Consider the following 43,814-nt stretch of genomic DNA (forward strand, 5'->3'; position numbering starts at 1 on the left):
GGTTTCCGGGCGGCGCTGGCGGTGGACGGGCCGGCCGAACTCTACCTGCAGGAGCGCTATCATGACTGACACGGTGGAAATCTTCGAGGTCGGCCCGCGCGACGGCCTTCAGAACGAGAAGCGGCAGATCCCCACGGCCGAGAAGATCGCCCTGGTCGACCTGCTGTCGACGGCCGGGTTCCGCCGGATCGAGGTGGCCAGCTTCGTCTCGCCGAAATGGGTGCCGCAGATGGCCGACAGCGACGCAGTTCTGGCCGGCATCCACCGCGCGCCCGGAACCCGCTACGCCGCGCTTACCCCCAACATGAAGGGCTATGACGGCGCGAAAGCCGCCCGGGCCGATGAGATCGCGGTCTTCGCCTCGGCCTCCGAAGGCTTCTCGCAGGCCAATCTCAATTGCTCGGTGGCCGAGTCCATCGCCCGCTTCCTGCCGACCCTGGAGGCGGCGAAAGCCGATGGCCTCCCGGTGCGCGGCTATATCTCCTGCGTGACCGATTGCCCCTTCGACGGCCCGACCCGCCCCGATGCGGTGGCGGCGCTGGCGGTGACGCTGCTGGATCTGGGCTGCTACGAGGTCAGCCTCGGCGACACCATCGGCCGCGCCACGCCCAAGACGCTGGCGGCCATGCTGCGCGAGGTCACGGCGCGGGTCCCGGCGGCGAAGCTCGCCGGACATTACCACGACACCGGCGGGCGGGCCTGCGACAATATCGAGGCCTCGCTGGGCTTCGGGCTCAGGGTCTTCGACGCGGCGGTCGGCGGCCTGGGCGGCTGCCCCTATGCGCCCGGCGCGCAGGGCAATGTGGCGACCGAGGCGGCGATGGACCGTCTGGAAGCCTTGGGATTTTCCACCGGGCTCGACCGCGGGGTCATCGACCGCGCGGCGGCACTGGCCCGCAGCATGAGGGGTCCGGCATGAGCTGGCAGACGATCACGCTTGAGACCGACGCGCGCGGCGTCGCCACCCTGACCCTGAACCGGGTCGAGAAGCACAACGCCATGAACGCGGCGATGATCGACGAATTGTCGGCCGCGGCGGCGCAGCTGGCGGCGGATGAGGCGGTGCGCGTCGTGGTGCTGACCGGCGCCGGCGGCAGCTTCTGCGCGGGCGGCGACCTCGGCTGGATGCAGGAGCAGATGGCGGCCAGCGCCGGGGAACGCGCGGCAGGGGCAGGGCGCCTCGCCGCGGCGCTGGGGGCGCTCAACGCCCTGCCGAAGCCGTTGATCGGCCGCATCCAGGGCCAGGCCTTCGGCGGCGGAATGGGGCTGATCTCGGTCTGCGACGTGGCGATCGGCGTCACCGGCGCCAAGTTCGGCTTCACCGAGACGCGGCTCGGCCTGATCCCCGCCACCATCGGCCCCTATGTGCTCGCCCGCATGGGCGAGGCGATGGCCCGCCGGGTCTTCATGTCCGCCCGGCTTTTCGAGGCCGAGGAAGCCGTGAGGCTGGGCCTGCTGGCGAAAGCCCTGGCCCCCGACGACCTCGACGCCGCCGTCGAGGCCGAGGTGAAGCCCTATCTCGCGGCCGCCCCCGGCGCCGTGGCCCGGGCCAAACGGCTGGCGCAGCGGCTGGGGGGCGGGATCACCCAGGCCGAGATTGAGCATTCCATCGGCGAACTCGTTGCCTGCTGGGAAAGCGAGGAAACCGCCGAGGGGATCGCCGCCTTCTTCGGCAAGCGCAAGGCGCGCTGGATGCCGGGCGCCTGACCGCTGGCGGGCCTGCGCCAGAACCCGGTGAATTCGCCTCACCTTTTCGCCAAACCCGCGCTTCTTTGCGCCGCAAATATCCCGGGGGTGCGGGGGGCAGCGCCCCCGCCTGGCCCAAGGGGAGGGGCAGCATCTGCGATGCTGCGCCCGACGCGCGGGAGCCCCCGCCGCCCGTGGCGCGCAACCGATTGAGTCGCGCGACGCCGTGTCACAGCGCAGGCTTTCGCCGCACAGCAGCACCCGCGCGGCGCCCGGGGCGAAAAAATCCCGGTATCCATTTGCATACCGCCTGCGAAAACCGTGAAATCAGCCCCTTGCCGCCGCTCCCCTTCGGTTGACCCGCGCCTCCCCCGGGAGTAAACGGGGCGACGAGCCAACTTAAGCTGCGAGCGGCCTCGCGGACGCCAAAGGAGCCACCCTTGGACGACCTCCTCCGAGACTATCTCCCCATCATCATCTTCCTCGGCATCGCCATTGCGCTGGGCCTTGTGCTGATGCTGTCCGCGATGGTGATCGCGGTGCGCAATCCCGACCCCGAGAAGGTCTCGGCCTATGAATGCGGGTTCAACGCCTTCGACGACGCGCGGATGAAGTTCGACGTGCGCTTCTATCTGGTGTCGATCCTGTTCATCATCTTCGACCTGGAGATCGCCTTCCTCTTCCCCTGGGCCGTGGCCTTCGGCGACATGAGCATGACCGCCTTCTGGTCGATGATGGTGTTCCTGGGCGTGCTGACCATCGGCTTTGCCTATGAATGGAAGAAAGGGGCTCTCGAATGGGAGTGATGACCGGAGCCAATACCGCCGGTGCCGACCGTGAGGTCGCGACCGCCGCGCTCAACGCCGAGCTTCAGGACAAGGGCTTCCTGCTGACGACGACGGCCGACATCATCAACTGGGCGCGCAACGGCTCCTTGCACTGGATGACCTTCGGTCTGGCCTGCTGCGCCGTCGAGATGATGCATACCTCGATGCCGCGCTATGACCTCGAGCGTTTCGGCACCGCGCCGCGCGCCTCGCCGCGCCAGTCGGACCTGATGATCGTCGCGGGCACGCTGACCAACAAGATGGCCCCCGCGCTGCGCAAGGTCTACGACCAGATGCCGGAGCCGCGGTACGTGATCTCGATGGGCAGTTGCGCCAATGGCGGCGGCTATTACCATTATTCCTATTCGGTGGTGCGGGGCTGCGACCGGATCGTGCCCGTGGACATCTATGTCCCCGGCTGCCCGCCCACGGCCGAGGCGCTGCTCTACGGCATCTTGCAGTTGCAGCGGAAGATCCGCCGCACCGGCACCCTGGTCCGCTGAGGAGGCCCCCATGCCGATGAACGAACTGGCCGCCTATATCAGCACCAAGCAGCCCGAGGTTGTGGTCGAGACCCACGTCGCCTTCGGCGAGCTGACGGTGACGGTGACGGCCCCCGCGCTGCCCGCCTTCGTGCGCTTCCTGAAAAGCGACGAGACCTGCAAGTTCTCGACGCTGGTCGACATCACCGCCGTCGATCACCCCGAACGCCGGGCGCGGTTCGAGGTGGTCTATCATTTCCTCAGCATGTACCGGAACCAGCGCATCCGCGTGAAGGCGGCCGTGCGCGAGGACGAGCTGGTGCCCTCGATCGTGACCGAGCATCCTTCGGCCAACTGGTTCGAGCGCGAGGTCTTCGACATGTTCGGGATCCTGTTCTCGGGCCACCCCGACCTGCGGCGCATCCTGACCGATTACGGCTTCCGCGGCCACCCGCTGCGCAAGGATTTCCCGACCACCGGCTATGTCGAGGTCCGCTACGACGAGGCCGCCAAGCGCGTCGTCTACGAACCCGTCAAGCTGGTGCAGGATTACCGGCAGTTCGACTTCATGTCGCCCTGGGAGGGTGCGCAATACATCCTGCCCGGCGACGAGAAGAAGACGGGCGCGTAACGACCGGGGAGCGGGCCTGCCACAGGCCCGGCCCGGCGAACAGGTTTTGCGACGGAGGTTGCAGCGATGATGGACGGATCCAAAGGTTTCTCTGACGCCCAGACGGGCGAGCAGAAGATCCGCAATTTCAACATCAACTTCGGGCCGCAGCACCCGGCGGCCCACGGCGTGCTGCGCATGGTGCTGGAACTCGACGGCGAGATCGTCGAACGGGCGGACCCGCATATCGGCCTGCTGCATCGCGGCACCGAGAAGCTGATGGAAAGCCGCACCTATCTGCAGAACCTGCCCTATTTCGACCGCCTCGATTACGTGGCGCCGATGAACCAGGAACACGCCTGGTGTCTGGCCATCGAGCGTCTGACCGGGGTTGAGGTGCCGCGCCGCGCCTCGCTGATCCGCGTGCTCTATTCGGAAATCGGCCGGATCCTGAACCACCTGCTGAACGTCACCACGCAGGCCATGGACGTGGGCGCGCTGACGCCGCCGCTCTGGGGCTTCGAGGAGCGCGAGAAGCTGGTGATCTTCTACGAGCGGGCCTGCGGCGCGCGCTTCCACGCCGCCTATTTCCGCCCGGGCGGTGTCCACCAGGACCTGCCCCCGGCACTGATCGACGATATCGAGGCCTGGGCCGAGCATTTCCCCAAGGCGCTGGACGATATCGACACGCTCTTGACCGAGAACCGGATCTTCAAGCAGCGCAACGCCGATATCGGCATCATCACCGAGGAAGACATCCAGAACTGGGGGTATTCCGGCGTGATGGTCCGCGGATCGGGCCTGGCCTGGGATCTGCGGCGCTCGCAACCCTATGAATGCTATGACGAATTCGACTTCCGTATTCCGGTGGGCAAGAACGGCGACTGCTATGATCGCTACCTCTGCCGCATGGCCGAGATGCGGGAATCGACCTCGATCATCCGCCAGGCCATCGCCAAGCTGCGCGCGCCGGAAGGGCAGGGCGAAGTCCTCGCCCGCGGCAAGATCACGCCGCCCCGTCGCGGCGACATGAAGACCTCGATGGAAGCGCTGATCCATCACTTCAAGCTCTACACCGAAGGCTTCCACGTTCCGGCGGGCGAGGTCTATGCGGCCGTCGAGGCGCCGAAGGGCGAGTTCGGCGTCTATCTGGTCGCCGATGGCACCAACAAACCCTACCGCGCCAAGATCCGCGCCCCGGGCTATCTGCACCTGCAGAGCATGGATTACGTGGCCAAGGGCCACCTTCTGGCCGACGTCGCCGCCATCATCGGCACCATGGATATCGTGTTCGGCGAGGTTGACCGTTGAGGCTGATCTCCGCGACCCTTGCCGCCACGCTTCTGGCCGGACCGGCGCTGGGCTTCACGCCCGAGCGCGCCGGGATTCTGGTCGATGCGCTGCGCGCCAATGATTGCGCCATGTCCGGCGCCGAGGCGCCCGAGGCGCTGGGGCCGCTGGGCCTCGACCCGATGGAGGTTCAGACCTTCGTCGACACGCTGTTCGGTGCCGGTCTGGTGACGCTCTCCGACGATATGGAAACGCTGTCGCTGGTGCCGATGCTCTGCGAGGCCGAGGGCGAGGCGTCGATGGCGATGATCGTCCAGGCCTTCGCGGCGCAGGAAGCGCAGATCGAGCGCTGGCTGCCCGAATTCGCGCCCGAACGCGGGGCCGAGCTGGTCGCGGCATTGCGCGGGGTCGATTGCGTCCTGTCCGACGAGCGCGCGCGCGAGCTGCTGCCGCCCCTGGGCTTCACCCCGGTCGAGGTGCGCGACATCGTCGCCGTCATGGTCGATGGCGAGATGGCCGCGGTCAGCGAGGACGGCGCCGAGCTGAGCCTCACCGAGTCGGTCTGCGCGGGCGACCCCGCCGCCGATGCGCCCGCCTTCGCCACGCTGATTGCCACCTGGGAGGAGCGTCATCCTCTCGAGGCCGAGCTTCCCGCAGAGGGGGCAGGCGAATGAACCGCCGTCCCGCTCAATCGCCCGTCATGACGGGCCGCCCTATCCCGGCCCCGGGCCGGTCCCTGTCAGGAGCCTATTGATGCTTCGTCGCCTGCATCACGAACAGCCCGCCAGCTTTGCCTTCACGCCCGCCAATCTGGAATGGGCGAAGGGGCAGATCACCAAATACCCCGAGGGGCGGCAGGCGTCGGCGATCATCCCGCTGCTGTGGCGTGCCCAGGAGCAGGAAGGCTGGCTGACCCGTCCCGCCATCGAGGCTGTCGCCGACATGCTCGGCATGGCCTATATCCGGGCGCTGGAAGTCGCGACCTTCTACTTCATGTTCCAGCTCGCCCCGGTGGGCACGGTGGCGCATGTGCAGGTCTGCGGCACGACCTCGTGCATGATCTGCGGCGCCGAGGATCTGATCGGCGTCTGCAAGGACAAGATCGCGGGCTCGGCGCATACGCTCTCGGCCGATGGCAAGTTCTCGTGGGAAGAGGTCGAATGCCTCGGCTCCTGCGCCAATGCGCCGATGGTGCAGATCGGCAAGGATTACTACGAGGATCTGACCGCCGAGAAACTGCGCTGGATCCTGGACGAACTCGCCGCCGGTCGCGTGCCGACCCCGGGTCCGCAGAACGGCCGCTTCACCTCCGAGCCGCTGTCGGGCCTCACCTCGCTCACCGAGGGCGAGCGCAGCGAGAAGGCCAACGGGTCGGTCGCCCGGGCGCTGGCGCTCGGCGATACCGTCAAGCGCATCGACGGCACCGAAGTGCCGCTGCTGACGCCCTGGCTGAAGGACGAAAAGCCCCGCGCGGAAACCCGCGCCGATGGCAAGCCGGTCTCCTCGCGTCTGGGCAAGGTCCCTGCCGACAAGGCTGCCGATATCGAGGCCAATGCCGCGATCCCGGCCGAGAAGGCGGGCCAGCCCCCGGCGCAGCCCGAGGCCGCTGCCGCCGCGGTGCAGCCCAATGCGAGCGAGACGGTCGAGATCCCGGAAAGCGAGCATGTGCGCCCCGAAGCGCTGCAAGCGGCTCGCGACGGCAAGGCCGACGATCTGAAGCGGATCAAGGGCATCGGGCCGAAGCTGGAGGCGATGCTCAACGGCATGGGCTTCTTCCACTTCGACCAGATCGCCGCCTGGTCGCCGCAGGAAATGGCCTGGGTCGACCAGAACCTCGAAGGCTTCAAGGGCCGCGCGACCCGCGATCAATGGGTGGCGCAGGCGAAACTTCTGGCCACCGGCCAGGAGACGGACTTCTCCAAGCGCGTCGACAAGGGCGACGTGTACTAAGGACGGATGGGCGCCATGGACCGCGATACGGATCAGGCCAAACGGGGACGGGTGATCTCATTGGTGATCGCCGGGACCGGGCTTGTCTGGCTGGCGGCGCTGGCGCTGGGTGACTCGCTGGGCTGGTCCCCGCGGACCCTCGCCTTCTTCGACCTGGCGGCGCTCGCCGGGTTCACGATGGCGCTTTGGTTGTTATTCGGGCTCTGGCGCGCGCGCCGGAACAACAAGGAATAGGCGATGCTGAAGGATCAGGACCGGATCTTCACGAACATCTACGGTATGTACGACCGTTCGCTGAAGGGTGCGCAGGCGCGCGGCCACTGGGATGGCACCAAGGACATCATCGCCAAGGGCCGCGACTGGATCATCAACGAGATGAAACAATCGGGGCTGCGCGGCCGGGGCGGTGCGGGCTTCCCGACCGGCCTGAAATGGTCCTTTATGCCGAAGGAATCGGACGGCCGTCCGGCGTACCTCGTGGTCAACGCCGACGAATCCGAGCCCGGGACCTGCAAGGACCGCGAGATCATGCGCCACGATCCGCATACGCTGATCGAGGGCTGCCTGATCGCCTCGTTCGCGATGAACGCGCATGCCTGCTACATCTACATCCGCGGCGAATACATCCGCGAGCGGGAGGCCCTGCAAGCGGCCATCGACGAGGCCTATGAGGCCGGGCTTCTGGGCAAGAACGCCGCCAAGTCGGGCTGGGACTTCGACCTCTACCTGCACCACGGGGCAGGGGCCTATATCTGCGGCGAGGAAACCGCGCTGCTGGAATCGCTTGAAGGCCGCAAGGGCATGCCGCGCATGAAGCCGCCGTTCCCGGCCGGCGCGGGCCTCTATGGCTGCCCGACCACGGTGAACAACGTCGAATCCATCGCCGTGGTGCCGACCATCCTGCGCCGGGGCGGCGCCTGGTTCGCGGGCTTCGGCCGTCCGAACAACGCGGGCACCAAGCTGTTTGCCATCTCGGGCCACGTCAACAATCCCTGCGTGGTCGAAGAGGCCATGTCGATCAGCTTCGAAGAGCTGATCGAGAAGCATTGCGGCGGCATCCGCGGCGGCTGGGACAACCTGCTGGCGGTGATCCCCGGCGGGTCCTCCGTGCCCTGCGTGCGCGGCGAGAAGATGCGCGATGCGATCATGGATTTCGACTATCTGCGGAATGACCTCGGCTCGGGCCTCGGCACCGCCGCCGTCATCGTCATGGACAAGTCGACCGATATCGTGAAAGCGATCTGGCGCCTGTCGGCCTTCTACAAGCACGAAAGCTGCGGCCAGTGCACGCCCTGCCGCGAAGGCACCGGCTGGATGATGCGCGTCATGGACCGTCTGGTCCGCGGCGAGGCGGAACTCGAAGAGATCGACATGCTGTTCAGCGTGACCAAGCAGGTCGAGGGCCACACGATCTGCGCGCTGGGTGACGCGGCCGCCTGGCCGATCCAGGGCCTGATCCGCAACTTTCGCGACGTGATCGAGGATCGCATCCGGGCGCAGAAAACCGGCCGGACCTCGGCCGTGGCGGCCGAATAACATGGTCGGGCGCGTCATCATCTCCGGGGAAGGGGCCGCTCGGCGCGGCCTCGCCTGTCGTCGGGAAACCGGCGAGGGTGTGATGAGCCTTATCCGCCGGTCGATGCTACATTGCTCCGTCGCCGCATCGCGGCATGAAGGAGAAAAGACCATGCAGACCAAGACCAAAGCCCCGCTGATCGCCGCTTTCGCCCTGACGCTGGCGGGCCTCGGCGCCCCCGCGCTCGCCGCCTCGCAGGACGAGATCAACGCCACGCTCGCGGCCGATACCAGCATCTGGAGCGGCCTCTTCGCGCTGGCCGTGGCGGATGAGATCCGCAACAATTGCCCGACGATGGAGGCGCGGACCGTCCGCGCCACGACCTTTGTTTACGGGCTCTACAGCCAGGCGCGCGACTATGGTTTCTCGCGCGCCGAGATCCGCGCCTTCCAGACCGCCGACAGCACCGAGGCCCGCATGCGGTCCGAGGTGATGGCCTATTTCGGCCAGCACGGCGTGCGCGAGGGTCAGCCCGACACCTATTGCGCCCTCGGCCAGGCCGAGATCGCAGCCGGCAGCCAGGCCGGTGAACTTCTGAGAGCAAGGTAAGCCATGTCAGATCTCCGCAAGATCAACATCGATGGCCGCGAGGTCGAGGTTCATCCGGCGATGACCCTCATTCAGGCCTGCGAAGTCGCGGGCGTCGAGGTGCCGCGGTTCTGCTACCACGAGCGCCTGTCGATCGCGGGGAACTGCCGGATGTGTCTGGTGGAAGTCGTCGGCGGGCCGCCCAAGCCCGCCGCCTCCTGCGCGATGCAGGTGAAGGACCTGCGGCCCGGCCCGAATGGCGAGCCGCCCCAGGTCAAGACCAACTCGCCCATGGTCAAGAAGGCCCGCGAGGGGGTGATGGAGTTCCTGCTCATCAACCACCCGCTCGATTGCCCGATCTGCGACCAGGGCGGCGAATGCGACCTGCAGGACCAGGCGATGGCCTACGGCGTCGACTTCAGCCGCTACCGCGAGCCGAAGCGCGCCTCCGAGGACCTGAACCTGGGCCCGCTGGTCGAAACCCACATGACCCGCTGCATCTCCTGCACCCGCTGCGTGCGCTTCACGACCGAGGTCGCGGGCATCACCCAGATGGGCCAGACCGGTCGCGGCGAGGATGCCGAGATCACCAGCTATCTGAACCAGACGCTGGCCTCGAACCTGCAGGGCAACATCATCGACCTGTGCCCGGTTGGCGCGCTGGTCTCGAAGCCCTACGCCTTCACCGCCCGCCCGTGGGAACTGACCAAGACCGAGACCATCGACGTGATGGACGCGCTGGGGTCGAACATCCGCGTCGACACCAAGGGCCGCGAGGTGATGCGCATCGTTCCCCGCAACCATGACGGCGTGAACGAGGAATGGATTTCCGACAAGACCCGCTTCGTCTGGGACGGTCTGCGCCGCCAGCGGCTGGACACCCCCTATATCCGCGAGAACGGCCGCCTGCGCAAAGCTGGCTGGACCGAGGCGCTGGCGCTGGCCGGGGCCAAGCTGAAAGGCGCGAAGAAGCTGGCCGGTCTGGTCGGTGACCTGGCCTCGACCGAAGCTGCCTTCTCGCTGAAAACGCTGGTGGAATCGCTGGGCGGTTCGGTCGAATGCCGGACCGACGGCAGCCGCGTACCGGCCGGCAACCGCTCGGCCTATGTCGGCAATGTCACCATCGAGGACATCGACACCGCCAAGGAAATCCTGCTGATCGGCACCAACCCGCGCGACGAGGCGCCGGTGCTGAACGCCCGGATCCGCAAGGCCTGGCTCAACGGCGCCAAGGTTTCGGTGATCGGCGTTCCGGCCGATCTGACCTATGACGTGACGCATCTGGGCAATGACCGGGCGGCGCTGGCCAAGGCCTCGGTCGGCGAGGGCGCCGTCATCATCGTCGGGCAGGGCGCGTTGAACGAGGCCGATGGCCTGGCCGTTCTGGCCGCGGCTCAGGCGCTGTCGGGCCGGGTGCTGGTCCTGCACATCGCCGCGTCGCGCGTCGGCGCGCTGGATGTGGGGGCCGTGACCGAGGGCGGGCTTCTGGCCGCGACCGAGGGCGCGGATGTGATCTACAACCTCGGTGCGGATGAACTCGACATCGACGCCGGTGCCTTCGTCATCTACCAGGGCAGCCACGGCGACCGCGGCGCGCATCGCGCCGACCTGATCCTGCCCGCCGCTGCCTATACCGAAGAAGGCGGCATCTTCGTCAACACCGAGGGCCGCCCGCAGCTGGCGCTGCGCGCCGGGTTCGCGCCGGGCGAGGCCAAGGAAAATTGGGCCATCCTGCGCGCCGTCTCGGCCGAGGCGGGCAAGACCCTGCCCTGGGACAGCCTGAACGCCCTGCGCTCGGCGCTGGTCGCCGCCGTGCCGCATCTGGAACTGATCGACGAGGTGCCGGAAAACGCCTGGGCGCCGCTGGAGAAGGGCCCGCTGGGCGAGGCCAGCTTCCGCGCCGTGGTCAAGGATTTCTACCTGACCAACCCGATTGCCCGCGCGTCGAGCCTGATGGCCGAACTCAGCGCCAAGGCGGCCGGACGCGGCAGCGACGCGATGGCGGCGGAGTGATCATGTCCCGGCGTCTCCCCCTCCTTGCGACGCTCTCGCTGGCCCTGACCGGGCTGGCGGGCTGCGTCACGGCTGCGCCGCAGCCGGGCGAGGTGCCGATGGGCGCGCCGGAAAACGCCGTCTACCGGGGGGTGCAGACGCAGCTTCTGGAAAACGATCTGGTGCATTTCGTGGTGACGATGGAGGGCGCGCGCGATGCGGGCGACGCCATCGCCTATGCCCGCTGCGCGGCCGCGCAATACGCGCTGATCCGCGGCATGGGCTTTGCCCGCCACGTGCGCACGACAACGAACAACGAGGGAAGCCTCTGGCAGGCGGACGCGGTCTATACCGTATCGCCGTCTCTGCCGCGGGGCATTCGGACGATCGACGCCGAAGTGACGGTGGCCGATTGCACCGAGCAGGGGATACCGACGGTCTGAGGACGAACCATGGTTGAATTCTTCACAACGAACTACTTCGGGATTTTCCTGCTGATCGTCGGGCAGGTCCTGCTGATCGTCGTGCCGCTTCTGGTGGCACTGGCGTTCCTCATGTACGCCGACAGGAAGATCTGGGCGGCGGTGCAGATGCGGCGGGGTCCGAACGTGGTGGGCGCCTTCGGTCTGCTGCAGAGCTTTGCCGACTTCATCAAATACATCGTCAAGGAAGTGATCTTCCCGGCCGGGGCCGACCGCTTCGTCTTCCTCATGGCGCCGATGGTCACGCTGGTCTGCGCGCTGACCGCCTGGGCGGTGATCCCCTTCGATGATGGCTGGGTGCTGTCCAACATCAACGTGGCGATCCTCTACATTTTCGCGATCTCGTCGCTGGAAGTGTACGGGGTCATCATGGGCGGCTGGGCGTCGAACTCGAAGTACCCGTTCCTGGGCTCGCTCCGGTCGGCCGCGCAGATGATCTCGTATGAGGTCTCGATCGGCCTCATCATCATCGGCGTGATCATCTCCACGGGTTCGATGAACCTGACGGACATCGTGCACGCGCAACAGGGCGACTACGGTCTCTTGAACTGGTACTTCATCCCGCACCTGCCGATGATGTTCTTGTTCCTGATCTCGGCCCTGGCCGAGACCAACCGCCCGCCCTTCGACCTTCCGGAAGCGGAATCGGAACTGGTGGCCGGCTATCAGGTCGAATATTCGTCGACGCCCTTCCTGCTGTTCATGATCGGCGAGCTGGTCGCGGTCGTGCTGATGTGCGCGCTGATCTCGCTTCTGTTCTTCGGCGGCTGGCTGAGCCCGATCCCGGGTCTGCCCGATGGCATCCACTGGATGATCATCAAGATGCTGGGCGCGTTCTTCGTCTTCTCGATGGTCAAGGCCATCGTGCCGCGCTACCGCTACGACCAGCTGATGCGCATTGGCTGGAAAGTCTTCCTGCCGATGTCGCTGGGCTGGGTCGTGATCGTGGCGTTCCTTGCCAAATTCGAAGTGCTTGGCGGCTTCTGGGCCCGCTGGGCGATTGGGGGCTGACATGAGCCAGATCGATTACACCCGCGCCGTCAAATACTTCCTGCTGGTCGACTTCTTCAAAGGGTTCGGTCTGGGGCTGAAGTATTTCTTCAAGCCCAAGGCGACGCTGAACTACCCGCACGAGAAGGGCCCGCTGTCGCCGCGTTTCCGCGGCGAGCATGCGCTGCGCCGCTATCCGAACGGGGAAGAGCGCTGCATCGCCTGCAAACTCTGCGAGGCGATCTGCCCGGCGCAGGCCATCACCATCGACGCGGAGCCCCGCGACGACGGCTCGCGCCGCACCACGCGCTACGACATCGACATGACGAAGTGCATCTATTGCGGTTTCTGCCAGGAGGCCTGCCCGGTCGACGCCATCGTCGAGGGGCCGAATTTCGAATTCGCCACCGAGACCCGGGAAGAGCTGTTCTACGACAAGGAAAAGCTTCTGGCCAACGGCGACCGCTGGGAAGCCGAAATCGCCCGCAACCTCGAACTCGACGCGCCCTATCGGTGAGCCGCCCATGACCGAAGCCTATACCAAGATGATCCAGCAGATGATGGAAAGCTCGCAGGAAATGCTGCGGGCCTTCAACCCTGCGCTGGAAAATCTCAACCTCTCGGGCTTCGACAAGATGTTCCCCACCATGTCCAAGGACATGATGGAAATGTGGTTCGGCCGGACCTTCAACCGCGAGGGGCTGGACGCCAAGACCCGGCTTCTGGTGACCATCGCCGCCCTGACGGTGCTGGGCGCGCAGGCCGAGCCTCAATTGAAGATGACCGTGCGCCACGCGCTTGAGGCCGGGGCCACGGAACGCGAGATCGCCGAGGTGATCTGGCAGATGAGCATGTTCGGCGGCTTGCCCGCCATGCAGAAGGCACTGGAGATCGCCCAGGGCGTTTTTGCGGAAACCAAGGAGAAGGACGCATGAGCGTTGCCGATTTTGCCTTCTATGCCTTCGCCGTGGTGGCGGTGATTGCGGGCCTGCTGGTCGTGACCGCGAAGAACCCGGTGCATTCGGTGCTGTGGCTGATCCTGACCTTCCTGTCCTCGGCCGGGCTCTTCGTGCTGCTGGGGGCCGAGTTCCTGGCGATGCTGCTGATGATCGTCTATGTCGGCGCGGTCGCGGTGCTGTTCCTCTTCGTGGTGATGATGCTCGACATCGACTTCGCCGCGCTGAAGGCCGAGATGGTGCGCTATTTCCCGCTGGCGGCGCTGGTCGGGCTGGTGATCCTGATGCAGCTGACGCTGCTCTATGGTGCCTGGACCTCGGCCGAGGGCTCGGCCGCGCTGCACATGGCGCCCGCGCCCGATGCCGCGCAGGTGGATAACGCCCGCGCCCTGGGGATGATCCTGTTCGACCAGTATTTCATCCTGTTCCAGGTGGCGGGTCTGATCCTGCTGGTCGCCATGATCGGCGCCATCGTGCTGACCCTGCGCCACCGCACCGACGTCAAGCGCCAGAACGTGCTGCACCAGATGTGGCGCGACCCGGCCAAGGCGATGGAACTGAAAGACGTGAAACCGGGGCAGGGGCTCTGATCCATGGCGATGCACGGCATCTTCACGGGACTGGCGATGCTCTCGGGCATCGGCGCGGCGGGGGCGGATGCCCCCGTGGCGCCGCTGTGCTCGGGTGCGTCGCTGGCGCCGGAGGAAGCCGCGCTGGGGGATTACACCCCCACCCGCTATGCGGACGGCATCGTCTATTATGACCGCTATCCGCTCGACGGGCGCGACGCGATCCAGATCGTCGTCGAGCATTGTCCCTCGCGCTGGCGGATGGCGGCGGAACTGCCCATCCCGCAAGAGACCGACACCCCCTGGACCCGCATCGACGCCTATCGCGAGCGGGTCTTCACCGCCCTGAACGACAGCGAAGAGCAGACGCTCGCCGATCTGGCCAATTGGGCCGTCGCCGCGGGCGGGCAGGGGCGGACCCAACGCGTCAGCTGGCAAAGCTGCGCCTGCGGGATGGAGGCCGGGCAATGAACCGGACGTTCCTCCTGTCGCTCGTTCTGGCCCCGGGTGCTGCCTTCGCCCAGCCGATCCTGATCCAGTCCGAATGCTCGGGCCCGGGTCTGGCCCGGCAGGAGGCGGTGCAGGGCGAGTACAACCCGCTGGTCTATCCGGGCGGGCTGGTCTTCTACGAACGCACGGGCGATCCCTGGGGCGTCGAGGTGGTGGTCGAGCATTGCGCCAGCCGCGACCGCGTGGCGGCGACGCTCTATCCCGTCCCCGACGCCGAGTCCGTGGACCCGCAGGAAGCCCGCGCGCTGTCCGACGCTCTCCTGCACGCGCTGGAAGCGGACGAGACCTATACTTTCGACGATCTGGCGCGCATCGGTCACGATCTCGGCGCCAATGTCGCGCAGACCCGCGTTGCCTATGAAAGCTGCGCCTGTCGCGTGGCGGGGGGACGGTGAGCATGCGTTTCGCGCCCCTCCTGATCCTGATCGCGCTGGCCAGCCCGGCGCTGGCCGACGAACCCATGGACGTCGTGCCGGGCGGTGGACCGCGCTGTCTGGACCCGTTCCCCGGGGCGACCGAGGAGAGCGGCCTTTCGCCCTATTTCATCGACCCGCTCGGCCCCGGCTTCGTCGCCTACGAGACGGTCTCTGCCGCCGAGCACCGCCGCCTCAAAGTGGTCGAGGATTGCGGGGCGGGGGAAGGCATCGTCTGGTCCGGTCCCGACGACCTGGCGCGCTGGCCGACGGCCGCGGGCCTGTCGCTTTGGGACGAGATGATCCACGGCGCCGCAGAGGTGACGCTGGCCGACATGGCCGCGCGTCTGGGCGCCCTTGGCGAAACCACGGAATTGCGCCGCATGGCTTATAAAAGCTGCGGCTGCCGACTGATCCGCGACCAGTAACGCGGGAATAAACAACCGGTGCGCCCGACGCGCCGAAAGACGAGAACGAGGGACCAAATGGTGGGACTTGAGCATTACCTGACAGTCGCGGCAGCGCTGTTCGTCATCGGGATCTTCGGCATCTTCCTGAACCGGAAGAACGTCATCGTCATCCTGATGTCGATCGAACTGATCCTGCTCAGCGTCAACATCAACCTGGTGGCCTTCTCCAGCTATTCGGGCGACCTGGTCGGCCAGGTCTTCACCATGTTCGTGCTGACCGTCGCCGCCGCCGAGGCCGCCATCGGCCTTGCGATCCTGGTCACCTTCTTCCGAAACCGCGGCACGATCGACGTCGAAGACGTCAACGTGATGAAAGGCTGAGTGTGATGGCGACGATCCTTCTCTTTGCACCGCTGGTCGGCGCGATCATCTCGGGCCTCTTCTGGAAAGCCATCGGCGAGAAGACCGGCCAGGTCATCGCCACGGCGCTGCTGTTCCTGTCGGCGATCCTGTCCTGGGCCCTGTTCCTCGGTTATGACGGCGAGGCCTATACGGTCCATATCCTGCGCTTCATCGACTCGGGGACCCTGGTCGGCGACTGGGCGATCCGCATCGATCGGCTGACCACGGTCATGCTGATCGTGGTGACCACGGTCTCGGCGCTCGTGCACCTCTACAGCTTCGGCTACATGGCGCATGACGACAACTGGACCCATCACGAGCATTACCGGGCGCGCTTCTTCGCCTATCTCTCGCTCTTCACCTTCGCCATGCTGATGCTGGTCACCTCGGACAACCTGGTGCAGATCTTCTTCGGCTGGGAAGGGGTGGGCCTCGCGTCCTATCTGCTGATCGGCTTCTATTACAAGAAACCCTCGGCCTCGGCCGCGGCGATCAAGGCCTTCGTGGTCAACCGGGTCGGCGACTTCGGCTTCGTCATCGGCATCATGATGCTGTATTTCCTGACGGATTCGATCCAGTTCGACGACATCTTCCACTCGGCCGAGCAGCTGAGCCAGCAAACCATCCACTTCCTGTGGACCGACTGGAACGCGCTGAACACCGCCTGCTTCTTCCTCTTCATCGGCGCGATGGGCAAATCGGCGCAGTTCCTGCTGCACACCTGGCTGCCCGACGCGATGGAAGGCCCGACCCCGGTGTCGGCGCTGATCCACGCCGCGACCATGGTCACCGCCGGTGTCTTCCTGGTCAGCCGCATGTCGCCGCTGATGGAATACGCCACCGACACGCGGACCTTCATCGTCTTCATCGGCACGCTCACCGCCTTCTTCGCGGCGACCGTGGGTCTGGTGCAGAACGACATCAAGCGTGTCATCGCCTATTCGACCTGTTCGCAGCTGGGCTACATGTTCGTGGCGGCGGGCGTCGGCGTCTATTCGGTCGCCATGTTCCACCTGCTGACGCATGCCTTCTTCAAGGCGATGCTGTTCCTCGGCGCGGGCTCGGTGATCCACGGCATGCACCACGAACAGGACATGCGGAACTACGGCGGCCTGCGCCACAAGATGCCCTACACCTATTACGCCATGCTGATCGGCACGCTGGCCATCACCGGCGTCGGCATCCCGCTCACGCATATCGGCTTCGCCGGCTTCATCTCGAAGGATGCGATCATCGAAAGCGCCTTCGGCGGCGAGATGATCTATGCCTTCTGGGTGCTGGTGATCGCGGCGGCCATGACCTCGTTCTACTCGTGGCGCCTGATGTTCCTGACCTTCTTCGGTGCCCCGCGCGGCGACCACCACACCCATGACCACGCCCATGAAAGCCCGATGACCATGCTCATCCCGCTGGCCGTGCTCTCGGTCGGTGCGGTGCTGGCCGGGATGGTCTGGTACACGCCCTTCTTCGGCTCGCACGAGGCGGTGCACGAGTGGTTCGGCCATTCGATCACCATGCTGGACAGCAACCACACGATCCACAACGCGCATGAGGCGCCGGCCTGGGTCAAGACCGCGCCCTTCGTCGCCATGCTGCTGGGGCTGGTGCTGGCCTACCTCTTCTACATCGTCAACCCCCGGCTCCCGGTCAAACTGGCCGAGAACCAGCCGATCCTCTACCGCTTCCTGCTGAACAAGTGGTACATCGACGAGATCTATGACGCGATCTTCGTGCGTCCCGCCTTCGCCATCGGCCGTTTCCTGTGGAAGCGCGGCGACGGCAACACCATCGACGGTTTCCTCAACGGGTTGTCGATGAACGTCCTGCCCATGCTGAACCGCGTCTATGCCCGCGCCCAGTCCGGTTACCTCTATCACTACGCCTTCGCCATGGTCCTCGGGATCGCGGTACTGGTGACCTACGTTACGCTCTCCGGAGGGGCGCACTGATGTTGAACCTTCTGTCCATCATCACCTTCCTGCCCGCGGTGGCAGCCTTCATCGGGGCTGTCTTCCTGCATGGCGAGAACGCCCAGACGCAGCTGCAGGCCAAGCGGCTGGCGCTGTTCGCGACGCTGGCGACCTTCGCCATCTCGCTGATCCTGCTGTTCAACTTCGACGCCTCCGATACCGGTTTCCAGTTCGTTGAAGAACACGACTGGATCCTGGGGCTGAAATACAAGCTGGGCGTCGACGGGATCTCGGTCCTCTTCGTGCTGCTGACCACCTTCCTGATGCCGATCACCATCGGCGCCTGCTGGGGCGTCACGCATCGCGTCAAGGAATACATGATCGCCTTCCTGCTGCTCGAAACGCTGATGATCGGCGTCTTCGTCTCGCTGGATCTGGTGCTGTTCTACCTGTTCTTCGAGGCAGGGCTCATTCCGATGTTCCTGATCATCGGCATCTGGGGCGGCGCGAACCGGATCTATGCCGCGTTCAAGTTCTTCCTCTACACCTTCATCGGCTCGGTGCTGATGCTGGTGGCGATGATCTACATGTATCTGCAGGCCGGGACGACCGACATCCCGACGCTGCTGACCTTCGAATTCAGCGCCGGTCCGCTCACTCTCCTGGGCTGGCAGATCGCCGGCGGCGTGCAGACGCTGCTGTTCTTCGCCTTCTTCGCGTCCTTCGCGGTGAAGATGCCGATGTGGCCGGTCCATACCTGGCTGCCCGACGCCCACGTCCAGGCCCCGACCGCGGGCTCGGTGGTGCTGGCGGCGGTGCTCTTGAAGATGGGTGGCTACGGCTTCCTGCGCTTCTCGCTGCCGATGTTCCCCATCGCCTCCGAGATCTGGGCGCCGCTGGTCCTGTGGATGTCGGCCATCGCGGTGGTCTACGCCTCGCTGGTCGCGCTGGTGCAGGAGGACATGAAGAAGCTGGTGGCCTATTCCTCGGTCGCGCACATGGGCTTCGTCACCATGGGCATCTTCGCGGCCAACCAGCAGGGCCTCGACGGCGCCATCTTCCAGATGCTGTCGCACGGCTTCATCTCGGGCGCGCTGTTCCTCGTGGTGGGCGTGGTCTATGACCGCATCCACACCCGGGATATCGAGGCCTATGGCGGGCTGGTGAACCGGATGCCGATGTACGCCGCGGTGTTCATGCTGTTCACCATGGCCAACGTCGGCCTGCCGGGCACGTCCGGGTTTGTCGGCGAATTCCTGACCTTCATGGCGGTCTTCCAGGTCAACACCTGGGTCGCCGCGGTGGCCGCGACGGGGGTGATCTTCTCGGCCGGTTACGGGCTCTGGCTCTATCGCCGCGTGGTCTTTGGCCCGCTGATCAAGGAAAGCCTGAAGACCATCACCGACATGGACATGCGCGAGAAGCTGATGTTCGCGCCGCTGATCGTCATGACCCTGCTGCTGGGTGTCTATCCGTCGCTGGTCACCGATATCATCGGCCCGTCGACCGCGGCCCTTGTTGAACACTACAACGACGCCAACGGCATCGTGCCCGCCGAAGCCGGGATGCACGCCGCCGCCGATGCGTCCCATGCGCCCGCGGCCGCCGCGGCGCCCACTCACTGAAAGGCCCGCTGCGATGACCTCGCTTGACCTCTCGATCGCGCTGCCCGAAATCCTGCTGTCGCTCTGGGCGATGGTGGCGCTGATGGCGGGCGCGTATTTCGGCAAGGATAGGCTGGCCGCCGCCCTGACCTGGGCCACGGTCGCCGTGATGATCCTGCTCGCCATCCTTGTGGGCGTGCAGGGACCCGAGGCGCAGACCGCCTTTGGCGGCCTCTTCGTCGAGGATGCCTTCTCGCGCTTCGCCAAGATGGCGATGCTGCTCGCCAGCGCCGCGGTGCTGGTCATGGGGATGGATTACCTCGAACGCGCCAAGATGATGAAGTTCGAGTATCCGATCCTCGTCTCGCTGGCGACGGTGGGGATGATGGTCATGGTCTCGGCCCAGGACCTGATCACCCTCTATATGGGGCTGGAGCTGCAATCGCTGGCGCTTTACGTGCTGGCCGCCTTCCGCCGTGACAGCGTGAAGGCGACCGAGGCGGGGCTTAAGTACTTCGTCCTCGGCGCGCTTGCCTCGGGCCTGCTGCTCTATGGCGCCTCGCTGGTCTATGGCTATGCCGGCACCACCCGCTTCGACGGGATCGCCAGCCTGATCCACGGCGACCACCTGCCGGTCGGCCTGCTGATGGGGCTTGCGTTCATGATCGCCGGTCTGGCGTTCAAGGTCTCGGCCGTGCCCTTCCACATGTGGACGCCCGACGTCTACGAGGGCGCGCCGACCCCGGTCACCGCCTTCTTCGCCACCGCGCCCAAGGTCGCCGCCATGGCGCTGCTGGCCCGCGTGACCTATGACGCCTTCGGTCATGCGCCGGGCGACTGGGGCCAGATCCTGGCGCTGCTGGCCGGTCTGAGTATGGTTGTGGGTGCCGTCGGGGCGCTGAGCCAGCGCAACCTGAAACGCCTGATGGCCTATTCCTCGATCTCGCACATGGGCTTCGCGCTGCTGGGCCTGACCGCGGGGAACGAGGCCGGGGTGAAGGCGACGCTCCTCTACATGGCGATCTATGTCACCATGTCGATCGGCGTCTTCGCCTTCATGCTGACCATGCGGCGCGAGGGGCGCCCGGTGGTCGCCATCGACGACCTGAACCTGCTGTCGAAGACCCAGCCGATCCAGGCGCTGGCGCTGCTGATCCTGATGTTCAGCCTTGCCGGGGTGCCGCCGTTGATCGGCTTCTGGGCCAAGTTCGCGGTGCTGACCGCGGCCATCGGCGCGGGCTATGTCACGCTGGCCGTGGTCGGTGTCATCGCCTCGGTGATCGGTGCCTTCTACTACCTGCGCATCGTCTACTTCATGTATTTCGGTACCGAAGTGGACGCGCTGGACAACGACGGCGCCCCGGCGCAGCGCTGGCTGACGCTGGCGGCGGCGGCGGTCACCCTGCTCGGTGTCGTCAACCTCTTCGGGATCGAGGGCGCGGCAGCCATCGCGGCGCAGGCACTTGTCCACTGAGGGCTGGCCCCCGGGCCATGAGAAGCTGGTGCTGGAGGAAACCGACAGCACCATGATGGAAGCCCAGCGACGCGCGCCGTCGCTGGGCTCTCCCACCTGGATCCTGGCGCATCGCCAGACCGCGGGCAGGGGACGGCGGGGCAGGGCCTGGACCGATCCGGCCGGAAACTTCGCCGCCACCCTGATCCAGCGCATGGACGAGCCGCCCGCCAAACTGGCGCTGCGCTCCTTCGTTGCGGCACTGGCGCTGCGGGACGCGCTGGCCGAGCTTACCCATCTGCCCGATGCCTTCGCGCTGAAATGGCCCAATGACGTGCTGCTCAATGGCGGCAAGCTCTCGGGCATCCTGTTGGAAAGCCCCGGCGCGGGCGTGCTGGCCATCGGCATCGGCGTCAATCTCAAGGCCTCGCCCGAGCCCGAGCCGGGCGCGGCCTTCCCGCCCGTCAATCTGCGCAGCGAGACGGGGATCACCCTGACGCCCGAACAGCTGCTCGACCGGCTGGCACCCGCCTTCGCCCGCTGGGACGCGCGGCTCAGGACCTATGGGTTCGATCCCATCCGCACCGCCTTTCTCAACGGCGTCGCGCGTCTGGGCCAGCCGCTGATCGCCCGCACCCTGACCGAAGAATTCCGCGGCACGTTCGAGACCATCGACGAGTCCGGCTCGCTGGTGCTGGTCACGCCCCAGGGCCGCCGCGCCATCCCCGCCGCCGACATCTTCTTTCCCTGACGGAGACCCGCCATGCTGCTCTGCATCGACTGCGGCAATACCAATACCGTGTTCTCGATCTGGGACGGCCACCTGTTCATCGCCACCTGGCGCACCGCCACCGATCACCGCCAGACCGCCGATCAGTATTATGTCTGGCTCAGCACGTTGATGAACCTCAAGGGGATCGAGGCGACGATCACCGATGTGATCATCTCCTCGACCGTGCCGCGGGTGGTGTTCAACCTGCGGGTCCTGGCCGACCGCTATTACAACTGCCGCCCGCTGGTGGTGGGCAAGCCCGATTGCGACCTGCCCGTGGCGCCCCGCGTGGATCAGGGCACGACCGTAGGCCCCGACCGGCTGGTCAATACCGTCGCCAGCTACGACCGCCATGGCGGCGACCTGATCGTGGTGGATTTCGGCACCGCCACCACCTTTGACGTGGTGGACAGCGACGGCGCCTATATCGGCGGGGTGATTGCCCCCGGGGTGAACACCTCGCTGGAAGCCCTGCATATGGCCGCCGCGGCCCTTCCGCATGTCGATGTGACCAAACCGCAGAGCGCAATCGGCACGAATACGGTTGCCTGTATCCAGTCGGGCATCTACTGGGGCTATGTCGGGCTTGTCGAAGGCATCGTACGACAGATTCGCATCGAGCGCGAACGCCCGATGAAGGTGATCGCCACCGGCGGTCTCGCCTCGCTCTTCGATCAGGGCACCGACATCTTCGACTCGGTCGAAGACGATCTGACCATGCACGGGTTGATGCTGATCAACCGTCACAACAGGGAACGCGCCAGCGCATGAGTAACGACCGCCTGATCTACCTGCCGCTGGGCGGCGCCGGCGAAGTGGGGATGAACACCTACGTCTACGGCTACGGACCCAAGAACCGCGAGCGGCTGATCGTCGTCGATCTCGGCGTGACCTTCCCCGATATGGACGGCACGCCCGGCGTCGACCTGATCATGGCCGACATCGCCTGGCTGGAAGCCCGCCGCGACCGGATCGAGGGGATCTTCATCACCCACGCGCATGAAGACCACGTCGGCGGCCTCGGTCACCTGTGGTCGCGGCTGCGTGTGCCGGTCTATGCCCGCGACTTCACCGCTCGCATCGCCGCCAAGAAGATGCTGGAGGCCGGGCAGCCGGTCGACCAGATCGTCACGCTCGACCCGTCCGAAACGATCGAGCTGGGCCCCTTCGCCGTCCGCTTCCTGCCCATCGCCCATTCGCTGCCCGAAGCCTCGGCCATGCTGATCGAGACGCCCGCCGGGCGCCTCGTCCACACCGGCGACTTCAAGCTCGACATGGCGCCGGGCGTCGGCGACCCGTTTGACGAGGATCTCTACCGCGCCATCGGCGACAAGGGCGTCGATGTGATGGTCTGCGATTCGACCAACATCTTCTCGCCGCATCCCGGCCGCTCGGAAAGCTCGCTGCCGCAGGCGATCACCGATCTGGTGCGCGGCGCGCCCGGGCTGGTGGTGGCGACGACCTTCGCCTCGAACGTGGCGCGGGTCCGCACGCTGGCCAAGGCCGCGCGCGCCGCGGGGCGTTCCGTCTGCCTGCTGGGTCGGGCGATGCAGACCATGGTCCGCACCGCGACCGAGGCCAAGCTGCTGGTGGATTTCCCGCCGACCGTTCCGGCGGAGGAAGCCGTCGACATGCCCCGCGACAAGGTCATGCTGATTGTGACCGGCAGCCAGGGCGAGCGCCGCGCCGCCTCGGCCCAGCTGTCCCGCGGCTCGTACCTCGGCTTCCAGCTGAAGGAGGGCGACACCTTCCTCTTCAGCTCGATGACCATTCCGGGCAACGAAAAGGACGTGCTGAAGATCGTCAACGCGCTCAGCGAACAGGGCGTCGAGGTGGCCGACAACACGCAGGGCCAGTACCACGTCTCGGGCCACGCCAACCGGCCTGATCTGGAGCGCATGCATGACCTCGTGCGCCCCCGCGTCCTGATTCCGATGCACGGCGAACACCGCCACCTGCGCCAGCACGCCATGCTGGCCCAGCGGCGCGGCATGGCCTCGGCCATCGCCCCCAACGGGACGATGCTGGACCTGACGGGTCGCGACCCGGTGGTGGCGGAATACGTCGATACCGGGCGGCTCTACCTCGACGGGACGGCGGTCTATGGGGCGCTGGACGGGATCGTGCGCGAGCGGATGAAACTGGCGCTGAACGGGCTGGTCATGGTCACACTGATCATCGACGAGGACGGTCTGCCGATGGGCGACGCCTGGGCCGATTGCATGGGCCTGGCGCGCGAGGGCCGCTCGAAACGCCCGCTGGCCGAGGTGATCGAGGACGAGCTGGCCGAAGAGCTGGAGCGTACCGGCAAGAAGGTCCTGGCCTCGGACGACAAGCTGATCGAGGCGCTGCGCAAGCGGGTGCGGATCTGCTGCGTCGACGAGATCGGCAAGAAGCCCGAAGTTACGGTGGTGGTGAGCCGCCTGTCGGACTGAGGCCCTTGGGCCGACTTGGCGCAAGGCTTTCTTAACGGGTGCCTGCGATCCTGCCGGGGTTGCAGGATTTTCGCCCATGAGTGTTCACGATCGCGACCCCGTCCTGAGGCGCAAGCTGGCGCCGCGGCCGCCCCCTCCGTCGGAGGAGGCGGCTTTGCCCGTTGGGCCCGCCGCGCTGCTGGCGCGCGCCTTCGGGCGGGCGATCTCGGCCGCCGCGCCCCTGGTGGCGGAGGAGCCCGAGACGCATCGCAAACAGGCGAGCCTGGCGGAACTTCTCGATTCCATTGATCCCGAGGCCTTTGTGACGCTCCTGACCGGGGCCGAGGCCCCGGCGCTGGCGCTGATGGATCAGGAAGGCTTCGGCGCGGTGATCGAGGCGATGACCATGGGCCGGCTCGCCGCCCGTCCCACCGGGCCGCGCCGCCCGACGACGACCGATGCCGCCCTGCTGGCCGAGGTGATCGACGCCACGCTGGCGGGCCTCGGGGCCGAGGACCCGCTGTCAGGGTTGCGCTGCAGCCGTCCGGTGGCGGACCATCGCCTGCTGCCGGTGATCCTGGAAGAGATCGATTATGATCTGGTGGCGCTGACCGCCGTGGTCGTCTCGGGCAGCGTCACCCGGCCGCTGCGGCTGATGCTGGCCCTGCCGCGCCCCGATGAGGCCGAGGTGATCGCCGCCGCGGGCGAGGAACCGGCCCTTGACTGGTCCGAGGCGCTGAACGCCGCCGTGATGCGGGCGCCCGCCTCGCTCAGGGCCGAGCTGGGCCGGGTGACGCTGCCCCTGGCCGAGGTTCTGGCGCTGGGGCCGGGCAGCATGCTGACGCTGCCGCTTTCGAACCTGGAGGAAGTGCAGTTGGTGGCGCTGGATGGCGCGGTGCAGGCGGTGGGGCGGCTGGGCCAGACCCGCGGCATGCGGGCGGTGCGCCTGACCGGATGGCCCGGCGGGTTGCCGCAATCGCCGATGCTCGACGCCGCGCCCCCGGGCCGGGCGATGCCCGCCGCAGCTCCGTTGGAGGACGAGGAGGTTGCAGCGCCGGACTTCCCGATGATGGCCGCCATGGCGCCCATGGCCCTGGACCTGCCCGAGGACGAGACCTGAGGCAGCGGGCCGCAGGCTCCCGCCCGCCCACCCCGCCTGCGGCCCGCTGCCTCAGGTCAGCGCGGCGCTTCCTGTGGGGGCAGCGGGCGGTGGGGATCGGGGGATTGCGTATTTTCAGCAAAGTGAAGGGGCGGGGCGCAGTTCGCTCAACACGGGCGTTGGACCTGTGGTGGCGGTGTTACGCAGAGGTCGGGGCGGCGTCCGACGGCGCGACCTTTCGTTCGCCTTCCCCGATGTTATGGGGATGCCCTCGGGGCTAAAGGGGGGATTCCCCCTTGGCAGGGGCGCGGGGGGCTCAAACGGCCGCGCCCCTGGCGCGTTTCCGAGACGCCGCTCACATCCGCCTCGGTCGCCCGAGGGTCGAGGGCGACATCTCAGCGCAGTGTCGGGATCGGGCCTTCGGTGCGGCCTTCGGTGAATTGCCGCAGCACCGGGTCGTCCGAGCCGAAGGCCTCGGCGGTCGGGCCCTGCCAGTGGAAGCGGCCCTCGTGCAGCATCGCCACCCGGTCGGCGACATCGCGCACCGTGCGCATGTCATGGGTGATGGTCAGCGCCGTCGCCCCCATCTCGGTGACGATGCCGCGGATCAGCGCGTTGATCACCGCCGACATGATCGGGTCGAGCCCCGCGGTCGGTTCGTCGAAGAACAGAACCGGCGGATCGCCGGCGATGGCCCGGGCCAGCCCCACGCGCTTCTGCATCCCGCCCGACAGCTCGGCGGGGAAGAGATCCGCGACTTCGGGGCCCAGTCCCACGCGGGCCAGTTTCTCGACCGCCAGCGCCTTGGCTTCGACCCGGCCCATCCGGCCGGTGCCGCGCATCAGGCGGAAGGCGACGTTCTGCCAGACCGGCAGCGAATCAAAGAGCGCCGCACCCTGAAACAACATGCCGATATGCGGGGCGACGGCATGGGGTGTCGGGTTCTTCAACCCGGCCAGCTCGACCTCGCCGCTATCGGCGCGCTCCAGCCCCAGCAGGCATTTCAGCAGCACCGACTTGCCGGTGCCGGAGCCCCCGATCACCACCAGGCTCTGGCCCTTCGGCACCTCGAAGCTGACCCCGCGCAGGACCGTCTTCCGCCCGAAGGCCTTGTGCAATGCCTCGGCCCGGATCATGCGGAAAAGAACGCTTCGGTCAGCAGGTAATTCGACGCGAGGATCAGCACCGAGGCCAGCACCACCGCCGATTTGGTCGCCTCGCCCACACCCTGCGCGCCGCGGCCCGAGTTCATGCCGAAATAGCAGCCCGACAGCGCCACCAGGAAGCCGAAGACCGCGCCCTTCACGAGCCCCGAGGCGATGTCCCAGAATTCCAGGAAATCCAGCGTGTTGCGCAGATAGGTCGGGCCGTCGAAGCCGAGCCGCGTGACGCCGACCGCATAGCCGCCGAGGATGCCGATGGAATCGCCCACCGCCACCAGCACCGGCATGGCCAGCGTCGCCGCCACCAGCCGGGGCACGGTCAGGAATTGCATCGGCTCCACCGCCAGCGTCTTCAGCGCGTCGAGCTGTTCGGAGACCTTCATCGTGCCGATCTCGGCCGCGATGGAGGAGGCGACGCGCGCCGCCACCATCAGCCCGCCCAAGACCGGGCCCAGTTCGCGCACCATGCCGATGGCGGTGATCGAGGGCACGGCGAATTCGGCGCCGTAGCGGGCCGATCCCGCGAAGATCTGCAAGGCCAGCGCCGCGCCGGTGAAGAGCGCGGTCATGCCGACGACCGGCAGCGACAGCCAGCCGATCTGCACCAGCTGCGCCGCGACCTCACGCAGGTGGAAGGGCGGGCGCAGCATCCAGCCCAGGGCCTGACCGGTGAAGCCCACGAACCGGCCCAGCGCGCCCAGCGCCCCGGCCACACCGCGGCCGGTGGCGCCCAGCGTCGCGACCGGGTTCACGAGGGCGCCCCGACATAGCGGCGGCGGTAGCGGTTGCCGAGCGAGGTCAGGATCTCGTAGCCGATGGTCCCGGCCAGTTCCGCCAGATCGTCGACGTCCTGCCGCGGTCCCAGAATATCCAGCGACACCGGGTCGCTGTCGAGGTCGGTGACATCGACGGTGATCAGGTCCATCGACACGCGGCCGACGACGGGGCAGGGGATCTCGCCCGCCCAGAGGATCGCCTTGCCCGAAAGCGTGCGCAACAGCCCGTCGGCATAGCCCGCGGCGACCGTGGCGATACGCGAGGGGCGGGGCGCGACCCAGGTGCAGGAATAGCCCACCGCCTCGTGCGGCTCGACATCGCGGACCTGCACCACCGGCAGCGACAGCGTGGCGACCGGCAGCGCCTCGTCATAGGGGGCGCCGCCGTAAAGGCCGATGCCGGGACGGCAGAGGTCGAAATGGTAGTCCGGCCCCAGCAGCATGCCCCCGGTCGCCGCCAGCGAGCGGGGCGCGGACATGCCCTCGGTCATCTCGAGGAAGGCGCCCAGCTGGCCGAGGTTCATCAGATGCTGCGGCTCGTCGGCGCAGGCCAGATGCGACATGACCAGCTGCGGCGCTCCGGGCAGGCCTACGGCGAGGACCGCGGCCCATTCGGCGGGCTCCATCCCCAGCCGGTTCATCCCGGTGTCGAGCTGGATGCCGAACGGGTGACCGGCCAGCGATTCCGCGTGGCGGGTCAGCTGTTCGGCCGAATTCAGCAGCGGGATCAGGTCGAGGTTGCGCAGGCTCGGCGCATCCCCCGCCATATGGCCGGAAAAGACGAAGATCCGCGGCCCGGCGCCCAGTGCCTGGCGGATCGCCGCGCCCTCTTCGGCCAGCGCCACGAAGAAGGTGCGCGCCCCGGCCCCGGCCAGTTTCTTGACCACCGGCCCGGCCCCCAGCCCATAGGCATCGGCCTTGACCGTGGCGCCGGTCTCGGCTTGCGACAGGCGGGAAAGCCGCTGCCAATTGGCGGCGACGGCGTCGAGGTCGATGGTCAGGCGCGCGGAAGTCATGGCGCAGGTTTGGGGGGCAGGAGCCCCTTTAGTCAAGGGCGAAAAGGCGCCGGGCGGACTTCCGCTGGGCCTGTGGATAAATCGCCTCAAATTGGACACGTTTCCGTTTGAACCTCTTGCGGAGGCACTTCGACAGAGTGATGTAACGGGCGCGATTCGAAACGTATCGTGCAGACACAAAGGCAAGGACAATGTCGACCCAAACGCGCAAGAGCAGCCAGAAACCGGCCCCTCAGAAGCCGGCACCGACCCACCGTTTCACGGATTGGGCGATGCTCTGAGCGCCACGAGATAGGCCGCGATGGCCGCCCTGTCCGGGGCGGCTATCCGGCTGATGTTGGCGACGACATCGGCCATCTCGCCGCCTGCCGTATCGAATTCGGGCGTGAAGCCCGTTTCCAGATAGGCGGCGATATCGAAGGCGGTCCACCCCTGCGGCGGCAGGGCCGGGATCCGCCCCTCGCCCACAGGATTGGGCGCCCCCGCCAGCCATTGAGACCGGTCGAGCCCGCCCAGCGCATCGCGCGGCGTGTGGCATTCGGCGCAATGGCCCAGAGCCTCGACCAGATAATGACCGCGCGCGGCCTCTGGATCCTCGGGCACCGGCGTGGCGAAGGCCGGGTCGAAATTCAGCATCTTCCACAGGCCCAGCCCGCGCCGCATCGAGAAGGGGAAACCCACCTCATGCGCGGCCGAGGGCGTGGGATCTGCGGGCAGCATCTGCCAATAGGCCCAGAGGTCGGCGATATCACCGGGCGTGGCATGGGTATAGGTCGTGTAGGGGAAGGCGGGGTAGTAATGCGCCCCCTCGGGCGAGACGCCCAGCATCACCGCGGTGGCGAATTGCTCCAGCGTCCAGGTGCCGATCCCGGCCTCGGGGTCGGGCGAGATATTGGGCGCGCGGAAGGTGCCGAAGGGCGTGACGAAGCTGCGCCCCCCGGCCAGAACCATCCGCGCTTCGGTCGAAGCCGTGGCATCGACCGAAGGCGCGGTGTGGCAAGACGCGCAGCCGGCGGTCCAGAAGACCTGTTCGCCGTGCTGCGGATCGGCGCTGTGCGATTGCAGCGCTGCCAGCGTGTCGGCCGACAGGCTGGCGGGCCTGGTCAGCACCCAGAAAGCGCCCCCGCCGACAGCGGCGAGGACCAGTGCGAGTGTACCCAGGCGCGCCAGCATGCGGTGCTTACTGCGGCTGGCGATAGGTCTGGTGGCAGGCGCCGCAGGCGCCGCCGAGGCCGCCCATCGCACCCTGCAGCGAGGCGAGGTCGGTCCCGGCCGCGTCCTTCATCGCCTCGGCCGCGGTCTGCAGCGCGGCCCAGCGGGCGTTGAAGCCGTCCATGTCGCTCCAGATCGCGGGCAGCGCGCGCGAGCCTTCGGTCGAGGCATTGTCGGTGCCCTCGGGGAACATCGGGCCGATGTCCAGCATGGCCAGATGATAGATGTTGTTGGCGGCGGTCGAGGCGACGGCCGCGTCATAGGGCATGCGGCCCTGAGCCATGCCGCCGATCTGCCCCAGGTTATAGGCCAGAACGTCCATGACCGCATGGCGGGCCGCGACGTTCGGGTTCATGTCCTGGGCGGTGGCGAGCGTCGGCAGCGCGAGGGCTGCGGCGGTGGCGAGCGCAGTCAGAAGGCGAGGCATCGAGGTCTCCCTGTTGTCGATCCGGGAACAGGATAAGCACGCATTCCGTGCGAGACTTCTCGCGAATGCGTGATCGCCCCTCTCGGCCTGCACATATTCTGTGAATGATCGCACAGAAGAGGGGCGGATTGCTGCATATGTGCAATATCTGCTTCTTGTCGCGCCAAACCTTGCCCGCCCGGCATCCGGCTTGAAGCGCCGCCGGGCAAGGGCTAGGGTCCGCCGCGTCTGTTCACCCCGGAACCCCCATGCCCGAGCCCCGCCCGATCCAGACCCTGACAGGCATTGTCGCTCCGCCCGATGGTCCCCGTCGTCGCCTGCCGTATCTGTCGCGCTTCCGCACCGACGATCCGGTGCTCAGGGCGCGTTATGACGACGTGACGCTGTGGTACGGGGCGGTCTGGCTGGCGGGCGAGGGGCGGCTCAGGCTCTTCGGGCCGCCGGGGCTGAACCTGCACCCCCTGCTGCGGAGCGCGCGTTACGAGACCGAGGCCGGGCCGCTGCCCGCCCCCCGGCTGCGCCGCTTCAAACGCTATGTCACGGCGGATTTCCCGCTCGACCGGCCGGTCGGCACGCTTTTCATGGAGGTGGCGGGCCAGCGGCTGAGCCTGCCGGTCCTGACCCAGGACCTGCAGGCGCTGGCCGGGCTCAACACCCTCTACACCATGTCGCAGAACAACGATCTGGACTGGATCGAGGATTGGATCACCTATCACCACCGCCACCACGGGGCCAACGGGCTGGTGATCGCCGACAACGGCAGCACCGCCTATACGCCCGGGGAGCTGGCCGAGCGGCTGTCGCGGCTCGATTTCCTCAAGGGCCTGCGGGTGACCTCGGTGCCCTTCCGCTACGGGCCGAGTTCGGCGATCTGCCGCCGCGCCTCGCAGGCGCGCTTCCTGCAGACGGCGATCGCCAACCTGCACCGCGACCTCTACCTGACCCGCGCGCGGGCGGTGCTGTCGTGCGATATCGACGAGCTGATGATCTCGACCAGCGGGCGCAGCGTGTTTGACGCGGCGGTGGCGCGAAAGCTGGGGTTCCTGACGGTGCCGGGCTATTGGCGCTTTTCGCGCGTCCCATCGGGCCAGCGCGCGCGGCATGCCGACCACCTCTGGATTGACCCGGCGCGCAGCAAACCCTGCCCGACGAAATACGTGATCCGCCCCGATGGCGCGCTGGCCGGCTGGTCCTGGATGACCCATTCGCTGGAAGCGCTACCGCGCGCGGCCTTCAAGGCCTCGCCCGAATTCTGGTTCGCGCATTGCCACGACATCTCGATGCGCTGGAAGGAAGGGCGCGAGGCCACGGCCGGGGAACGCGCCTGGCAGCGCGATCCGGCGCTCGAAGCGCTCTGGTCAGCCTGACCTGCCGGTGAGCCGCCTGAGCGCCAGCTCGCCTTTGTGCAGCAGCCACAGCCAGCGGGACCGCTGCATGTCGGCATAGACGAAGGGACGGCGCACGCGCGGATCTTCGGGCTCAAGCCAGCTCTCGGCCAGCGGCAGAAGGCCCGGCGCCCGGTTCCGCAGCGCGGCGATCCGGTCGGGCGACAGCGCGCGGAACCGCTTCACGCTGTCCCCGGCCCGTCGCGCGGCGATCCGCCCGGCAAGCGTATGCCCGCGCGAGCGGTAGCGGAAGACCGGCACCTCGGGACAATAGAAGCCCCAGGGCGCGTGCATCAGCGCCATGCCCGCGGGGAAGAGCCGCGCCGCCTGCCCGGAATTCGCGCCCTCAGAACCGACGAAGGTCCAGCCCGCCGCCCGCAGGCTGGGCACATGGGCGATGCAGATGTCGGAATAGCTCAGGTGACGGCGGCCCTTCCGGGCGTTGATCCCCGGCAGGAGGAACTGGCCATCGGCCGAGGGCGTGAACCGCCCGCGCCACTGGAAGCCCTTGCGCGCCTTGACGAAAAACGGCGAGACGAACCCGGCCCCCGGCTGTTCCAGAAGCTCCTGAACCGCTGCGACCTCCTCGGTCCCGGGGCTGCGCACGAGCTGGGTGTCGTCCTGCAGATAAAGCAGCAGCGGCGTCCGGCACAGGTCGAGCGCCTTCTGCATGTTGGCATAGAGGCCGCCGTGCCATTCCTCGCCCGCCTTGCCGGTCACCACCTGCACGCCCGCCGCCGCGACCTCGGCCAGCAGGGCGACCTGCGCCGGGTCGTCGCTGCGGTCGTCCAGCACCAGGACCAGCACGCCGGGCAGATGCCGGGCGATCGCGTCCAGGCAATTGCGCAGATGCGCGGGCCGGTTGTAGGTCATCACCGCAACCGTCAGGGCCCCCCGGGGGTCGTCTGGCATGCCTGGCCCTCCTTCAATCTGAGACTTCGGGCTTAGCGCGAGGCGGGGCGCCCGTCCAGAAGGCCGTCCAGAACCGCCTCCATCGCCTTGAGCGAGACCTCCAGCGGGTGCTGGTTCTCGGCCTGCACCCGGGCGGCGCCGGCCAGATAGGGGGCGCGGAAGGCGGGGTCCTGCGCTGCGACCACGGCCCGGGCCATGGCGGCGGCATCCGCCACTTCCAGCGCCCCGCCCGCCGCCTTGAGCCGGGCATAGGCCTCGGCGAAATTGCCGGTATCGGGGCCGTGCAGGACCAGCGCGCCCAGGGCCACGGCCTCGAACGGGTTCTTGCCGGTCAGCGTCACGCCCGGCACGCGCAGCGAATTGCCGGTATAGGCGACGGGCGCGAGGCGATACCAGAGGCCCATCTCGCCGATCGTGTCGGCGATATAGACCCGGGTCGCGGCGGTGATCGGCTCGCCGCGCGACCGGCGGGCAATGGCCCCGGCCGGGAAATGGGCCCGCGCCGCGGCTTCGGTGCCGTCAGCCTCGGCGGGCTTGCGCGGCGCGATGAGGAAGAGGAGATCGGGCAGCGCCTCAAGCGCCAGCCCCTGCGCCTGCATGAGTTGCGGCTCTTCCACCGATTTGGTCGAGGCCGCCAGCCAGACCGGCCGCCCGGCGATCTGGGCCTCCAGCACGGCGCGGGCCTCGGGCCGGTCGGGCAGGGGGTCGGACGCGGCCTTCAGCACCCCCATCACCGACATCTTCGCGGCAGGCGCCCCCAGATCGCGGTAACGCGCCATCGATTCCGCATCCTGCACCAGGATCCGGTCGAAAAGGTCCATCAGCGCGCCATTGGTGGCGACCATCCGGCGGCGGCGGCGATAGCGGCGCTCGGTGACATGGGTGTTGATCAGCACCATCGGCAGCCCGGCGCGGCGCGCCTTGCGCAGCATCAGCGGCCAGAGATCGGCCTCGGCCACGATCAGCGCGTCAGGGCGCCAATGGGCCATGAAGCGATTCAGCGCGCCGGGATAATCGGCGGGGGCGAATTGATGGATCACCCGCCGGGGCAGGCCGCGCCGCTCAAGCGCCTCGGCCGAGGCGGTGGTATGGGTGGTGAGCAGGATGTTGAGGTCGGCATGGGCGGCGGTCAGCCGGTCGAGCAATGTCACCAGCGCCTGCGCCTCGCCGACCGAGACGGCGTGGAACCACAAAAGCACGCCCTCGGGCCGGGATTGCGAGGCATGGCCCAGCTTCTCGCGCCCGCGCCGCGGATCTTCGCGCCCCTGACGCTGCCGGATCCACAGCACCAGCCGCCAGAACGGCGCCGAGACCGCGGCGAAGGCGAGATAGAGACGCAGGAGGAGCGGCATGCGGGATCCTTTCCCGGCGGGGATAGCCGCGCCGCCGCGCCCGCGCAAGGGCGAGGGGTTTCGCCCTCGTCCCCCGTGCTTGCGCACGGGCTCCTCGGGCGACCAGCCGGGGGGCGCTGCCCCCCGGACCCCCCGGGATATTTAGGGCGCAAAGATGGGGGCAGGTCTGGACGCGAGGATAACCCGCAAGGACAAGCGGTTGATTTCGCCGGACGAAGGGGCGTGTCCCACGCGTGGGACGGGTCTAGCGGCCCTTCCACACCGGATCGCGTTTTTCCGTGAAAGCGCGCTGCCCCTCGTGCAGGTCTTCCGAGCCATAGAGCCGGTCGACGGTGGCGAACTGGCGCTTGGTGATGCGGTTGAGCGCATCCTGGAAGCGCATCGCCTCGGCCTCGCGCACCACCTCCTTGATGGCGGCAAAGACCAGCGGCGGGCCGGATTCCAGCAGCCGCGCCAGCTCCCAGGCGCGGGCACGAAGCTCGTCCGGCGGGCAGATCTCCTTGATCAGGCCCCAATGCTTCGCCTCATCGACGTCGAACCAGCGGCCGGTCAGCAAGAGGTCCATGGCGACGTGATAGGGGATGCGCTTGGGCAGCTTGATCGAGGCGGCGTCGGCCACGGTGCCCGAGCGGATCTCGGGCAGGGCGAAGCTGGCGGTGTCCGAGGCCAGGATCAGGTCGCAGCTCAGCGCCAGTTCCAGCCCGCCGCCGCAGCAGATGCCGTTGACGGCGGCGATCACCGGCTTGTTGAGGTTCGGCAGTTCCTGCAAGCCGCCGAAGCCGCCGACGCCGTAATCCCCGTCCACGGCATCCCCCCCGGCCGCCGCCTTCAGATCCCAGCCGGGGCAGAAGAATTTCTCGCCCTCGGCCCGCAGGATCGCCACGCGCAGCCCCTCGTCATCGCGGAAATCCTTGAAGACATCGCCCATGATCCGGCTGGTGGCCAGGTCGATGGCATTGGCCTTGGGCCGGTCCAGCGTCACCTCCAGGATGCCGCCCTCGCGGCGGGTCTTGATCGGGCCCTCGGTCAGGTCTTTCATCTCTGCCTCCAGATTACTGCGTCCACCGCGACCGCTTCCGTCGCCGTCAGGATCAGCGGGTTCACCTCGATCTCCTGCAGCGCCGGATCGGCCGCCATCATTGATTGCATCGCCAGCGCGGCGTCGATGGCCCGGCCGACCGCCGGTCTCGCGCGCCCCCGCCAGCCGTCGAGCAGCGGCCAGAGCCGCAGCCCCTGCAGCGCCGTCTCGACCTCGGCCCGCGTCACCGGGGCGACCAGCGTCACCGTATCGGCCAGAAGCTCGGCCGTCACCCCGCCCAGACCCAGGGTCAGGGTCGCGCCATAGACCGGGTCGCGGCGGATGCCGACCAGCAGCTCGGCCAGGCCATTCGTCACCATCTCCTCGCAAAGATAGCCCGCGGCGCCCGGCATCTCGGCCTCGGCGCGGGGGTCGGTCACGCCCAGCCGCACCGCCCCGGCCTCGGTCTTGTGGGCAAAGCCCAGGCCCTTCAGCGCGAAGGGGGCGGTCAGGCCGCGCGCGTCCAGCGTGGCGAGGTCCTCTGCTGTCACGCCCTTCGGCACGGCGACGCCGGCGGCCGCCAGCATCGCCTTCGCCTGCGCCTCATCGATCAACACGGCCTCACCCCCGGGCATCACGCCCCAGGGCCGCCAGCCCGCCAGCCCCGCAGGCCGCTGCACCGCGACCAGCGCCTCCAGCGCGGTTTCCAGCCCCATGAGCGGCACCACGCCGCGCTCGATCATGGCGATGGCGCGGTCTTCGTCGAAATTCTCGGGCAGCGAGGCGACGGGGAAGGCGGGCTTGCCGGTCGCGGCCTGCGCCACCTCGATGGCGCGGATCGCGGGTTCGAAACTGGCGGGGTCGCAGCGGTCGGGCCGCGGCGGGTCGATGATGAAGATCCCGGCGTCATAGCCCTCCAGCATGGCGGTGAAGACGGCTTCGGTCTTCGGCCCGTCGCCCCAGATGAAGGTGTGGTAATCCAAGGGGTTGGCCAGCGTCACCAGCGGCCCCAGCACGGCGCCGAGGCGCGCCTTCTGCCCGTCCGTCGGCGGCTCGAAGACCACGCCCGCCTTCGCGCCCAGATCCGCCACCAGCCCCGCCTCACCCCCCGAGCAGGAGAGCGAGCAGAGCCGCGCGCCGAGCCCCGGCCCGTGGACATGGAGGATCTTCAACGCCTCGATCAGGGCGCCCAGGGTGTCGACCTCGGCCACGCCCACCTGCCGCAGGAAGGCGGAGGAGGCCGCGCCACCCCCCGCCAAGGCGGCGGTATGCGAGGCGGCGGCGGCGCGCGAGGCCTCGGTCTTGCCGGATTTCACCACGACGATGCCCTTGCCCGCCGCCCGCGCCGCCTCGGCCAGTGCGGCGAAGGCGGGGGCGTCGTCGATCCCCTCGACATACAGGCCCAGCGCCGTGACCCGCTCATCGGCCAGGACCGCGCCCGCAAGTTCCGCCAGCCCCACCTGCGCGGCATTGCCCAGGCAGGCAACATAGGCCACCGGCAGGCCGCGCGCCTGCATGGTCAGGTTGATGACGATGTTGGACGACTGGCTGATCAGCGCCACCCCGCGCTCGACCCGCCGCCCGCCGTGCTGGTCGGGCCAAAGGAGCGCGCCATCGAGGTAATTGATCACCCCATAGCAATTGGGCCCGAGGATCGGCATCTCGCCCGCTGCCGCGACCAGCTGCGCCTGCAACCCGGCCTCGCCCGATTCCTCCCAGCCCGAGGCGAAACAGATCGCGCCCCCCGCGCCCATCGCCGCCAGCTCGCGCACCACCTCGAGGGTGGCGAAGCGGTTCACGCCGATGAAGACGGCATCCGGCGCCTGCGGCAACTCGGCCAGGGAGCGCAGACAGGGCACGCCGGCGATCTCGGCGCGGGTGGGATGGACCGGCCAGACGGGGCCGTCAAAGCCCATCTTGCGGCATTGCTCGATCACATTCTGCGCCCAACCGGCGCCCAGAACGGCGATGGAGCGCGGGCGCAGCAGGCGCGACAGACGCGGATTGGGCGAGAGGATCGCGGGCGCGCTGCCCATCTTTGTTCTCCAAATATCCACGGGTTTCCAAAGGGGGCGTGCCCCCTTTGGCGAGGGGGTGCGGGGGGCGAGTAGCCCCCCGCCTTGGTCAACCGCCGACCGAGCGCAGCAATTCCCGGGAGATGATATGCCGCTGGATCTCGGAGGTGCCCTCCCAAATCCGCTCGACCCGCGCGTCACGCCAGATGCGTTCCAGCGGCAGCTCGTCCATTAGCCCCATGCCGCCATGGATCTGGATCGCCTCGTCGGCGATCATCGCCAGCGCCTCGGTCGCCTTCAGCTTGGCCATGGCCATGTCGCCGTCGGTCACGCTGCCCTCGTCAAACTTCCACGCCGCCTCGAAGGTCAGCAGTTCCGCCGCCTTCAGCTCCAGCGCCATATCGGCCAGTTTGAAGCTGACCCCCTGGAACTTGCCGATCTGCTGGCCGAATTGCTTCCTTTCGGCGGCATAGGACAGCGCATGCTCCAGCGCCCGATGCGCCCGCCCGATCGACGTGGAGGCCACCTGCAACCGGGTCGCGCCCAGCCAGTCGTTCGCCACCTCGAAACCCTTGTGAACCTCGCCCAGAATGTTCTCGGCCGGGATCCGGCAATCGTCGAATTCCAGCACCGAATTGGTGTAGCCCCGGTGCGAGACGTTGCGATAGCCGTCGCGGACGGTGAAACCCCTGGTGCCCTTGTCGACGAAGAAGGCGGTGATGCGCTTCTTCTTGCCGCGCGGCGTGTCCTCCTCGCCGGTCGCCATGAAGGCGATGGTGAAGCCCGCGACATCGGCATGGCTGATGAAATGCTTGGTGCCGTTCAGGATCCAGTCGGCGCCGTCCGGCCGGGCTGATGCCTGCATCCCGCGCAGATCGGATCCCGCGCCGGGCTCGGTCATGGCAAGGCAATCCCAGGTCTCGCCCCGGATGCAGGGCATCAGGTACTTCTCGCGCTGCGCAGGCGTCCCGGCCAGCAGGATGTTCGACGGCCGCGCCACGCAGGTCCAGTGCAGCGCGTAATTGGCCCGGCCGAGTTCGCGCTCACAAAGCAGCCACGACAGGGTATCGAGCCCCGCGCCGCCCAGCTCTTCCGGCATGTTCGCCGCGTAAAGCCCTGCCTCCATGGCCTTTTTCTGCAACTCGCGGATCAGCTCCATCGGCAGATGGCCGGTGCGCTCGACCAGCGCCTCATGCGGATAAAGCTCGGTTTCGACGAAGGCGCGGGTGGTCTCGACGATCATCCGCTGTTCGTCTGACAATCCGAAATGCATCAGCTTTTCCCCTGCCCGACGTGACGACCGGCGGTATCGGGGCGCGGCAGGGCCTGATGCGCCTCGGCGATGGGCATCAGGCGCGCCAGCACTTCGGGCGCGGCGGGGCAGGATCTGCCGGCCTTCATGTCGACATGCAGCAGCATTTGCTCGATCGAGGCGACGAGCGTGCCCTCCCGTTCGATGCGGATGAACAGATGCAGCCGCTTCTCATCGGCGCCCAGCACCTGCACCGAGCCGGTCAACCGGTCGCCCAGCTTCGCCTCGCCCGCATGCATGATGTGGCTCTCGGCGGTGTAATAGCTGTGACCCGCGGCGACATACTCCATCCCGGCGCCGATATGACGCAGGAACGCGTCGCAAGTCTCTGACGAAGCAAAGAGATAGCGGCTTTCGGTCATGTGGCCGTTGTAGTCGATCCAGCCCGGTAGGACCTGCATATGCGCCAGCACCATCGGTGCGCCGGTGGCGGTAGGATGGGCAATATTGCCCATCCTGCGCCGTTCGTCGTGGTCGAGCAGCACCTTGCCTGCCCCCCAGTTGCGTTCCTTCAGCACGCGCAGGAAGCCCACGAGGTTGCGGTCGCGGATGCGTTCGAGTTCCCGGATCGAGTGGTGACCCGATTGCGCGTCCGATTGCCCGGCGATCAGGTCGACCAGCTCATCGGTGAATTCCGGCACATCGGTGAGCTTGGTCCAGGGCCATTGCAGGCAGGGGCCGAATTGCGCCATGAAATGCTTCATGCCCGCCTCGCCACCGGCAACGCGATAGGTCTCGAAGAGGCCCATCTGGCCCCACCTGAGCCCGAAGCCCATGCGGATCGCCTCGTCGATTTCCTCGGTCGTCGCGATGCCGTCCTTCACCAGCCAGAGTGCCTCGCGCCAGACGGCTTCCAGGAAGCGGTCGGCGATATGGGCGTCGATTTCCTTCCTGACATGGAGCGGGAACATCCCGACCTCGCGCAGGATTTCCTTTGCCTTTTCAATCGCCTCGGGATCGTTCTTCGGCGATGGCACAACCTCTGCCAGCGGCAGCAGGTAGACCGGGTTGAACGGATGCGCGACGAAGATCGTCGCCGGGTTCGCGGCATTCTCCTGCAATTCCGAGGGTTTGAAGCCCGAGGTTGACGAACCCAGCAAGGCACCCGGCGCCGATTGCTGGATCTGGGCATAGACGCGGTGCTTCAGGTCCAGCCGTTCCGAGACGGATTCCTGAATATACTCAGCGCCTTCCACGGCGTCGTGCACGCTGTCGGCGAAGGTCAGACGCCCCTCGGGGGGCATCGGCACATCGGCCAGCGCGGGCAGCGCGGCGCGGGCATTAGCCAGCACCTCGCCCACCTTGCGGGGGGCTTCAAGGTCGGGGTCATAGACCGCCACGTCCCAGCCCGAGAGCAGGAAGCGGGCGGCCCAGCCGCCGCCGATGACACCCCCGCCGATGATGGCGGCCTTGCGATTGGTGGTCATGGATGAACTCCGGTCAGTCGACGCAGATCTCGACCGGCTGGCCCGCCTCGTCGAGGAAGGAACGGCAGCCGAAGGGATCGTTATAGGGGGCACAGGTGCGGCTCAACGCGTCGCACCACGAGGAGCAGTCGGAGGCGCGGCTGCAGGCCTGACCGGCCTGCGGCGAGCGTTCGGCGCAGAACTCAAGGCCCAGCCGTCCGCCACGCCGGACCTCGCCGCCCGCGGCGATGCACTGGCTGCGGGCAGCGGCGTCGAGGCCCCCTTGATCGGTTTCCTCGCCGGGCGTGCAGGCCGCCAGCAGCAGGATCAGGGCGAGAGCGCGTTTCACAGCGGCGCCCGCTTTTCCAGCTTCAGCCGCGTGCGGACCTCGGCCGGCGTGATCACCCGCGCGCCCAGGCCTTCGATGACTCCGACTGCCTTTTCAACCAGTTGCGCGTTGGTCGCCAGGACGCCCTTGTCGAGCCACAAATTGTCCTCCAGCCCGACGCGCACATTGCCCCCGGCCAGGACCGAGGCCGCGACATAGGGCATCTGGTGGCGCCCCAGCGCGAAGGCCGACCAATGCCAATCGGCGGGCACGTTGTTGACCATGGCCAGGAAGGTGTTCAGATCGTCCGGAGCGCCCCAGGGCACGCCCATGCAGAGCTGCACCAGCACCGGGTCCTTGATGATCCCCTCGGCCACCAGCTGCTTGGCGAACCACAGGTGGCCGGTGTCGAAGGCCTCGATCTCGATCTGCACGCCCGAGTCGGTCATCCGCGCCGCCATGTCCCTCAACATGCCGGGGGTGTTGACCATGACGTAATCGGCCTCGGCGAAGTTCATCGTGCCGCAGTCGAGGGTGCAGATCTCGGGCCGGCAGTCGACGACATGCGCCACGCGCTCGGCCGCGCCCGCCATGTCGGATTTCTGCGACATGCGGTTCATCGCCTCGGTCCCGTCGAACAGCAGGTCGCCGCCCATCCCGGCCGTCAGGTTCAGGACGACATCGGTGCCCGAATCGCGGATCCGTTCCGTCACCTCGCGATAGAGCGCGGGGTCGCGTGATGGGGCGCCGGTTTCGGGGTCACGGACGTGGCAATGGACCACGGCGGCGCCTGCCTTGGCGGCGTCGATGGCGCTTTCGGCGATCTGCGCCGGGCTGCGCGGCACATGCGGGCTGCGGTCCTGGGTCCCGCCCGAGCCGGTCACGGCACAGGTGATGAAGACCTCGCGATTCATGGTCAAAGGCATGGTTCTCTCCCGTTCTGGGACCAGCCTAGCAGGCTTGCGGCGTCGAAGTTGGCGGATTACGAAAGAAACATGGCCGTTTCCGAAAGCGTTTTCACCCCCACACCGCAGCCCCTGGATATCGCGGTCCTGGTCCTGCCGCGCGCCTCGATCCTGGAGGTCGCTTCGGTGCTGGATCCGTTGCGCGCGGCGAACCGGCATCTGGGGCGCGAGGGGTTTCGCTGGCGCGTGGTCTCGCCCGAGGGCGGGGCGGTGCCGCTGACCTGCGGGATCGAGTTGCCGTCCTCGGGCGGATTGGCCGCGGCCGAGGGGGCGGAGGTGCTGATCTGCGTCGCGGGCTATTCGCAGGCGGAGGTGGCGACGCGCAGCCTGCTGGCGGGCCTGCGGCGGATGGCGGGGCGGTTCCGGGCCATCGGCGGGGTCGATGCCGGGCCCTGGGTGCTGGCGCGGGCGGGGCTGCTGGACGGGCACCGGGCGACGGTCCATTGGGAGGATCTGGAGGATTTCGCCGCCGCCTTTCCGGCCATCGACGTGGTGCCCGACCGGTTCGTCATCTCGCGCAACCGCTTCACCGCGGGCGGCGCCGTGCCCGCCGCCGATCTGATGCTGCATCTGATCGGCAGCCGCTGCGGGGCGGGTGTGGCGGGTCGGGTCGCCGATTCCTTCCTCTACGAGACGCGCGCCGATGGGGCGCGGCCGCAGCGCCCGGGGCTTCTGCCCGGCGCGCGCGACCCGCGGCTTTCGGCGGCTCTGACGCTGATGAGCCAGCATCTCGACGAACCGCTGGATCTGGCCGTCGTCGCCGGGGCGCAGGGGATCGGCCTGCGGCGATTGGAGCAGCTGTTCCGCGAGGGGCTGGGGCAGGGGCCGGGGGCGGCCTATCTGGAACTGCGCCTGCAGGCGGCGCGGCGGATGATGGCCGATACCGCCCATCCGATCCAGGAGATCGCCCTCCGCTGCGGCTTTGCCGACAGGTCGAGCTTCTCCCGCGCCTTCCGGCGCCGGTTTGGCCACGCGCCGAGGGCGTTGCGGAGCGGAAAACCGGCCGCATGAATGTCTGACGTATGAATGGCTCTATTCCTGCCGCACTTGCGCTGCAGTGCGGCGGGAACAGGACCGGTTTCCCGAGGGAGAGCCTGGGGCTGAGGATAACTCAGCCGGTCGACCTGTCGTCAGGACAATAGTAGTTTACTATTATGCGCTTACCGGAGTCATCTATCGTCAGGCATTAAAATGCCTGACGTTCAATCCAGCGCCACCAGCGCGTGCCGCTTGCGCCCGGCGGTCAGTTTCAGGGGCGAGGACAGATCCTCGGCCCTGATCACCAACCCGGAATCGCTCAGCGCCTCGTCGTTGAGCCGCGCGCCACCTTCGGCGATCAGCCGCTTGGCGTCCTTGCCCGATTTGGCCAGCCCTGCACGGACGAAAAGCTGCACGATGGAGACACCCTCGGCGGCCTCGGCCGCCTCCAGCACCACCCGCGGCAGCTCCTCGCCCAGGCCGCCCTGCTCGAAGACCGCCCGCGCCGTCGCCTCGGCCGCGGCCGCCGCCTCGGCCCCATGGCAGAGCGTCGTCACCTCATTGGCGAGGATCACCTTGGCCGCGTTGATCTCGGACCCTTCCAGCGCGCCCAGACGGTTGCATTCCTCGACCGGCAGCTCGGTATAGAGCTTCAGGAACCGGCCGACATCGGCATCCGTGGTGTTGCGCCAGAACTGCCAGAATTCGTAGGGGCTGAGCATATCGCCGTTCAGCCAGACCGCACCGCCCTGCGATTTGCCCATCTTGCGGCCGTCCGAGGTGGTCAACAAAGGCGTCGTCAGGCCGAAGATCTGCTCGTCGATCACCCGGCGGGTCAGGTCGATTCCGTTGACGATGTTGCCCCATTGATCCGAGCCGCCCATCTGCAACAGACAGCCATAACGGCGCCGAAGCTCAAGGAAGTCATAGGCTTGCAGGATCATGTAGTTGAATTCGAGGAAGCTCAGCGACTGCTCGCGATCAATCCGCGACTTCACCGATTCAAACGACAGCATGCGGTTGACGCTGAAATGCCGCCCGATGTCGCGCAGGAATTCCAGATAGTTCAGCCCGTCCAGCCATTCGGCATTGTTGCGCATGATCGCATCGCCCGCGCCCTCGCCATAGGTGAGGTATTTGGCGAAGACCTGCTTCATGCTCTCGATATTGCCGTCGATCGCCTCGGGCGTCAGCAGCGGGCGCTCCTCGGAGCGGAACGAGGGATCGCCCACCTTGGTGGTGCCGCCGCCCATCAGGGTGATCGGCTTGTTCCCGGTCTTCTGGAACCAGCGCAGCAGCATGATGTTCAGCAGATGCCCGACATGCAGCGATTTCGCCGTCGCGTCATAGCCGATATAGGCCGGAACCACACCCTTCAGCAGCGCCTCGTCCAGACCTTGAAGGTCGGTGCAATCGGCGAGGAAGCCGCGCTCGATGATGATGCGCAGGAAGTCGGATTTCGGTTGGAACGTCATTTCGCTTGTCCTTTGGACGGTCGGGCTGTCTATAGACCGAAGGCCGGGCAAAGGGAAAGCCATGTTGAAGGGCGGCGTGATGCGGGTGCTGGGCACGATGTCGGGGACCTCGCTGGACGGGGTCGATGCGGCGGTGCTGATGACCGACGGGCAGGAGATCCAGGGCTTCGGCGAGAGCGCCTATCGGCCCTATACGCCCGAGGAACGCGCCGTCCTGCGCGCCGCGCTGGGGGCCTGGCCGGGCGAATCCCGGGCCGAGGCCGCGGCCGAGGTGGTCGACCTCGCCCATGCCGAACTGCTGGCCGGGTTCGAGCCGGTGGAACTGGTCGGCTATCACGGCCAGACGCTGGCGCATGAGCCCGGCGGGCGGGGCACGCATCAGGCGGGATCCGGGCAGATCCTGGCCGAGGCGCTGGGTTGGCCGGTGGTCTGGGATTTCCGCTCGACCGATGTGCGGCTGGGTGGGCAGGGCGCGCCGCTCGCGCCCTTCTATCACCACGCGCTGGCCCGCTATCTGGGACTGGAGGCGCCGGTGGTGTTTCTCAACATCGGCGGCGTGGCCAATGTGACCTGGTGCGATCCGCGGATCCCGGCGCCGGAACACGCCTGCCTCGCCTTCGACTGCGGGCCGGGCAATGCGCCGATGGACGATTATTGCGCCACGCATCTGGGCTGCGCGCGGGACGAGAACGGCGACCGCGCGGCCCGAGGCGTCCCGAACGAGGCGCGGCTCGAAGCCTTCATCGCCCATCCCTTCTTCCGCCGCATCCCGCCCAAATCGCTGGACCGGGCGGCGCCGATGCCCGATGTCGCGGAGTTGGGGCCCGAGGACGCCTTGGCGACGCTGGCGGCGGGCGTCGCGGCGGGCGTGGCGCTGGCTTTCGAGCATTTCCCCGAGGCGCCGACGCGGGTCCTGGTCTGCGGCGGTGGGCGGCACAATGCGACGCTGATGGCGATGGTCTCGGCAGGCTGCGACTGCCCGGTCGAGCCGGTCGAGGCCGCAGGGCTCGACGGCGACATGATCGAGGCTCAGGCCTTCGCTTATCTCGCGGCGCGGGTGGCGAGGGGGTTGCCGACCTCGGCGCCAGGAACCACCGGCGTGGCGGCGCCCGTCGGGGGCGGCACGCTCAGCCAGCCCTGAAGGGGGAG

45 protein-coding genes are annotated in these 43,814 nt (G+C 67.6%); 31 read left to right on the forward strand and 14 right to left on the reverse strand.

Translation table 11 applies throughout. The annotated features are described in order from the left end of the window. The first annotated feature begins 61 nt into the window (after window positions 1-61). From VDQ18_RS09065 to VDQ18_RS09200, 28 genes are all read left to right on the forward strand, one after another. Entirely contained in the window at window positions 62-919 is an 858-nt protein-coding gene (locus VDQ18_RS09065) for a hydroxymethylglutaryl-CoA lyase (RefSeq protein WP_323020624.1), read from the forward strand. Beyond that, on the forward strand, window positions 916-1,707 hold the full coding sequence (locus tag VDQ18_RS09070) for a crotonase/enoyl-CoA hydratase family protein (protein ID WP_323020625.1): 792 nt from the start codon (window positions 916-918) through the stop codon (window positions 1,705-1,707). The genes VDQ18_RS09065 and VDQ18_RS09070 overlap by 4 nt, the downstream gene beginning before the upstream one ends. Window positions 1,708-2,126: 419 nt before the next feature. After that, window positions 2,127-2,492: an NADH-quinone oxidoreductase subunit A gene (locus tag VDQ18_RS09075; RefSeq protein WP_107750178.1), complete on the forward strand. Its 366-nt coding sequence runs from the start codon at window positions 2,127-2,129 to the stop codon at window positions 2,490-2,492. Then, window positions 2,483-3,016: a NuoB/complex I 20 kDa subunit family protein gene (locus tag VDQ18_RS09080; protein WP_192883747.1), complete on the forward strand. Its 534-nt coding sequence runs from the start codon at window positions 2,483-2,485 to the stop codon at window positions 3,014-3,016. Before VDQ18_RS09075 ends, VDQ18_RS09080 begins: the two co-directional genes overlap by 10 nt. A 10-nt stretch (window positions 3,017-3,026) precedes the next feature. Further along, complete coding sequence (locus VDQ18_RS09085; protein ID WP_416235097.1) at window positions 3,027-3,626, forward strand: NADH-quinone oxidoreductase subunit C; 600 nt, start codon at window positions 3,027-3,029, stop codon at window positions 3,624-3,626. A gap of 69 nt (window positions 3,627-3,695) precedes the next feature. After that, window positions 3,696-4,916, forward strand: coding sequence for an NADH-quinone oxidoreductase subunit D (locus VDQ18_RS09090; RefSeq protein ID WP_323020662.1), 1,221 nt, complete (start codon window positions 3,696-3,698; stop codon window positions 4,914-4,916). Continuing rightward, on the forward strand, window positions 4,913-5,569 hold the full coding sequence (locus VDQ18_RS09095) for a hypothetical protein (protein WP_323020626.1): 657 nt from the start codon (window positions 4,913-4,915) through the stop codon (window positions 5,567-5,569). Before VDQ18_RS09090 ends, VDQ18_RS09095 begins: the two co-directional genes overlap by 4 nt. 79 nt (window positions 5,570-5,648) lie before the next feature. Then, entirely contained in the window at window positions 5,649-6,845 is a 1,197-nt protein-coding gene (locus tag VDQ18_RS09100; RefSeq protein ID WP_323020627.1) for an NADH-quinone oxidoreductase subunit E, read from the forward strand. Window positions 6,846-6,860: 15 nt separating this feature from the next. After that, window positions 6,861-7,079, forward strand: a complete 219-nt coding sequence (locus VDQ18_RS09105) for a DUF5337 domain-containing protein (protein ID WP_323020628.1) — start codon at window positions 6,861-6,863, stop codon at window positions 7,077-7,079. Between the two features lie 3 nt (window positions 7,080-7,082). Continuing rightward, entirely contained in the window at window positions 7,083-8,381 is a 1,299-nt protein-coding gene (gene nuoF / locus VDQ18_RS09110) for an NADH-quinone oxidoreductase subunit NuoF (RefSeq protein ID WP_323020629.1), read from the forward strand. Between the two features lie 151 nt (window positions 8,382-8,532). Next, on the forward strand, window positions 8,533-8,970 hold the full coding sequence (locus VDQ18_RS09115; RefSeq protein WP_323020630.1) for a DUF5333 domain-containing protein: 438 nt from the start codon (window positions 8,533-8,535) through the stop codon (window positions 8,968-8,970). 3 nt (window positions 8,971-8,973) lie between these two features. Next, window positions 8,974-10,962 carry an NADH-quinone oxidoreductase subunit NuoG gene (gene nuoG / locus VDQ18_RS09120; protein WP_323020631.1) on the forward strand — a complete coding sequence of 663 codons (1,989 nt, stop codon included), beginning with the start codon at window positions 8,974-8,976 and terminating at the stop codon, window positions 10,960-10,962. A 2-nt stretch (window positions 10,963-10,964) separates the two neighbouring features. Further along, window positions 10,965-11,384, forward strand: coding sequence for a hypothetical protein (locus tag VDQ18_RS09125; protein WP_323020632.1), 420 nt, complete (start codon window positions 10,965-10,967; stop codon window positions 11,382-11,384). Between the two features lie 9 nt (window positions 11,385-11,393). Next, entirely contained in the window at window positions 11,394-12,434 is a 1,041-nt protein-coding gene (gene nuoH, locus VDQ18_RS09130) for an NADH-quinone oxidoreductase subunit NuoH (protein WP_323020633.1), read from the forward strand. A gap of 1 nt (window position 12,435) precedes the next feature. After that, window positions 12,436-12,930: an NADH-quinone oxidoreductase subunit NuoI gene (gene nuoI / locus VDQ18_RS09135; RefSeq protein WP_107750188.1), complete on the forward strand. Its 495-nt coding sequence runs from the start codon at window positions 12,436-12,438 to the stop codon at window positions 12,928-12,930. 7 nt (window positions 12,931-12,937) lie between these two features. Next, window positions 12,938-13,348, forward strand: a complete 411-nt coding sequence (locus VDQ18_RS09140; protein WP_107750189.1) for a carboxymuconolactone decarboxylase family protein — start codon at window positions 12,938-12,940, stop codon at window positions 13,346-13,348. Then, on the forward strand, window positions 13,345-13,959 hold the full coding sequence (locus tag VDQ18_RS09145) for an NADH-quinone oxidoreductase subunit J (RefSeq protein WP_107750190.1): 615 nt from the start codon (window positions 13,345-13,347) through the stop codon (window positions 13,957-13,959). Before VDQ18_RS09140 ends, VDQ18_RS09145 begins: the two co-directional genes overlap by 4 nt. 3 nt (window positions 13,960-13,962) lie before the next feature. After that, window positions 13,963-14,409, forward strand: coding sequence for a hypothetical protein (locus tag VDQ18_RS09150; RefSeq protein WP_323020634.1), 447 nt, complete (start codon window positions 13,963-13,965; stop codon window positions 14,407-14,409). Next, the gene (locus VDQ18_RS09155) at window positions 14,406-14,843 is read left to right on the forward strand and encodes a hypothetical protein (RefSeq protein WP_323020635.1); all 438 of its coding nucleotides are present in this window, start codon (window positions 14,406-14,408) and stop codon (window positions 14,841-14,843) included. The genes VDQ18_RS09150 and VDQ18_RS09155 overlap by 4 nt, the downstream gene beginning before the upstream one ends. A 2-nt stretch (window positions 14,844-14,845) precedes the next feature. Beyond that, complete coding sequence (locus VDQ18_RS09160) at window positions 14,846-15,289, forward strand: hypothetical protein (protein WP_323020636.1); 444 nt, start codon at window positions 14,846-14,848, stop codon at window positions 15,287-15,289. Window positions 15,290-15,346: 57 nt separating this feature from the next. Then, window positions 15,347-15,652, forward strand: coding sequence for an NADH-quinone oxidoreductase subunit NuoK (gene nuoK, locus VDQ18_RS09165; RefSeq protein WP_323020637.1), 306 nt, complete (start codon window positions 15,347-15,349; stop codon window positions 15,650-15,652). Between the two features lie 5 nt (window positions 15,653-15,657). Next, window positions 15,658-17,622 carry an NADH-quinone oxidoreductase subunit L gene (gene nuoL / locus VDQ18_RS09170; RefSeq protein ID WP_323020638.1) on the forward strand — a complete coding sequence of 655 codons (1,965 nt, stop codon included), beginning with the start codon at window positions 15,658-15,660 and terminating at the stop codon, window positions 17,620-17,622. Beyond that, entirely contained in the window at window positions 17,622-19,208 is a 1,587-nt protein-coding gene (locus tag VDQ18_RS09175; RefSeq protein WP_323020639.1) for an NADH-quinone oxidoreductase subunit M, read from the forward strand. Before nuoL ends, VDQ18_RS09175 begins: the two co-directional genes overlap by 1 nt. Window positions 19,209-19,221: 13 nt before the next feature. After that, window positions 19,222-20,661, forward strand: coding sequence for an NADH-quinone oxidoreductase subunit NuoN (gene nuoN / locus VDQ18_RS09180; protein ID WP_323020640.1), 1,440 nt, complete (start codon window positions 19,222-19,224; stop codon window positions 20,659-20,661). Beyond that, window positions 20,651-21,391 carry a biotin--[acetyl-CoA-carboxylase] ligase gene (locus VDQ18_RS09185; protein ID WP_323020641.1) on the forward strand — a complete coding sequence of 247 codons (741 nt, stop codon included), beginning with the start codon at window positions 20,651-20,653 and terminating at the stop codon, window positions 21,389-21,391. The genes nuoN and VDQ18_RS09185 overlap by 11 nt, the downstream gene beginning before the upstream one ends. Before the next feature lie 12 nt (window positions 21,392-21,403). Beyond that, entirely contained in the window at window positions 21,404-22,183 is a 780-nt protein-coding gene (locus VDQ18_RS09190; protein WP_323020642.1) for a type III pantothenate kinase, read from the forward strand. Then, entirely contained in the window at window positions 22,180-23,847 is a 1,668-nt protein-coding gene (locus VDQ18_RS09195) for a ribonuclease J (RefSeq protein ID WP_323020643.1), read from the forward strand. The genes VDQ18_RS09190 and VDQ18_RS09195 overlap by 4 nt, the downstream gene beginning before the upstream one ends. 154 nt (window positions 23,848-24,001) lie before the next feature. Continuing rightward, window positions 24,002-24,946: a FliM/FliN family flagellar motor switch protein gene (locus VDQ18_RS09200; protein ID WP_323020644.1), complete on the forward strand. Its 945-nt coding sequence runs from the start codon at window positions 24,002-24,004 to the stop codon at window positions 24,944-24,946. Between the two features lie 374 nt (window positions 24,947-25,320). Here the strand turns inward: VDQ18_RS09200 and VDQ18_RS09205 are convergent, their stop codons facing one another. The 5 genes from VDQ18_RS09205 to VDQ18_RS09225 form a co-directional block, all read right to left on the reverse strand. Next, a complete protein-coding gene (locus VDQ18_RS09205; RefSeq protein ID WP_323020645.1) occupies window positions 25,321-26,061 on the reverse strand; it encodes an ABC transporter ATP-binding protein in 741 nt (246 codons plus the stop codon). Beyond that, window positions 26,058-26,840, reverse strand: a complete 783-nt coding sequence (locus VDQ18_RS09210; RefSeq protein WP_416235098.1) for an MlaE family ABC transporter permease — start codon at window positions 26,838-26,840, stop codon at window positions 26,058-26,060. The genes VDQ18_RS09205 and VDQ18_RS09210 overlap by 4 nt, the downstream gene beginning before the upstream one ends. After that, window positions 26,837-27,880, reverse strand: coding sequence for an alanine racemase (gene alr, locus VDQ18_RS09215; RefSeq protein WP_323020646.1), 1,044 nt, complete (start codon window positions 27,878-27,880; stop codon window positions 26,837-26,839). Before alr ends, VDQ18_RS09210 begins: the two co-directional genes overlap by 4 nt. 258 nt (window positions 27,881-28,138) lie before the next feature. Beyond that, a complete protein-coding gene (locus VDQ18_RS09220) occupies window positions 28,139-29,053 on the reverse strand; it encodes a cytochrome c (RefSeq protein WP_323020647.1) in 915 nt (304 codons plus the stop codon). Window positions 29,054-29,060: 7 nt separating this feature from the next. After that, entirely contained in the window at window positions 29,061-29,519 is a 459-nt protein-coding gene (locus VDQ18_RS09225) for a cytochrome c (RefSeq protein ID WP_323020648.1), read from the reverse strand. A 248-nt stretch (window positions 29,520-29,767) separates the two neighbouring features. Between VDQ18_RS09225 and VDQ18_RS09230 the strand changes: the two genes are divergently transcribed. Further along, window positions 29,768-30,886, forward strand: a complete 1,119-nt coding sequence (locus VDQ18_RS09230) for a hypothetical protein (RefSeq protein ID WP_323020649.1) — start codon at window positions 29,768-29,770, stop codon at window positions 30,884-30,886. Here the strand turns inward: VDQ18_RS09230 and VDQ18_RS09235 are convergent. The 8 genes from VDQ18_RS09235 to VDQ18_RS09270 form a co-directional block, all read right to left on the reverse strand. Then, a complete protein-coding gene (locus VDQ18_RS09235; RefSeq protein ID WP_323020650.1) occupies window positions 30,878-31,816 on the reverse strand; it encodes a glycosyltransferase family A protein in 939 nt (312 codons plus the stop codon). The genes VDQ18_RS09230 and VDQ18_RS09235 overlap by 9 nt on opposite strands. A gap of 32 nt (window positions 31,817-31,848) precedes the next feature. Beyond that, entirely contained in the window at window positions 31,849-33,168 is a 1,320-nt protein-coding gene (locus VDQ18_RS09240; RefSeq protein ID WP_323020651.1) for a 3-deoxy-D-manno-octulosonic acid transferase, read from the reverse strand. A 244-nt stretch (window positions 33,169-33,412) separates the two neighbouring features. Next, complete coding sequence (locus VDQ18_RS09245; protein WP_323020652.1) at window positions 33,413-34,207, reverse strand: carnitinyl-CoA dehydratase; 795 nt, start codon at window positions 34,205-34,207, stop codon at window positions 33,413-33,415. Beyond that, window positions 34,204-36,222, reverse strand: a complete 2,019-nt coding sequence (locus tag VDQ18_RS09250; protein WP_323020653.1) for an acetate--CoA ligase family protein — start codon at window positions 36,220-36,222, stop codon at window positions 34,204-34,206. The genes VDQ18_RS09245 and VDQ18_RS09250 overlap by 4 nt, the downstream gene beginning before the upstream one ends. An 88-nt stretch (window positions 36,223-36,310) precedes the next feature. Next, a complete protein-coding gene (locus tag VDQ18_RS09255; RefSeq protein WP_323020654.1) occupies window positions 36,311-37,474 on the reverse strand; it encodes an acyl-CoA dehydrogenase family protein in 1,164 nt (387 codons plus the stop codon). Continuing rightward, window positions 37,474-38,940: a carnitine 3-dehydrogenase gene (locus tag VDQ18_RS09260; protein ID WP_323020655.1), complete on the reverse strand. Its 1,467-nt coding sequence runs from the start codon at window positions 38,938-38,940 to the stop codon at window positions 37,474-37,476. The genes VDQ18_RS09255 and VDQ18_RS09260 overlap by 1 nt, the downstream gene beginning before the upstream one ends. Window positions 38,941-38,953: 13 nt before the next feature. Beyond that, complete coding sequence (locus VDQ18_RS09265; protein ID WP_323020656.1) at window positions 38,954-39,268, reverse strand: hypothetical protein; 315 nt, start codon at window positions 39,266-39,268, stop codon at window positions 38,954-38,956. Continuing rightward, a complete protein-coding gene (locus VDQ18_RS09270; RefSeq protein WP_323020657.1) occupies window positions 39,265-40,173 on the reverse strand; it encodes a 3-keto-5-aminohexanoate cleavage protein in 909 nt (302 codons plus the stop codon). Before VDQ18_RS09270 ends, VDQ18_RS09265 begins: the two co-directional genes overlap by 4 nt. 69 nt (window positions 40,174-40,242) lie before the next feature. On the opposite strand from VDQ18_RS09270, the gene VDQ18_RS09275 reads away from it, so the two are divergent. Next, window positions 40,243-41,223: a GlxA family transcriptional regulator gene (locus tag VDQ18_RS09275; RefSeq protein WP_323020658.1), complete on the forward strand. Its 981-nt coding sequence runs from the start codon at window positions 40,243-40,245 to the stop codon at window positions 41,221-41,223. Window positions 41,224-41,414: 191 nt separating this feature from the next. Here the strand turns inward: VDQ18_RS09275 and tyrS are convergent, their stop codons facing one another. After that, window positions 41,415-42,665, reverse strand: a complete 1,251-nt coding sequence (gene tyrS / locus VDQ18_RS09280; protein WP_323020659.1) for a tyrosine--tRNA ligase — start codon at window positions 42,663-42,665, stop codon at window positions 41,415-41,417. Between the two features lie 61 nt (window positions 42,666-42,726). On the opposite strand from tyrS, the gene VDQ18_RS09285 reads away from it, so the two are divergent. Next, entirely contained in the window at window positions 42,727-43,806 is a 1,080-nt protein-coding gene (locus tag VDQ18_RS09285) for an anhydro-N-acetylmuramic acid kinase (protein ID WP_323020660.1), read from the forward strand. Window positions 43,807-43,814: the final 8 nt, after the last annotated feature.

The sequence above is a fragment of the Pararhodobacter sp. genome, from assembly GCF_034676075.1.
Classification (GTDB): domain Bacteria; phylum Pseudomonadota; class Alphaproteobacteria; order Rhodobacterales; family Rhodobacteraceae; genus Pararhodobacter.

Coding starts and splice junctions, on each gene's coding strand:
- VDQ18_RS09065 (WP_323020624.1), top strand. CDS start 62: ATGACTGACACGGTGGAAATCTTCGAGGTCGGCCCGCGCGACGGCCTT.
- VDQ18_RS09070 (WP_323020625.1), top strand. CDS start 916: ATGAGCTGGCAGACGATCACGCTTGAGACCGACGCGCGCGGCGTCGCC.
- VDQ18_RS09080 (WP_192883747.1), top strand. CDS start 2,483: ATGGGAGTGATGACCGGAGCCAATACCGCCGGTGCCGACCGTGAGGTC.
- VDQ18_RS09085 (WP_416235097.1), top strand. CDS start 3,027: ATGCCGATGAACGAACTGGCCGCCTATATCAGCACCAAGCAGCCCGAG.
- VDQ18_RS09090 (WP_323020662.1), top strand. CDS start 3,696: ATGGACGGATCCAAAGGTTTCTCTGACGCCCAGACGGGCGAGCAGAAG.
- VDQ18_RS09100 (WP_323020627.1), top strand. CDS start 5,649: ATGCTTCGTCGCCTGCATCACGAACAGCCCGCCAGCTTTGCCTTCACG.
- VDQ18_RS09105 (WP_323020628.1), top strand. CDS start 6,861: ATGGACCGCGATACGGATCAGGCCAAACGGGGACGGGTGATCTCATTG.
- nuoF (WP_323020629.1), top strand. CDS start 7,083: ATGCTGAAGGATCAGGACCGGATCTTCACGAACATCTACGGTATGTAC.
- VDQ18_RS09115 (WP_323020630.1), top strand. CDS start 8,533: ATGCAGACCAAGACCAAAGCCCCGCTGATCGCCGCTTTCGCCCTGACG.
- nuoG (WP_323020631.1), top strand. CDS start 8,974: ATGTCAGATCTCCGCAAGATCAACATCGATGGCCGCGAGGTCGAGGTT.
- VDQ18_RS09125 (WP_323020632.1), top strand. CDS start 10,965: ATGTCCCGGCGTCTCCCCCTCCTTGCGACGCTCTCGCTGGCCCTGACC.
- nuoH (WP_323020633.1), top strand. CDS start 11,394: ATGGTTGAATTCTTCACAACGAACTACTTCGGGATTTTCCTGCTGATC.
- nuoI (WP_107750188.1), top strand. CDS start 12,436: ATGAGCCAGATCGATTACACCCGCGCCGTCAAATACTTCCTGCTGGTC.
- VDQ18_RS09140 (WP_107750189.1), top strand. CDS start 12,938: ATGACCGAAGCCTATACCAAGATGATCCAGCAGATGATGGAAAGCTCG.
- VDQ18_RS09145 (WP_107750190.1), top strand. CDS start 13,345: ATGAGCGTTGCCGATTTTGCCTTCTATGCCTTCGCCGTGGTGGCGGTG.
- VDQ18_RS09150 (WP_323020634.1), top strand. CDS start 13,963: ATGGCGATGCACGGCATCTTCACGGGACTGGCGATGCTCTCGGGCATC.
- VDQ18_RS09155 (WP_323020635.1), top strand. CDS start 14,406: ATGAACCGGACGTTCCTCCTGTCGCTCGTTCTGGCCCCGGGTGCTGCC.
- VDQ18_RS09160 (WP_323020636.1), top strand. CDS start 14,846: ATGCGTTTCGCGCCCCTCCTGATCCTGATCGCGCTGGCCAGCCCGGCG.
- nuoK (WP_323020637.1), top strand. CDS start 15,347: ATGGTGGGACTTGAGCATTACCTGACAGTCGCGGCAGCGCTGTTCGTC.
- nuoL (WP_323020638.1), top strand. CDS start 15,658: ATGGCGACGATCCTTCTCTTTGCACCGCTGGTCGGCGCGATCATCTCG.
- VDQ18_RS09175 (WP_323020639.1), top strand. CDS start 17,622: ATGTTGAACCTTCTGTCCATCATCACCTTCCTGCCCGCGGTGGCAGCC.
- nuoN (WP_323020640.1), top strand. CDS start 19,222: ATGACCTCGCTTGACCTCTCGATCGCGCTGCCCGAAATCCTGCTGTCG.
- VDQ18_RS09190 (WP_323020642.1), top strand. CDS start 21,404: ATGCTGCTCTGCATCGACTGCGGCAATACCAATACCGTGTTCTCGATC.
- VDQ18_RS09195 (WP_323020643.1), top strand. CDS start 22,180: ATGAGTAACGACCGCCTGATCTACCTGCCGCTGGGCGGCGCCGGCGAA.
- VDQ18_RS09205 (WP_323020645.1), bottom strand. CDS start 26,061: ATGATCCGGGCCGAGGCATTGCACAAGGCCTTCGGGCGGAAGACGGTC.
- alr (WP_323020646.1), bottom strand. CDS start 27,880: ATGACTTCCGCGCGCCTGACCATCGACCTCGACGCCGTCGCCGCCAAT.
- VDQ18_RS09220 (WP_323020647.1), bottom strand. CDS start 29,053: ATGCTGGCGCGCCTGGGTACACTCGCACTGGTCCTCGCCGCTGTCGGC.
- VDQ18_RS09225 (WP_323020648.1), bottom strand. CDS start 29,519: ATGCCTCGCCTTCTGACTGCGCTCGCCACCGCCGCAGCCCTCGCGCTG.
- VDQ18_RS09230 (WP_323020649.1), top strand. CDS start 29,768: ATGCCCGAGCCCCGCCCGATCCAGACCCTGACAGGCATTGTCGCTCCG.
- VDQ18_RS09235 (WP_323020650.1), bottom strand. CDS start 31,816: ATGCCAGACGACCCCCGGGGGGCCCTGACGGTTGCGGTGATGACCTAC.
- VDQ18_RS09240 (WP_323020651.1), bottom strand. CDS start 33,168: ATGCCGCTCCTCCTGCGTCTCTATCTCGCCTTCGCCGCGGTCTCGGCG.
- VDQ18_RS09245 (WP_323020652.1), bottom strand. CDS start 34,207: ATGAAAGACCTGACCGAGGGCCCGATCAAGACCCGCCGCGAGGGCGGC.
- VDQ18_RS09250 (WP_323020653.1), bottom strand. CDS start 36,222: ATGGGCAGCGCGCCCGCGATCCTCTCGCCCAATCCGCGTCTGTCGCGC.
- VDQ18_RS09255 (WP_323020654.1), bottom strand. CDS start 37,474: ATGCATTTCGGATTGTCAGACGAACAGCGGATGATCGTCGAGACCACC.
- VDQ18_RS09260 (WP_323020655.1), bottom strand. CDS start 38,940: ATGACCACCAATCGCAAGGCCGCCATCATCGGCGGGGGTGTCATCGGC.
- VDQ18_RS09270 (WP_323020657.1), bottom strand. CDS start 40,173: ATGCCTTTGACCATGAATCGCGAGGTCTTCATCACCTGTGCCGTGACC.
- VDQ18_RS09275 (WP_323020658.1), top strand. CDS start 40,243: ATGGCCGTTTCCGAAAGCGTTTTCACCCCCACACCGCAGCCCCTGGAT.
- tyrS (WP_323020659.1), bottom strand. CDS start 42,665: ATGACGTTCCAACCGAAATCCGACTTCCTGCGCATCATCATCGAGCGC.
- VDQ18_RS09285 (WP_323020660.1), top strand. CDS start 42,727: ATGTTGAAGGGCGGCGTGATGCGGGTGCTGGGCACGATGTCGGGGACC.